Source organism: Bacillus sp. BB081 (genome assembly GCF_008368895.1).
GTDB lineage: Bacteria > Bacillota > Bacilli > Bacillales > Bacillaceae_G > Bacillus_A > Bacillus_A wiedmannii.
In genome coordinates this window covers 173,014-230,684 of the sequence record NZ_QOZX01000016.1, presented here as the reverse complement: position 1 = coordinate 230,684, position 57,671 = coordinate 173,014, and the positions used below count along the sequence as shown (strand labels likewise).

The window sequence follows — 57,671 nt, the reverse complement described above, 5'->3', positions numbered from 1 at the left end:
AAGCCCATATACGTTTCACTAGAAGCTTGAATGCTAGCTGCTGGTAAGCAAACTTCTGTACCTCCACCAAGCGTCATACCGTATGGTGCTGCTACAACTGGCTTAGAAGAGTATTTAATTTTCGTCATTGCATCTTGGAAGTTCTTCACAACCAACTCAATTTCAAAGTAGTTGTCATCTTGCGCTTCCATTAAGATCATTGCTAGGTTCGCACCAACGCAGAAGTTCTTCGATTGGTTACCGATAACAAGACCTTTATAATTCTTTTCTACTTCATCAACAGCGTAGTTAATCATTTGCGTAATATCCATACCGATTGCATTGCTCTTCGAATGGAATTCTAAGCAAAGGATACCATCGCCTAAATCGATTAAGCTCGCTCCGCCATTTTTCTTTAATACGCCATTTTTCGCTTTTAATTGCTTAAGAGAAATTGCCTTTTTATTACGTTCGATTAGCTTATATTCGCCATTATCGTAATAGTAGCTATCTCCGTTATCATGTTTGTAGAAAGTAGTGAAACCTTTCTCTAACATTTCTTTCACCCAAGTCGGAATAACTGCACCGTTTTCTTCCATCTTTTGAACGGACTTTTCAACGCCAATTGCATCCCAAACTTCAAACGGTCCTTGCTCCCAGCCGAAGCCCCACTTCATCGCTTGGTCAATTGCAACGATATCGTCAGCAATTTCTTTATGAAGTTTTGCAGAGTATAAAAGAGTCGGTGTAATGATGTTCCATAACAACTCTCCTGCGCGGTCTTTCGCGTATACAAGCGCTTTCAATTTATTCGATAAACCTTTTTCTTGTTTACTTAGCTCGATAGATGCAGCTTTTAATTTTTTGCGAGCTTCGTATTCCATCGTTTCAGGATTTAGTTCTAAAATTTCTTTTCCTTGTTTTAAGAAGAAGCCTTGACCTGTTTTGCTTCCAAGCCATTTTTTATCAAGCATGTCATGCATGAAAGCTGGTACTTTAAATACATCACGCTCTTCTTCTTGTACGTTTTCATATACGTTATTTGCAACGTGTACGAATGTATCTAAACCGACAACATCTAATGTACGGAACGTTGCACTCTTCGGACGACCAATAAGTGGGCCTGTTACAGAATCAACTTCCCCAATGCTATAGCCGCGTTTTATCATCTCTTGAAGAGTTACTAATAAACCATACGTACCGATGCGGTTTCCAATAAAGTTTGGTGTGTCTTTTGCGATAACAACGCCTTTTCCAAGAACATCTTCGCCAAATAGTTTCATGAAGCTTAATACTTGTGGATCTGTTTCTTTCGTCGGTATTACCTCTAGAAGTTTTAAATATCGTGGTGGGTTAAAAAAGTGTGTGCCTAAGAAGTGCTTCTGGAAGTCGTCTGAACGACCTTCTGCCATTTTTTCTACTGAAATGCCTGACGTATTCGAGCTTACAATAGAACCCGGTTTACGAACAGCATCTACTTTTTCAAATAGTTTCTTTTTAATATCTAAGTTTTCAACTACTACTTCAATAATCCAATCTACATCAGCTAGACGCTCAAGATCATCTTCTAAGTTACCTGCTTCAATCAGTGCTAGATTTCCTTTCACTGTCAGAGGAGCTGGTTTTTGCTTTAATAGTTTTTGCACAGCCGTATTACTAAAACGATTTCTCACACTTTTATGTTCTAATGTAAGTCCCTTCGCTTCCTCTTCTTTTGTTAGCGCAGGTGGTACAATATCAAGCAATAATGTCGGAATACCAATATTAGCTAAGTGTGCCGCAATCCCTGAACCCATTACGCCTGAACCTAGAACAGCAGCCTTTTTAATTTGGAACATCCATTTCTCCCCCTATTCTTGAATGAATGCTCATTCAATTTTTCGACATAAGTCGCAATCAATGAGTGAGCCTCTACTAATAAATATATGATACAGTTTGAATTTTCGCAATATATTTATTGATAAAATTTTCTGAAATAAATATATTTCTTTCATTTGGCTATGCTATACATGTGTATTTTCTTCATTAAAATGCACTTTTCCTTTTTATAATCTGACGAAACTGGAGGAATATATATGGCAAAACTTAAGAAGAACCCTTCAAAGGCTGGAATTAGCGCAGCAAGCGTAACTGGAAATGCAGGTCCTCATAATCACGGTGTGGAAAAGGGCCGTCAAGGTAATAACCAACAATATAAGAAGCATAATATGGGCGAAAAATAACGGTATATTTTTGGGCAGAAAACGTGGCATAATGGGTAATGGCTGCTTTTTCTGCCCAATTTATTTGTACATATGGAAAACAAAAGAGGGAACGATGATGAAACGAACAATAGTTATGATTGTAATGATTGCTACACTATTTACAGGGATGATTTTCTTCTCTTATGCACAAAGGCAACAAGCTGTAAGAGCGGATCAACCTAACATTACTGGGCAATATGGCATTACAATCGATGCAGACACAGGTGAAATTTTGTATGGGAAACGGGAAGACGAACGCTCTTATCCGGCTAGTATAGGGAAAATGATGACTACCTTACTCTTACTAGAGAATGTAAAAGAAAATGAAGAAATTACAGTTACAGAGAACGCAATTAAAACAGAAAGTCAAAGTAAGAAAATTAAACTTCGTGCCGGGGAAAAGTTAAAGCGGGATGAGGCATTAAAGCTTATGCTTATCATTAGTGCAGACCCAATAGCTGAATCCATCGCAGAACATATCGCAGGATCAAAAAATGAATTTGTAAAAATGATGAATGCAAGAGCGAAGGAACTTGGTACAAAGCATGCGACTTTCAAAAACGCAAGTGGTGCTGATGCACTTGGAAATAAAGTATCGCCATATGACATTGCTATGATTACGAAAGAAGCATTAAAGTACCCAGTTGTTTTAGAATATATGAATTCAACACGTACAACTCTACATACTTCAGAACGATCTCCAAACATCGCAAACTATGGACGAGAAGAACTATATGACGATCCATATGCAATTGGAAGTAAAAGCGGTCTATCAGCACTCGGAAAATATACGGTCGTAACAGTAGATGAAAAAGACGGTAAACGCGTCATTAATGTTGTATTATCTTCTACTCGCACGCAGCTATATCCTGATACGAAGAAAATGGCACATTACGCATTTCAACAATTAAAATAACCAAGGAGTATTTTCTCCTTGGTTATTTTTTAACCATACCTTTTAACACGAACGCAACGTTTGCTGGACGTTCTGCTAGACGACGCATGAAGTAGCCATACCAGTCGTTTCCATAAGGTACATAAACACGCATTTTGTAACCTTCTTTTACTAGCTCAAGTTGACGCTCATTACGAATACCATATAACATCTGGAATTCAAATTGGTCTCTTGGGATGTTGTGTTCTTCGGCAAGTTTTTTCGTATATTCAATAATCGCTTCGTCATGTGAAGCAATTGCAGTATAATTTCCATTTAATAAGTGCATTTTAATAATTTTTTTATAGTTATCATCTACATCTTTCTTATCCGGGAACGCTACCTCTTCAGGCTCTTTATAAGCTCCTTTTACAAGACGTAAATTAGGACTATAAGCATTTAATTCTTCCATATCTTTTTCTGTACGATATAAGTAAGCTTGAATAACTGTACCAATATTATCGTATTCAGATTTTAATTGTTTAAAGATCTCAATTGTTTTCCCGCAGCGCGAATAGTCTTCCATATCAATTGTAATAAACACACCATTTTCTTTTCCAGCTTCTAAAATACGGCGCATATTGTTCATTACGATTTCATCAGAGATGTCTAATCCCATAGAAGTCATCTTTAAAGAAAGCTGCGAATTAAGACCTTCTCTTCCAATTGCACGAATCGCTTCAATCGATTCGCTGGCCATTTCATTTGCTTCCGCTTCATTATCAACGAATTCCCCTAAATAATCGATTGTTACACAAAGACCTTGCTTGTTCAATTGTTTAATAGCTGCTGTCGCTAATTCAATCGTCTCCCCTGCGACAAAGCGACCTGCACCAAAGCGTAAACCGTACTTTTTAGCCAGTTTTGTTAGCGCTTTATTTTTAGATAAGAAAAGAAACGAATTTCGCATTAATTGTTCCATGTAATTCACCCCTATGACTTAATTTATCTGTTTTTTACCCCTCTTCGAAATTATATCACTGTTTAAAATTATTGGATACAAATAATTATTTAGATAATTTATAAAATACTATAAAAACATTTAAAACCCTATATTCTCGCTTATAAATATGCCTGAAATATTTTTCGACATTTAGAAAAATGGAGTTTACTAGGCACAAAATAGGCATGTCGAAAATATTCGACATGCCTATAAAACCCTTTATATTCCATGTAAATTATATAAGGATATTAATAAAGAAAACTTGAGGTAACATTCACCTCAAGTTTTCTCACTGCTCATTTCTCTTCTCTTCATTCATTTTTTTAATATCCGTAATTAGCTTCACCATCTCTTCTTTCGCATCTGGATATGTCTCATTCCAATGCTTCACTAAAGCTGGCATCGTCTTCGCAATATAAGAATAAAGTGCCCACTTCTGCACCTGTTCTTTTCTCTCTTCATTGCTCTCTCCCAGTAATAGTTCCGTGTATTTCTCTAACAACCCGTCAAATTGTTCATTAAATTTTTCACTCATCTTATTTACCTCCTATATGAAAAAAGCAGCGAAAATCGCTGCTTTTCCTTATAATTTTGATCGAACAGAGTTTAATTTTTTCTCCATTGTGCTTACTTTATCACGACGATCATCGATACGAATTGTTGTTGCAACGCGCTGTGCACCTTTCGTATATGGAACTTCATGCATTTGTTGAATTACTTCTAGAATGACAGGAAGATCTCCTTCAATTACTGTATTCATTGGTGTTAATTGATACTTCACACGATCTGCATTTTTCTCTAGCACCTTTTGTACTTCTGCTACATATTCACTAACACTTGGATTACCCGTTCCTACTGGAATAATCGATACGTCAACAATTGCCATAGTAGTCTTCCTCCTATAATTGCTTCTTATATATCCATTGTCTATTTTACCGAAATACTCATCATTTTACTAATTTGTTATTCCTCTATTTTAAACTGCTCAACCAATCTTTCTAAGTCTCTCATATGCTCCGTCAAACTTTCCATCGTATGAGCTACCTTTTCTAGATGACTCACTTGAGATTCAGTTGCAGCATTTACTTCTTCCGAAACAGCTGCGCTTTCTTGACTTGTACTAGCAATTGTATGCATTACCGTTGTAATTTCTCCTTGCTCGTAACCGATGTTATGTACCTCTTCTACAATTTGTTCGACTGAAGTACTAATTGTATTTACAACTGACATAATTGTGCGGAATTCCGTTTCTGCCTCTGTCGTAACTTTATTTTGTATATCTGCAATATCTTTTAATTTACTTACAACCTCTACAACTCGTTTTACCTCTACTTGTACATCGCCGATCATCGTTGCAATTTCTCCTGTCGCCTCTTTCGATTGTTCCGCTAACTTTCGAACTTCTTCGGCAACAACAGCAAAGCCTTTACCTTGTTCCCCTGCACGCGCCGCCTCAATCGAAGCATTTAAAGCAAGTAAATTCGTTTGATCCGAAATACCTTTTATAAGCTCTACTACATTTTGAATCGATCCAACTCTTTGCTCTAACTTACCAGATGCTTCTTCTGTGTGAACAACAATCGAAGATGATTGGCCCCTTGTACGAACTAAATTACGCATCGTATTTAAGCCTTGCTTAGATGCCTCTTCAGCTTTGCCAGCCACGTCTTTTATGTCACCGACTGAATTATTCATTTGTTCCACTGACTGCGCCATATTCTCGAGCTGCTCTGAAACTTCATCTACACTATTAGCAAGCGTAGAAGCTCCTCCGCTCACATCATCCATTGCACCTGACACTTCTCTACTAGCGGCTACAGTTTCATTCGTTAAATAATGCAGATTATTTGTTGATTGTTGCACTGTTGATACACTATTTTTAATTTTACTTACCATTTCATTCATTTGCTCAACCATATGATTAAAATGGTTCGTCAGTTCTCCAACTTCATCCTTACTTGTCACTTTCATTTGCAACGTTAAATCACCTTCTGCTACTTTTTGAACGTGATTCGTTAATAGTTGAAGTGGTCTTGCTAATCTTCTTGAGAACAAGTATGAAGCCACGATTCCAACTAATAAGCTAATACATGCCATTATAAGGATTGTATTTCTCATACTATTTAATAGCCCATCAATCGTTTCTTTCGGATAAAAAATTCCTATTTTCCATTTCATCAAATCAAATGACTGACTATAAACAACTACATCTTCACCTTTTAATGTAGTGACAGCATATTTTGTTACCTCTTTATTTAAACTCTTCACAAGTGGCTCTTTCGAAACATCTTTCCCTATTTTCTCTGGGTAAACAAGAGCCATATTTTTATCATTTATAATAAACATTTCTCCGCCATTATTATATTGAATATTATGAAGTAACTTCTGAATTGTTCCAAGTGATACATCCATCGCAACAACACCTAATACAGATCCATCTTGAGCTGTAATTGCTTTAGAAACTCCCACGCTTAACTTACCTGTTGCAATTTCATACATAGGTTGTCCCCAGTGAACCTTTTTCACATCAGCTTCTGAGTCTTTATACCATGATCTTGTCGTTGGATCATATCCTTCTGGCACTTGTCCACCTTCAGCAAGATTGGCACTTAATGTTTTTTTATCTTTCGTACCAATATATAAGTCTAAAATACCAGGATGATTCTTTTTATACTCCGAAAACTCTTTCGTCAAAAATGCTTCCTCTTCTGGAGTAACCCCGTCTTGAAGCATATTACGAATCATCTCACTGTTCGCATAATACCCCATGTCTTCATCCGTTCTTTGAACAAATGTCGTAAGTTGCTCTGTCACAAGATCCATCGTATTTTGAGAATACTGGTCTAAGGAGCGCACTTCCTTCTCTTTCTGTAATTCATACATAGCTGTACCCAATATTACGAACATCATAGAAATCAGTACCGAAAATACTACCGCAATTTTTAAACGTAAACTTCTTAACATCTTCCCCCAAGCATCCCTTCTCGTTGTATTGTAATCGCATTAATCATTATATTAAGTATAATGGATAAAATTAAAAAATTGAAACTAATTCTCACCTCAATCTGAGTAGAAAACCTACTACCACTTGTGCAAAAACAAATAGTTCATTATCCTTAAAATATAATCTCATTCGTTCGGAGGGAACTATGTTACAAAAATTCGGTTTCTCACAATATGAAAGCCAAGCTTACGAAGTTGTCGTATCAAGCAATGAACCATTAGATGCTACAACAATTGTGAAGCATTCTGGTGTTCCAAAAGCAAAAATATATGAAGTGCTAGCACGCCTGATTGATAAAGGAATGGTAATGGATTCTGTTTCAGAAAAGAAAAAATTGTATACAGCATTACCACTCAAGCTCGCAATCGAAAAATTAACGACAGAATTTCAATCAAACATTAAAGAATTAGAAACGAATATATCAAAAAAATCATTTACAGATGACCGTGTGTGGAGCTTAAAAATGCAATCTTCTATTCGAGTTCAAAGTAAAGAACTCATCGAAAGTGCAAAAGAATCAATTCGCATTTCAGCTTGGAATGATACTCTTTTAGAATATCTTCCGTTATTAGAAGAAAAGGCAAAACAAGGGGTCAAAACCGAGTCCCTTATCGTTGGAAACGTAGAAACAAACTTAGAAAACATGCATTTTCTAATCCCAGCTGAAGAGCCTAATGCGCTAGAGCGCTACTTACTACTCATCGTTGACGACCGTGAAATTTTATTTGCTGGTGTAGAGCAAGAGTCATGGCAAGCAATGAAAACAATGTCACAACCTTTCGTAAAGTTCTTTACAGAATTTTTCTATCATGACGTTGCACTTGCGAAGATTACCCAGAAACACCATGATCTCTTTATGGAAGATGAGGAAATTAAGAGTTTGTTGATGAAGTTGAGATACTAAAAAACGCCTCTATTACAAGGCGTTTTTTTCTACATTTCTTTTCTATTTTTCATCCTTAACACATAAGCACCCGCAATAATAAAACCAATTCCTAAAACGAATAAAGCGGTAAATTCATTGCCGACGCCGCCAGTAGCTGGTAAACGCACTTCATTATGAGTATTAGGTTGTTGCATCGGCTTCACATCAGCGGAAGGTTTCACTTCTTCATTCGGTGTTGGCTTATTTGGCTTAGAAGGAAGTGATGCCTTTTCTTCTTTCTTATTTTTCACAATATGTTTAATAATTTGTCCATCCTCTTTTATTTCAAATGCGAATGTCTCTTCATTTATTACATATCCATTTGGTGCTATTGTTTCTTTATACGTGTACTTTCCGTATGGTAGTTTAAATTTCGCTACACCTTTTTCATCCGTTTTCCCTTTTACTACTTCTTTTCCTTGTTCGTTGTAGATTGTAAATTCTGCATTTGGCAGTTTCGTATTCCCATTCGCTATATCTACTTTCGTTATTTCTAATTCACCTTCTACTTTTTTATCTTGAACGATATGTTTAATAATTTTGCCATCCTCTTTTATTTCAAATGCAAACGTCTCTTCATTTATTACATATCCATTCGGCGCTATTGTTTCTTTATACGTGTACTTTCCGTACGGTAGTTTGAATTTCGCTATACCTTGCTCATTTGTTTTCCCTTTTACTACTTCTTTCCCTTGTTCGTTGTAGATTGTAAACTCTGCATTTGGTAACTTCGTATTCCCATCTGCTACATCTACTTTCGTTATTTCTAACTCACCTTCTACTTTCTTATCTTGAACGATATGTTTAATAATTTCGCCATCCTCTTTTATTTCAAATGAGAACGTCTCTTCATTTATTACATATCCATTCGGTGCTATTGTTTCTTTATACGTGTACTTTCCGTACGGTAGTTTGAATTTCGCTATACCTTGCTCATTTGTTTTCCCTTTTACTACTTCTTTCCCTTGTTCGTTGTAGATTGTAAACTCTGCATTTGGTAATTTTGTATTCCCATCCGCTATATTTACTTTCGTTATTTCTAGTTCACCTTTTATATTTTCATTTTTCAACTCTAATACAGCAGTTTCACCAGTTTTCACTTCAATTTTTTTAATACTTCCGTCTAACACATATCCAGCTGGCGCTTGAATTTCTTTGACGCTATATATACCGATTGGAAGATTCCCTAGCTCCGCAATCCCCTTATCATTAGTCGTGACATTTTGTTTAAAGTTTTCATTAGAAACTTCAAACACCGCCCCTTTTAATAATTCCTTTTTTTCTCCTAATTTCATAATCTTTAAAGAGCCTACTGATTCCCAATTTACAACTAAATCTGTACTGATTTTCTCACTATTTCTTTGTAACAATACCGTTGTATTTTGAACTTTTTCCGAGCCTTTAAAAGCTATTGCTTGTAAATTTGTTAAATTAGACTTTACTTTCATTTTAAAATTACCACTACTCGTATTTTTCGGGATTAAAATTTTAAATTTTTCGTTAATTGATAATATACTTTTCTCTTCTCCATTTTCATTTACAATTCGAAGCCCTTTAGGAGCACCTTCAGGAAGTATTGTATAAGAGCCAGAAACCGCATTTGTTTGCACTGCATAAAACCCTGTTTCTAAATAATCATCTTTTTGTGTAGCAGTTTGTGGATCTACAGGATTAACTTTAAAGAATACATCTTGTGATCCAGTTTCTTTTTTTGAAGCCTCTACTAAACGCTTCATAAGATTATGTACTCGTTCATTTTTCGCAACTAAATCTTCTTCCGTTAATTCATTTGCTGCAATCCATACCGCTAATTGTGTAGCATAATGCGCTTCTTCCGTTGTCGCTACACCTAATTCAGATGGGCTTTTTTGAGGATATCCGTTCAATAAAACACGGTATACAGAATCAGATGTTTTCCCCATCTCAGGCAAATCATCCCCATTGGGTGAACGTAAATCAGGCGTTAAACAATACGCAATACTACCCGAAGCCGTTTTAATTATTTCGGTCTTTATTTCACGCTGTTTCGAATTACTATAGCTCCAATCCATCTTATATGTTTCTCTGTTCATTACTTCTGCCTTTACTTGTGGCATTGCAATTCCTAATAAAATAATAAGAGCACTTAAAAAACTAAACCATTTTCCTACCATCTTTCGTTTCATTCCCTCCACCACCATATGTAAATTTCTGTATGAAGCAATCTTACTGTTTCATTGTACTTATAGTAAAAAAAAGAGAATAGGTGGTTTTTTTGTAGTATCTTGTCGAATTGTTGAGAAAGTTCCAAAGTAATAAGCAACTTTAAAATTATTTGCTCTCATGCTGCTATTGACAAATGAATATTACATATTTAAAATTTCCAAAAAATAAAAAAGCACTTTATAAGTGCCTTCATAACTTACGAGAAACAAATTTTAAACGAATATATATTACTTATCTTTTTCTTTTATCTCCATTAACAACTTAATTATTTTCTCATTTTGCTCCACTTGTTTCTCTGAATTTTGATAGATGAAACGAATCCATCTTAATACAAAAACAACTACAACTATCGGTAATAGTGCAAGTATCATACCGAATATAGAGAAATTGAACATCATTTTCCCATCACCTCGCTACATACAACTTTCTCCACATATCCACTAAAACCTGCAAAATTTTACAATTTTTAAAAAAGAACCTATCAAACGATAGATTCTTCTTTCACGAACTGAGTAGAACGTCCTCTCGTAATAGAGAAAATCGCACAAAGCAGAGCTAATATAATAAAGCCGCCACCTACCCAAGCATTATATATAACAGATGATTTTTCAATAACAACTCCGCCTACTGTTGAACCAAGCGCAATTCCTAAGTGAAGCGCAGAGTTATTTAAACTTTGCTGAATACCAGCCGATTCTGGCGCAATTTCAATTAAATAATTTTGTTGTGCTGGTGAAATAGCCCAGCTCAGCATACTCCAAAGTCCCATCATAATAATAAAGAGCGGGAATGAGAATGTCATCATTGGCAATATGAAGATCGCACACGCAAATACAATAATAATTGAAATAATACTTTTCTTCGATCCCCATTTATCAGCAAGCAAGCCCCCAAGGCCGCCTCCAAGTACTGCTGCAATTCCGAAAATGAAGTAAAATACACTAATCCAATCCGCTTCAACATGCATCACATCTTTTAAAAATGGTGTTAAATATGCATATAGTGTTAAATGACCCGTTAAAAATAAAAATGATGTTAACTGTGCACTTACGATTTTCTTATCTTTTAACGTAGCAATTTGTTCTCTTATCGATAGTACTGATGTCGGTGGTACTTTCGTTAAGAATAATGAAATACAAGCGATTGCTATAACTGTTAATACCGAAATTAATACAAATGGTGCACGCCATCCATATGCATTTCCAAGTACAAGTCCAAGTGGTACTCCAAGTACGAGCGATCCACTAATCCCCATGAAAATGATTCCAATTGCACGCGCACGAAAATGCGGTTCTACAACACTAGAAGCAAGTGTTACTGACAGTGCAATAATAAGCGAACCACTCGCTGCACAAACAACCCTTGAGAACATTAACATCCCGTAATTCACACTAAATGCTGAAATAATATTTCCGATTAAGAAAATTGATAATGCCCCAATGTATAATCTTTTTCTTTCAAATTTTCCAGTTACCGCTAATAAAACCGGACCTGATAAAGCAAATACTACTGAAAATATTGTTATAAGCTGACCAGCTGCACTAATAGATACTCCTAAATCATTGGCAACTAGATCGAGCGTTCCTCCTATAATTAGCTCAACCGTTCCGACTACGAAAGCCGCGATAGCTAAAATATACACACGAAAATTCAAGTCTTTCCCCACGCTTTCTTTTTTTGGTTACTACGACTATAGTAACCAAAAAAGAAATTGAACACAAGTACAATTTTTTTACAATAAAGTGAAACTTTAATCAGTGGGGGTTTTCTTCATCCCCCACTGATTATTAGTTGAACCAATCGGACTTTTATGGGCAGTTGATCCCCCACCTAAATTCTTTGCTTTCGCTGCATTTTGAGGTGGGGGTCTTACTGCCCATTAAAGCGGGATAAAAAAACAGGCGTATCATACGCCTGCCTTCTAATTATTAAACACTAGTTTTGTTCTTCTTATTTAAATACCAATACACCGGCAGTCCAGTAAATACAATTCCAATTGATAAGAAACAACTTACCGGATCATTAATAATCGCACTTCCAAGTACAAACAATGATCCTAAAATCGCGATGATTGGTACGATTGGGAATAACGGTACACTGTATGCACGCTCTTTATTCTTGTTACGTTTTCTTAAAATGAAGACACCAATAAACGTCATTACATAGAAAATATAAATAATGAATACGGAAATCTCAGATAGCTTATTCGGATCACTAATAATCATTAAAATAATTCCTAAAATGATTTCAACAGTAATCGCATTTGCTGGTGTTTTAAATCTTGGACTTTCCTTTGCGATAAACTTGGAAAACGGAAGGTGTCCACGCTCTGCCATCGACATCGGAATACGTGGGAACGTTAAAATCTTTCCATTTAAACAACCGAAAATAGAAACGATAATACCGATACTAATGATTTTCCCGCCATATTCTCCAAGTAGCATGCCCGCAGCTGTCGCTGTTGCATTCTCTCCAAGGTCTACAATTTTCGCTGCTGGTAACACATTTAATAATGCCAAGTTAATTAGTACGTAAGCAGCCGTTACAATTAAAATCCCAACTGTCATCGCTTTCGGTAATAACTTTGTTGGATTCTTCATTTCTCCGCCAATTGAAGCAAGTAGAATCCAGCCGTCATAAGCAAATAACGTTGCTAAAATTGCCATACCGATACTTTGATTTTCTGATATCGGCACTACTACATTAAAGATATCGCTATTTCCTTTCCAAAAACCTAACACAACAATTAATACGATCGGAATCATCTTCCCAATTGTCGTAACCGTTTGGACGATACCTCCATATTTTGTTCCCATACTATTTACAACACCAAGGAACACAACTGTTCCAATAGCAATTGGTAAATTCCATACTTTATCTAAATAGAAAAAATTAATCATTAAAGAGCTAAAGTACAATCCTAATGTTCCAATAATAGCTGGTCCATAAACAATTGTTTGCATCCAGCCTGATAAATATCCCCAAAAACTTCCGTAAATCTCCTCTAAATACGTATACAACCCACCATTTTTCGGGATTTGCGCTCCAATTTCAGCTACTGTTAAACCACTTGCTAACGTCAACAGACCACCAATTACCCAAGCAAGAATAGCCATATTAGAACTCCCCGAGTAATCTAATACGCTCCCTGGCTTCATAAACACACCAGATCCAATAATCGTTCCTACTACGATAGAAAGTGCTACTGTTAAACCAATTTTGTTTTTCTCATCATGATGCATGCTGCGTATCCTCCTTCCAATTCTAGTGTGATGCAAAAATGAAATAAAAAAACACTCCTCCCTAAAAAAGGGACGAGTGTTGTATTCGTGGTTCCACCCTTGTTTCAATTCGTAAAGTAACATACTTCACCAATTTCTCAAGTCTAAATAACGGTTTTTGCCGGCAAGCAATTACTAGGTATCCGTTCACTGCTGCAGTTCAGAGGTGGTAATCCAGTTTTCCGTATTAGGAAGCTCACAGCCAAAGGCTTCCCTCTCTGAGAATCGTAAAAAATTGATCATGTCCTCATCATCACTTCTTGATGTCGAATTTTGTAGTTATTGTTCATTATATTGAATTGTTAGAAAAAATCAATATATTTTTTTATATAACATACGAAATGTTTCTCTTCTTATATTATAACAGAAGTTACGATACTTCTCGAATTCCCTAAAAATGGTATAGTCTATATAGGAGGTGCACGAATAATGATTGCTATTTTTTGTATTATCGCTACGTTTCTTTCTGTTCTATTCGCTATCATGTACAGGCACAAGTATCCTGGTTATAGCATTTTAGCGGTAGCTATTATACCAGCTACTTCCTTCTACGTATTAGGTAAATACCAATATACAGAAGTGTTTATCGGTTTTGCAATCTTCTACTGCCTCTTTGGATACATACTAACAATGAAAAAAATTTTATTGAATCATTAAAAGGGACCGATTTCTGCTAACAGAAATCGGTCCTTACACGTACCTTTCGGTTGCCCACACGAAAGATACGACTTCACTCAATTATTTCTCATCTTTATTCATAAAAAACTTATGATGCGGAAGATCCACATTCAACGCCTCTAATTGTTTCTTTTCATTCTCTAAAATCGCTTTTGCTTTTTCTTTCGTTGTCTCATCTAATCCCGCAAAGATGTCTTCATGCTTCTCTTTCTCTGGAAGTTTCACACCTAGCTTTGTTAATTCTTCTTTTGCTTGCTCATGAGTTAATTTCCCGGATTTTTCTTGTTCAAAAATAGACTTTGCTTTTGCTTTTGTTGCTTCATCTAAGTCAGCAAGCATGTCTTTACGCTTACCTTTCTCTGGGAATTTCACACCTAGCTTTGTTAATTCTTCTTTTGCTTGTTCACGTGTTAGTTTGCCGGATTTCTCTTGTTCTAAGATTGATTTCGCTTTTTCTTTTGTTGCTTCGTCTAAGTTAGCAAACATATCTCCATGTTTACCCTTTTCCGGGAACTTCACGCCTAGTTTCGTTAATTCTTCTTGCGCTTGTTCACGTGTTAATTTACCGGATTTCTCTTGTTCTAAGATTGATTTCGCTTTTTCTTTTGTTGCTTCGTCTAAGTTAGCGAACATATCTCCATGCTTACCCTTTTCCGGGAACTTCACGCCTAGTTTCGTTAATTCTTCTTGCGCTTGTTCACGTGTTAATTTACCGGATTTCTCTTGTTCTAAGATTGATTTCGCTTTTTCTTTTGTTGCTTCGTCTAAGTTAGCGAACATATCTTTACGTTTTTCTTTCTCTGGAAGCTTTACACCTAGCTCCCCCAACTGTTTCTTTGTATCGTCCATAATCGTTTTTACTTTTTGTTTTGTAGCTTCATCTAAATCTTTCTTCGCCGTTTTTGTAGACTGCTCAGCTGCTTGAATATTCGTTGCCGCGAATGCCGGAATACCGACTCCTCCAATGATTCCGAATGATAAAGCACCTGCAATCGCTAAATACCCAACTGTTTTCTTCTTCATAGGAAATTTCCTCCTTCATATTTCTAAAGCATGTACACTTTCGTATACAATTCCTATAGTAATGTTGGTTTCTTAACATTTCCTTAACGACTTAACAAAAAACGCCGCTCATCCCGAGCGGCGTTTTTCTAAGCTTTTTGTAATTGTAATTCTTCACGTTCCATTATTCTTCTTAATACAATTGTTTGTGTCATTGTAAATAAATTACCCGTTATCCAGTACAACACAAGTCCTGATGGCGCCGCAAATCCCATAAATAGAATCATTGCTGGCATCATAATTTGCTGCACTTTCAGCATCTGTACTTGTTCTCCAGGTGTAATATTAGATTGGAAAACTTTCATCTGAATAAATGTCGTTAACGCTGCGATAATCGGTAATATATGATAAGGATCTGCATGTCCTAAGTTCACCCATAAAAATGACGATGTGCGAATCTCTTCTGTTCGGCTAATCGCATAATACAAAGCAGAGAAAATCGGCATTTGTATTAATAGTGGCCAGCAACCAGCTAGTGGATTCCAACCGCCTGATTTCATTAGTTCCGACATTTCCTTTTGATACTGCTTTTGTTTTTCAAGATCTTTACCCACATCACCGTATTTTTGTTTCAGCTTCTGCAGTTCAGGTTGCATTTTCTTCATTTTCGCTTGACTACGATATTGTGAAACAGCTAATGGAATCATTGCTGAACGAATAACGAGCGTCATAATAATGATAGCAATCCCAAAGCTAGCTCCTGGTATGTGATGAGCAACAAATTGAATCATAAACGAGATTGGATATACGAAATAATGATCCCAAATTCCCGTACTATGTGCATCAATTGGGGCTGCATTACTGCAACCAGATAAAACAAAAACAAGTAATAATGATAAACTAACGAGCACAGCTCGGTATGATTTTAACATGTTCATTCCTCCAATGTTTCGTAATTATTTAGCGAAACATTGGTGTATACGGACCGACCTCGTCATTCTCTTCACTGGATTCTTGTCTGCGCACAGAACGAATCATTCCATATTTATAAAAAATAGAGAAAAGCGTTACATTACCAGTACCCTCTTCACACGTATTAACTAGTTTAAAGGCTCTTTGTCTACCACTTGATGCTTGCTGACGCACAAAGCGAGAAACATTAGCAAGGAAGAAAACTTCTAATAAACAAAGCGCTGTCGTTACAAACGATATATATAGAATTGCATCCTGCAATAAAAATTCCATCGCTTCACATCCTTAATAAGGTCATTTTAGCACATTCAACAAACATTCTCTATTTCCTTTTATCGTCAAAAAAGTATTTTGCATATTTTCTCAAGAAAACTATGTTAGAAAACCAATGTATTCGCTTTCTTTAGTATATTCACACGTATCCTTGTATAGGATTAATTTGTTAGAAATTTATAAAATTTTCGCATTATAATAAAACTATTGCCAGTTTTTGAAAAAACCTTTATTCTCTTCTTGTAATCAAAAATGAATATGGAGATGAAACATACTATGGGTCAACTAGGAGACGCCGATTACGTTCCCGACACCGCCTTTTTATCCTTCCCAGCAGCTAAAACATTCCACTTAGAATTTATCATACAGTTGGTTGTTATTTTCGTAGCCTCTATTTTGTATGCAATTTCTATGAATATGTTCTTTATCCCGCATAACATGATTAGCGGTGGATTCGCTGGTGTAGGGATGATTATCGGTTATTTAATGCACTACAATATCGGTGCACTTATCTTTTTACTAAACATTCCTCTTCTTATTTTAAGTCACTTTTACTTAGGCAAGAAGACAACCTTTTTAACAGCGTACTTTGTAGCTGTATCATCGTTAGCGATGAACATTATCCCTGTACATCAAGTTTCAGACGATATTTTACTGTCTTCTGTATTCGGTGGTGTAATCTGCGGAGCAGCTTCCGGAATCATATTCCGATTTGCTTCTTCAACAGGTGGCTTTGATGTTGTTGGATTGATTGTAGCGAAACATCGAGATATTTCAATTGGAGCAATCATCTTTGGATTCAACTTAATCTTACTTGTTGCAGCAGGATTTATTTTCGGATGGGATATTACGCTTTATACGTTAATTAGCCGGTTTGTAGTCAGCAAAGTTATCGATGCTGTGCATACGAAACATATTAAATTAACGATAATGACAGTTACAGAAAAAGGCGAGGAAATAAAAAGCGCACTATTGCATCACGGCATACGCGGGGTGACAATGGTAGATGCTGTCGGCGGCTATACAAACCATAAGAAAAAAATGATTTACACTGTCGTGACTCGCTATGAGTTAGGCGAAATGAAACGTATTATCCGTCAAGTGGATAACAAAGCATTCATGAACATTACTGAAACAGTTGAAATTGTCGGCCGTTTCAAACGCATATAAAAAAGGTTAATACATTAAAGGGCATAACATATTAGTCATATATAATATGTTATGCCCTTTGTTATTTAACTAACGCACCCTTTAGCATAATAAAATCACGAAGTTTATTACTACAAATCGGAGGATAGCATTCCATATACGATACTATCTGTCCATTCATTTTTATTCCAAAAATCTTGTATGAAATGGGCTTCCTTTCTCATGCCTATTCGTTCACACAATTTTTTTGAAGCTGTATTACGTGCATCAAGATTAGCTTGTATACGATGTACATTAAATTCATTAAATAATTTAAATACCAAACTATTTACTGCTTCTGTTGCCAAACCTCTCCCAGCTACTTCATTTGAAAAACTATAACCAATCTCAACAGTGTCTTTCATATTTGTGTACCATACGGATAAATCACCAATTACTTTAGTCTTGTATATAACTGCCAAACTTAATATTGATTCTTTAGTAAGTACATTATTTGCTAGCTTCTTATTAAATTTTTTCTGCATATCTTCATGAGTCCACTTATTATGTAATAGGAACTTACATGTATCATCATTATTATAAATAGCAAATACATCCTGTAAATCCGTACTCTTAAAAGGTCTAATTATTAATCTTTCTGTTGTGATCTCCAAGTTAGCTCTCCTCCCTTACATTCATGCTACAAAACATTTTTTATAGTATTTAAGCCTCCTTCTTAGATCTCACCTTGGTTACATATTTCATCATAATAAATTAAAATCCTTCTTCCACTAAACTGCATTGTTAGTGGTATTTCCTTGCGCTTTTTATTTTTTACACTTATTACAAAATCAGATAATTCTATTATTGTGACCCTAAATGTGTTATAATGAAAACAGACTCACAAAAAAAGAGTATATAGACTTGGAAGTTTCTCTAATTTTACAAACAAAAAGAAACGAGCAGTCGGGTATATTTCAGACACCATACACGTAACGGTTTAAACAACCGATCACTCTTCAATGATCTTTTTATAAAAAGATACGTACAACTAAAACTCACTTCAATATACTATACCTACCTTTTTGACTTCCAAATCATCTTATTACATAAGGAGATGAACATATGAATCAATATATAAGATACACAATAGCTGTCCTGTTTGCTATTATCGGCGGAACGATCTGCTTCTGGACAAACACTCAGCTTGGAGAGAATATCATTTTTAATGGAATCGAAACCCTTGTAAGCGCTTCAATTTTAGGTGGATACATTTACTTCCTCTTCAATCCAGAAGAAAATGCGCAAAAAACAATGTTATTAACAATGATTGGAATCGTTGGCGGATGCATTTCCTACTCAATGACTAACTATACATTACCACTTCAATTAAGCTCAGCTTTCTTCCACGGTCTATGGACTTGGTTCATTGCATTCTGCCTAGCAGACGTATTCAACCTTTTACAAGACAATGAAGAAGAAAACGGTCGCCAAATTGAAAGTAACTCGTAAGCTGGAAGGATTCTTCCAGCTTTTTTTATGTTGTTTTGTATACACCGTTACTACAATAAAAAGAAGCTACCCTCACGGCAACTTCTTTCCTACATTCCCCCGCTCGGAATCCGAAACGAAACATGCGCCCCACCTCGCACCTCGCTATTTTCTACCTGTATTTTACCGCCGTGCTTCTCAACAATTGTCTTAGCAATATATAAACCGAGTCCAAAATGCTCCTTGCTTCCTGAGCGTGACTGATCTCCTTGATAAAAACGTTGTAATACTTTTTTCAAATCTCCTTCTTGGAAACCAGGCCCTGAATCATATACATGAAACTCTATTGTGTCATGCCAAGTACACACTTTAACGAGCACCTTCCCTGACACCGTGGTAAACCGAACTGCATTCATTACGATATTATCCATTACTTGACTGATCCGCTCTTGGTCAAATACTAAGCTTTGTACATCCTCATTGTTTTCAAAGATAACATCCCACTCAATTTCTTTTTTCCTAGCTATACATTCATATTCTTCTAGTTTTTTTAGAAAGAATGGATTTATATGCACTCTATTTAAACGTAATTGAAATGCGAAGCTTTCTAACTCATTTACTGTTTGGAACTCCTCAAGAAGTTTTGTCATTCTGTTTGTGTTTCGTTCAATCGTTTGTAAATAACGATGTAACAAATCTTCATTTTTCCATAAGCCACTTTGCAGACCTTCTGCATGACCTTGCACAATCGTTAGCGGTGTTTTCAAATCATGGGAAATAGCTCTAATGTATTCTCTTCTTTCTTCTTCTAACTCCCATTGTCGTGACAAACTAATAGCTAATGCTCCGCGCATATTTTCAAACGAACTGACTAATTCACCAATCTCATTTTGCGCGTTGTATTCTAAATGAAAATTTAAATCCTGCTCTTGAATTCTTTTTGAAGCCTCTGATAATTCAGCGAGTGGTTTCTTTATTCTTTTTCCCATTCGGTGTGAAACGATGTAGGATAAAATTGTAATGTATATAAAGGGTGAAGCTAAAAATAAGATTACAAAAAAGGAATCAACTGCCGAAGCGGTTGATATTATCAAATGATAATTAAACCCTATCGCTCCTTGTAAATCTCCATTCTTATCCACTAAAGGCAGATATGTCGTAACTTCAGTATCATCATCTTCCTCATGAATATTTGTATTAATAACACTCAAAATTGGTCTCTCATTTGTTATTACTTTCTTTTTATATGTACCATAAGAAATATCTCCTTGCCTATTAACAATTTGATATTGAATGCCCTCACTAGGGACAACTTTCTCTAATTCATATCGCTCTTTCTCGTCTAACAATAGCGCGCCTTTATCTTTTACGTATTCTTTTATCATAGGAATTTTCTGCTCATAATAATTTGCAGGAAATACTTTTCCACTCTTCGTTAGCCAATACCAACCACTAGCCGCCGTTAAAACCGTCAGTATTAAACTACCAATTAAAACTATTAAGAAGCCAATTACTAGCTGTTGTTTAATCCGTAACCTTTGCATCAATTTTGTACACTCCACTTATATCCAATTCCCCACACCGTTTGAATATATGTATATTCTCTATCATATACACTAAGCTTTGTTCTAATTTTCTTTATATGCTCAACTACAGTAGAGACATCACTTTCACTATCATATCCCCAAATTTTTTCAAACAGCTGCTCTTTCGTCAAAACTTGGCCAGTATGAAGTGCTAACATTTTCACGACTTCATACTCCTTTTTTGTAAAGTGAATTTTTTCTTTACCTAATAGTATTTCATAACTCTGCAAATCTATTACTAAATCGCCATAACGTAGAAAATTCTTTTGCCCCATCATTTGTAATTCTGTCGTACGACGCAAATTAGCAATAATTCTCGCTTTCAACTCTTTTAAACTAAACGGCTTACTAATATAATCGTCTCCACCAATCAATAAACCTTCTATACGAGACCGTTCACTACCATCGGCACTTAAAAATAAGATGGGGCATGCATAAGACTCTCTCATCTTCTCGCACACTTTAAATCCATTCATATCTGGCAACATAACATCTAAAATAATAAGGTCCACGCTACTATCTAATTGTTTCAAAGCCTCTTCACCATTTAATGCACTTCTTACTTCATACCCCTCCATGACAAGACTATCTTCAATAAATGTAAGAATATCCGGTTCATCGTCTACAACTAATATTTTGTCCGCCACGGTAAGTCCCTCCTAATTAAATACATCTTTTTTACACCAACTAAACATAGCCGCTATTGCACATCCTCCTAAAATTGTACCATTTATTAGGTAAAATGTTACTTTCCCTTCACTTAATATTCTTAGAATTGATTCGCTTCCAATTACAAAATAACTTACTTCTTCATTCACATATAAACTTGCTACTAGCAAACCGACTATCACAAAATATGTAATAATAGAATTTTGAAACCAAAGGCTTACAAAGCTACTCAACATAATTAAAGCACTTGCGATAAACCATAATATTAAATAATATTTTACAGTATATAAAATAGAGGCACCCGTCCCATAAATGACTTGTTTATCCAAAAAGAATGTCTCCTCTGCGTGCCTAATAAAAAATGTTCCGTATATATTACTCTCTATAAATGCTATTAATAAAAATAAACTTACGATACTCATTTGAGTAGCCCATTTTGCTAATAATAATTCCCCTCTACTTACCGGGCGGATCATGACAAGACGATATGCGCCAGATGAAATTTCGCTATTAAAACTATCAATAAATAAGATTGGAAAAATTAATAAGAATAGCGTAAAATACCATTCTCTTGTAACTGCAACAGGAAAGTTCAAATTACTTAAGATTGCTTCCGTCCCTTTTGTATCGTAAATAGCAACTCCAAAAGTATGAACCCATACACTGTGCAAAATAAGTAACAGTCCAAAAATAACAATTAATACTTTCGTCTTCTTTCTATCAAAAATCCGTTCAAATTCGCTTATAAGTATCTGTCTCATTCTTCACACCTCACACAAAATTATCTTTTTTTCCTATCCAATAAACTGTTACAACATTACAAACAGCAATGTATACAAGTAAAATTACAGATCCAAAAAGAATCAGCCGTGAACTACCAGATAAAGCTATAGCAATTCCCTCATGTTGCAATTTAATTAAAGACGAATAATTAATATAAAGAAAAGCCGATGATTTCCCTATCACTAACGCCATCGCTGGATATCCAAAAGAAAATATAATAAATCCCATACCAAGAAGTGTTGCACTTGTTATCGATTTACTTATAACCGAAAGCATAATTAATATGCTAGCCATCGCTATTAAAGTAAGATAAGCAATTCCATAATAAGAAATACAGTATAAGAAAACGCCAAGTGCATTCGTTTTTTCCGTATGATAAAACAAAAGAATATTGGGTTCATGCTCAAAGAAAATATAGCCAATACAATAACTACAAATAAAATAGGCACCTATAAATAGCAAACTTACTGCTAATATCGTAATTATTTTCGCAATAAGAATTTCCGAATACATGTATGACCTTTGGATTACCATCCGAATTTGACCACTGTGATACTCTTGAGCAAACACAAGGACAATCAAAACGAGTAAAATAAGATTACATATACTCATAAGCATTTCTGATAAGGCAAGTACTGGGAATGAATTCGCATATGTATAATCAACTGCTATCCTTTCTACTTCTTGATTATGTTTCAAATAGTACTTCGCAGCCCCAATTAACATCACTGGTATCATCAAAAAACAAAGCCACGTTACTTTCTTAGCCCAAATCCGCTCCCATTCCGAGCGTACTAACATCATCATGAGCTCATCATCTCCACGAAAATATCTTCTAATTCTTTATTTCTTCCTTGTAACTCTTCCGTCGTTCCCCGCCATATTAGTGATCCTTCGCGAATCATGACCCATGAATCACACATAAGCTCCAATTCACGAATTAAATGACTAGAAATGAAGAAAGTAATTCCCTCTTCACGCTGTAAGTCGAGTACAATTTTACGAAGTTGCTTAATTCCAACTGGATCTAATCCATTAGACGGTTCATCCAAAATGATAAAATCTGGATCCCCAAGAAGCGCCTGCGCAATCCCTAAACGCTGCTTCATCCCTAACGAATACGTACCAACTTTATCGTCAGCACGATTTTCTAAACCGACGACTTCTAATACTTGCTGCACCTTTTTTTCAAGAACTTCTCCACCAGTACGTAGCGTAATCCTACCTAAATTCCGTAAATTTTTTCGCCCTGACATATAAGGGAAGAAAATTGGTGCTTCTACAATTGCACCTACATGCTGAAGAGCTTCTTTCCGATTTTTTTGTACGCTACTGCCATTAATTAAGATTTCACCTTCATTTGGTCGAATTAACCCCATGATCGTTCGAATAAGAGTCGTCTTCCCTGAACCATTTGGCCCAACAAAACCACAAATTTCATTTTTATAAACAGAAAAAGACATGTGGCTTAACAACGTTCTTCCCTTCACCCTTTTCGTCACATCTCTCACTTCTAAAACCGCTTTTTTCATCCTTACCGCCTCCTTACCACTAGAATAGAAGGTAAAAATAAACAATTTATAAACAAATAAAAAGAAGTTACCTTCACGGCAACTTCTTTTCCACATACCCCATCCGGTACTTACCGGAATATATCAACGATTTTTCAAATATATCGATCGTTTCTCCACTTATATCAACGATTTTTTCATTATATCGACGATTCGACACAACATATCGATTTACCGATATCCTTCGACACTCAAAGCGTACAACATACCCTATCCCCCAAGCAATTTACTGCCGAACTCTACGATTAAAAAGATAACTAATAGGATCGCGAGTATCTTTAATGCTACATATGCTACTTTAAAAACAGCATAAATGAGCAAGACTATTAAAATAATCGTTAAAATTTCCATCTAGAATTCCTCCAAGCTTTGCTCTGCTTATCTTATTTTACTCGCCCCAGACTTTTTATGGAACGGCATAAGACGACATAGAAAAAAGAGGATACCTCACCCATCGTAAGATACCCTCTCTTTCAGCTGCTCAAACCATTCTCTCTCTAATTGTAAATATCCTATTTCACTATTCTCAGCGCTCTTCAATTCTTTATCCGCTTTCCTCATATAAACGTTGGAAGCTTCTATATCGCCCTCTAAATATTTAATAATTCCTTGTGTACGGTAATATCCGTTTAGATCAATCTTAGTAATGGCTTTTGCATGTTCCTTCGCTTCATGCAGAGAAAGGCTATCCATCTGATAAAGAGCTTTATATAAAAGATACCAACTGTGAAAACTGCTGACGAAATATTTATTTTCTTTCGTTACAGGTAGTTGAACAATTGTTTCTATATATGGTATTGCCCTTTCCATTCCTTCTTGATCGGCTCTGGCATAAAAAACGAGCATAAGTCCGCTCATTATATCTCTTATACTTTTATCTTCTTTTAATTTTTCCTCACTAAGTTCTATTAATCTCTTATCCCAATCTTTCGGCCTTTTATAACTAAATAACTCACTTGATACTTGAATATTATATAAATGCTGCTTCGCCTTTTCATCATCTTTAATTAAAATAAGAAATTGCATACCATCACTCAAAAACGTTCCTTTTATCGGTACGATTGTAGCTGCAAAAATCACAAAGTGTAAAACAGAAAAATATAAAAGATATTGATAATAACTCACCATGTATATGTAACCAAAAGTAATACCAAATAATAAACTTATCATTGGTCCACCTAAAGTCATCCATGCCCATTTTTTTGAAAGGTTCGGTGTCTCTATAGTAGGTGGCACTAGCATTACAACGCCTCCAAAGTACATCCACAATTTATTTTCTCGAATGCGTACTTTCCCCTTCTCTTTTTGAAAGGTAATCGGCCCTACTGTCATAAATTTAAAATTCAAACCACCTATTAAACCAAGTACTGCATGTCCTAGCTCATGAATAGCTAGCACCAATAAAAAAATTCCAAATAATATCCATATTTCCAACATTACTTCTAATTTCTCAGTTCGAATTACTACGTATAAAATGGACAGAACTAACGCCGCTGTCATAGAACCAGCTGGTCTTCTTAAAATATCCACCTTTTTCTCCCCTTAATAAATCATTTTTCTATGCATTTCATACATAAATTTCCCGAGATGCAATATCCAAATAAATGAGATTAAGCCAATTAATACAAAATCGATATCACTAGCCGCTGTATATATAACGGCAGCCCACCATACATATGCCAATACTGTATTCGTAAATTCATATGCTTTATATCCAGCCTCATGCACAATGTGCTTTAATCCTTCATCTGCGTTTTTCGTCCACATTTTCATAGATTCCATATATGTTACACCTTGTTCAGGATATAGCTTGTTATAACGATTTTTTATTATGAGCCCGATAACCACTACAATAGTCAAACAGACAATAGATGCTACTAAATTCCACACTGCAAATGAAACATTTGTATCCTGCAACAGTGCACGTCTACATGTAATAACTGCATATACAAACCATGCCTGCGTAACTATATCACCTACACGTAAATATATACTTATAATGCCTAATTTTCTGCCTTGTACGCTCTCTTCTTCATCGCGTGCCTCCGCTAACATACGTGTATTCTTCCAAGTGTAGTACATCATTAAGATTCCAAAAATAGTACATACACCTATAAATGTATTAGATGATAATTTTCTCGGTTCATCTGAGAGTAAATTTAAAGCTATATAAGATGTTAAAAAGCCACCCATCATACTTAATGCTATTTTCCCCGCAAAATCAAATTGTTTTTTTCGTTTACTCTTCTTCATCCTCTTCCCCCTCCACTAACGTAAATATTTCCTCCACCGGTACGTTGAAAATGTGTGCGATTTTTAGCGACAATACAATAGATGGTGCATAATCCCCGCGCTCAATTAAACTAATCGTTTGCCGTGATGATCCTATCGCTTTCCCTAAATCCCCTTGTGATAAACGATGCTTTGCTCGCAATTCCCTCACTCGATTTTGAAGCTTCATGTCTTCCCTCTTTTTCATTTATTTAATTAAAATTGTAAATAATATCCTTATCCTTGTCAATTATAATTGTCATTTTGACGTTAATAATTGACAATATAATCTATATAATTTTAAACAGATGAACTAACAAAATCTCATTAAAATAGATTGGAACATAAAATAAAAAGGCAGTGCGTTTGCACTGCCTTCCTAAATTCTGACATAGAATGGATTCCATATTAACTTGCGTTTTGTAACAATACTCGTTTTAACTGTTTGCGGAAACGAACACTTAACGTAATTGCTACGATAACGATAACTCCAACAATGATTTTACCGATATGATCTTCTAGCACTCCAAAGATGTCATGTAAGTTTCCACCTAACCAATAACCACCGATTAAGAAGAATGATACCCAAAATAGAGCACCTGAGTAAATTGTAATTGCAAAACGACGGAATGGTAAGTTAATAATTCCTGCAAAATATCCTGTAAAATGACGTACACCAGGAATAAAGAAGCCGATAAAAATAAGGAAGTATCCATACTTATCAAACCACATTCTTGTTAAGTCGATTTTTCTTTGTGTTAAAAATACGTATTTCCCATACTTTTGAATAAAGGGCATACCTAATTTATTTCCTAAAAAGTATTGCATTGTCATTCCTACACTTGTCCCAATAAAGGATAGGATAATTAAAATTGGTAAACTTAAATCGCCCTTTTGTGCTAAAAACCCCGCATACGCTAACGTTGGCTCTCCCGGAAACGGAAGTGCAATATATTCTAACAGCAAACCAACAAGTACAACATAGTACCCGTACTGCTGAAATAATTCATGAACCCATTCCATGTCATCTCTCCTTTCAATCACGTACAACTTCTTACTATTATTGTATAAAAAAATTGTCGAAATAACTATCACAATAGCTTACATTTTTATTACATTTTTGTAAGGCTCACTAAAGTTTTCTGTTCATTATTTGCTGCTATCCATTTTCGCTTTTCGATGTGCTAACAATTATATACCGTACGGAATAGAGCTATTAATATGCATTTTTTATCCAGTTTTTAACACTTAAAAGTCACCTTATTTTGTTCTCAATAAAAAACCACCACAAACTCATACTAACTTCATATTAGCTTCATATACGTATTGTAAGATTATATCGGAATTTGTTGAAAAATTTAACTAATATATGACTAAGCATTAAATTGAATAAATATAAGTAGTTTTTCGAAATTGAAAAAAGGGTGAATAAGAAATGGAAGCTTATAAAATGCATGATTTTATTAATACAAATGTTGAATCTCATCAAAATGAAACCGTTTTTAATTTACACATATGTGAAACAAGTGAATTTGACGTAAGTTTAACAAAATCTACAACACTGTCTTTTATCGTTTCAAAAAAGAACATTAAGATTGTTACGAAAAAATGGATTAATTCAAATCAAGAAAGCATGATTGGTAAAAGTTACATCATTCCAACGAAAGCTTTCCACTACTTCTTACCAATTATTTCTGAAACTGAAGATGAGCTAAATATTCAAGTTCAAAGTTTTGGACTACATGGTGAACTTTTACTAAATGAAAGATTACTTATTGATAAAAACAACAAACAAAATCCAAAGATTACTACCTTCTTTGAAACATTAGATGAAAATGTAAATAAAGTATTACGAGGATTGCAAATTCATTGTATGTAAGACTATTACAATAGCAAAAAGGAGAATATAATGAAAAAACTATTATTAAGCGCACTATTATCATTAGGATTTTTAACTATTCCATTCACAAATGCTGAGGCAGCTACAACAAACGATCAGCTTATCGTGAATACGCAGTTAAATAAAATGGATTATTATCAAAACGGACAATTTATAAAGAGTTTTACTGTCGCTACTGGAAAAGCAGCCACACCTACGCCTAAAGGTACTTTTCAAATCGTTAATAAAATTAAAAACCGTCCTTACTATACAGGAAAAATTAAAGGCGGCGATCCACGTAATCCACTTGGTGACCGTTGGCTCGGACTAAACATGGCAGGAACTTACGGAACAACTTATGCGATTCATGGTACTAACAATAATCAAGCAATCGGCAAATGGACAACACTTGGTTGTATTCGTATGTATAACAATGATATACACTGGTTATTTGAGCGTATTCAGCAGCAAGCTACCGTCACTGTAAAATAACCTAAAAACAAGATTTATGTGTAGCCAAGAATTTTATATCTTGGCTTATTTTATTTATTCATTTACAGTAGCAAAACAACTGTATTTACATATATAATAAGAATAGGTTTCGTTAAACAACATCAAAACATTGATAAACATGGATATTAAAATTATACAGTTATAATATTTTATAAATTTTACAATACATACTATAATAGAACTAATGTAATTCTGAAATATTCAGTTTCTCTAAACCATTCCCCTTGCTACTTTCATGATGACTTTATAGCGGGGGCTTATTATATGTATAAACAATTTGAGTTATCCAAAAAATGATGAATTCGAATATTGCAGTAAAAAGCGTTATTTAGGAGGTGTTACTATGACGCATATACTGGTGATTGAAGACAACCCAGATATACAAGAACTGATTCGTGAATTTCTAATGGCACAAAACTTTACTGTTGATGTCGTTGGCGCTGGAACAGAAGGTATTCTTCTTTTCCAAAAAAATTCATACGATCTTGTCCTCCTTGATGTGATGTTACCAGATATAGATGGCTATAGTATTTGTAAAATTATGCGAGGACAATCTGATGTACCGATCATTATGTTAACAGGCTTACATAATGAAGAAAGTGAAATTAAAGGATTTGAGTTAGGTATTGATGACTATATTACGAAACCGTTCCATTACACCGTATTTATTAAACGTGTAGAGGCTGTATTAAGAAGGGCAGCAACAAAGGAAGCAGAAGCTGCAACTATACTACAATTCCATGAATTGATGTTAAATTCTACAGCCTATGCCGCTTATGTTCATGGTAATCAAATTGAATTGACAACAAAAGAATTTGAAATTTTATATACTTTACTGCAAAATCGGGGAAAAGTATTATCAAGAAGTGATTTGCTGAATAAGGTATGGGGCTATGAACATTATGGTGATGTAAGAGTTATAGATACACATATTAAGAACTTAAGAAAAAAATTAGGAATTCCTTATATTAAAACGGTGAAAGGCATTGGCTACAAAATCGAATCGTAGTACAGACAACATCACCAAAAATATTTTCATCAAAACCTTATTATTTTGTATTCTTTTATCACTTTGTCTTTATCAAATTATTTATTTTCTAGCTTCAAACTACGATAAAGAACGTTTTGCAAAAGAAAATGGAGCGCTGTCTACAGAACAAGCGGATTCAGACAAACAAAACGACCAAAGTAAAACGAATCAAAGTAAGGCTGTTTCAGAGAGTACGATTTCCAATTTCCAGTCTTCTATTATAGATTATAAAGCACTCTCTACAGCCATAAATCACCTTTTGCAGCCTAGCCAAACTGTAAAAGCAAAAGAACATACCCAAAATATTGCGGGGAAAAACAGCACTTCTGCTCCACTTACAGAAACGGAAAAGCAAGTCGCTACTAATGATGCCTTACATAAACAAAATGCAGCAAGTAAAACAAATGATGCACAAGATAATCCAAAATTAGCAGATGTACTGCAGCAGTTAGCTCCACATATTGGCGCGACAATGCTTGCATTATCTTTACTCGGATCTTTAATTTATACAAAACTAATTGCCAAACCTTTTCAATTTATGAGCGATGCTTTAAAAGATATTATGAATCTTGATTTCTCAGATAAAAAGCTACTTAACAAAAATACAGACCAAACTGATTTTAATTTACAAGTAGCTGCTTCACAGGTCCCAAATATCGTGAAGAATTTACATGCAAGCAATCAAGATTTAAGAAACGAGCTCAAGAGAGAACAACAATTAGAACAATCTCGTAAAGAATTTATGTCTATGGTATCCCATGAATTAAAAACACCAATCGCAGCCGTTATGGGACAACTAGATGGCATGATTCACGGAATTGGAGCTTATAAAGATAGAGATAAATATTTAAAACGTTCCTATGAAATGATGCAAGATATTAACATATTAACGGAAAAAATGTCGGAATTATCCAAAATACAAAACCCTCAATTTAAACCTAATTTAAAAGTTATCTCATTAACTAATATTATTGAGGATGTTATGAAAAAAGTAGATTATTTCGTATCTGTAAAGCAGTTAAATGTTCAATCTAACATTAAACAAGATGTACAAGTTTTAGCTGATCCCAAATTTATTGAAACTGCTATTTTTAACATTATTTCAAATGCAATTCATTACACAATTGACCATCAGCATGTATATATAAAGCTTTACGAAAAGCCAAACGGTTATGCATTAGAAGTATTAAATACAGGTTCACAAATTGATGAGGATAAACTCGCCCATTTATTTGAGCCGTTCTATCGCGCAAATCCTGACAAACATGGCTTAGTACAAGGTAGTGGTCTTGGGTTATACATTGTAAAACAAATACTAGATAAGCATCAGTTTCCTTATGGGATACAAAACACACCTCAAGGTGTAAAATGTTCTATTGTATTCCCAAAAGCAATGTAAAAACCTACTACAATTTCATACCCCAAATTCATACTTCGTATGAGTGGCGGAATTTTGTAGAGTATCTTACTCTGTTTCGTTCGCCCGTTATCCTTATTTGGATAGCGGGCGTTTTTTATTATTTAAAAGGAGGATTTTCATGGAGAAATTTAAGTATTCATTACTCGTTTTATTCGGAGCTTGTAGCTACGGCGTACTCTCCACTATTTTCAAAATCGGATTTATTGATGGATTTTCAGCACATCAACTATTAGGAGGACAATATGTCTTCGGATGGATTGGGCTTCTTCTGCTCGTTCTTTTCGTTTCACGTCATAAAGTAACAAAAAAGCAATTCTTTTCCTTACTAACAGTTGGCACAACAATGAGTATGACTGGTATCTTCTACGCTATTTCTGTAGAAGAACTACCAGCATCTATCGCTGTTGTCCTACTCTTCCAGTTCACATGGATTGGTGTCGTTATAGAAGCAATCGCTAATCGAACATTACCAAGCCGTGAGAAAGTTATATCTATCATTATTTTAATTACTGGAACATTGTTTGCAGGCGGTGTCTTTGAAGGTCTCGGACAAAACTTTTCCACGAAAGGTATTATCTTTGGTCTATTAGCCGCTGTCTCTTTTTCATTCTATGTTTTTGCAAGTGGGCGTGTTGCTACAGAAGTTCCGCCTTATACGAAAAGCTTTCTTATGACAACAAGCGCTACTCTTATCGTATGCCTATTCTTCCCGCCAACCTTTTTAACGGATGGTGCCCTGCAAGCCGGTCTTTGGAAATACGCTTTCTTCCTCGGATTGTTCGGCGTTGTCGTACCTGTCATTTGTTTTTCAATTGGTGTACCGAAAGTAGGAACAGGACTTAGTACAATACTAGGAGCAGCTGAATTACCAACGGCCATTATCGCTTCTATTACACTTGTACATGAAGTCGTAACCTTCATGCAGTGGATTGGGATACTCTTTATACTACTTGGAATTTTTACTCCTCAGCTGCTTACGGCTAGGAAAACAAAGAAACATAGTAGCTTGCATAGTGCGTAACAAAAGACCTTTCATGTATTTGAAAGGTCTTTTTCTCTATCTCACTTTACCGCTCCATATAGCTTTTCTATTTCATGCTCAATTTGTTTTACATCGATTCGTTCAAATAGTGGCTGCACACTATCAATTCTATTCGGCAACTTGTTTTGAGGCTCCCAATTTCGGTTCACAATCGATAATGTGTTTCTAACTCTTTCACTTGAAAATGGTAAAAACGGTTCAAGGAGATTTGCAAAATTAGCGATAAGATACACACAGTTATAAATCGTTTCTTCACATGAAACTGAATCATCTTCTCGTTGTTTCCATGGCTGCCTCTCATCAAAGTATTTATTTGCAAAACGTACTGCATCAAATATTGTTTCTAACGCCACTTTAAATTTAGTTTGCTCAATTGATTCTCCTACATTTATATATAATCCTTCTATCTTCTCTTTCAGCTCTTCATTAATAATTCCATTCGGTACAATACCATCATAATACTTTTCAATAAACTTTAATGTCCGGTTCACAAAGTTTCCGTATGCACCTAACAATTCACTATTATGACTGTAAATGAATTCACGCCATGAAAAATCAGTATCACGATTTTCTGGTGCATTGACCGTTAAAAAGTAACGAATAGAATCTGGATTGTAGCGTTCTAATATGTCAGGCACCCATACTGCCCAGTTTTTACTTGTAGATAACTTTCTTTTTTCAACTGTTAAATATTCATTTGAAACGATATGACGAGGAATTGCGCCTTCTCCTATTCCAAGTAATACCGCTGGCCAAATGATGGAATGAAACGGAATATTATCCTTTCCGTGCACATAATATGTTTTCGCTTCTCTATCCCAAAACTCTTGATCATCTTTCCCTGTTTCTTCAGCCCAATATTTACTTGCTGAATAATATCCTGTCACGGCTTCAATCCATACGTAAACTTTCTTATCTTCATACCCTTCTACTGGTATCGGTACCCCGATTGGTAAATCACGTGATACGGCCCTATCTTGTAATCCTTCCTTTACATACCTTTCTGTTAGCTGAATCGCATTGTCACGCCATGTTCCTTCTTGTTTTGCGATTTCTACTGCTTCTTTAATTTGCTCCTGAAATGTATGCAATGCGAAATAGAAATGCTCTGTTTCCTGTATCGATGGCTTACTACCGCATAACTTACATTTCTTTTCTAACAAATCGAGCGGATCTAAAATAGCTGAACACGCATCGCATTGATCTCCTCTTGCTGCTTCATGGCAATGTGGGCAAATGCCTTCTACATAACGATCAGGTAAAAACTGCGTACACGTTTCACAATACGCTTGTTCCACTGTTTTTTTGTAAATATAGCCTTCTTCTAATAAACGTAAAAAGACATTTTGAACAGTTTCATGATGGTGCTCACTATCTGTACGTGTATAGCAATCATACGTAAAACCAAGTTTATGAAAACATCGCTGGAATTCTTCATGATACTTATCAGCAATTTCCTTCGCCGTCACCCCTTCTTGTTTTGCCCTAATTGCAATAGGTGTTCCATTACAATCACTTCCCGAAACATACAACACATTCTCACCTTTTGCCCGGTAATAACGTGCTAAAATATCTCCAGGTAACAAACTCGCAATATGTCCAAGATGTAACGAACCATTTGCATATGGCCAAGCGCCTCCAATAAAAATACTCATCTTACATTCCTCCTTTTAAATATAAAAAAGCCCCGCCCTTATCTTAAAAAAGATAAGGGCGGGGCTGTATAAACAGTCGCGGTACCACCTTATTTCGCCAATTACTCACATAATTAGCCTTAACAAGTACGGAGCTATATGCTCTTATACTGTGGTTTTGATAACGAGTACCAACTCTCGTCGCCGCCTACTATTATCATTTGATAAGTTCAGGACGAAGCTCAAAGGCCATTGTTCAAATGAATATTCTTGCTTCTTCTCAGCTACCGAAGCTCTCTGGAAAGAATGTGTTCATCCTACTTTTCCTTTTCAATGCTTTTACGTATAACAAGTATTTTACGACTTAATCACAGAAAAATCAAACTTTTATCCAGAAAGAAAAGGAAATCCCATCCCCTTGCCGAATAACTATACGTTCACAAAAGGAGTGATACGATTGAATCAAAAACAACTAAGTACACGTAATGAAAAAAGCTGGAATGCAGCTGCTTATGAAGCTTGGACGAATCGCCACGGGGCACCAGCCGATTATGCGAAAAAAATCATGGAAGACCCTATGCGCGAGGTAGATCACTATTTACCTTACATACAATCTCCGAAAGGAAAACGTATTATTAATTTACTCGGATCAAAAGGAAATAAAGCTGTCTCTCTCGCTCTTCTAGGAGCTGACGTAACAGTTGTTGATATTTCAGCAAGTAATGCAAAATATGCAAATGAACTTGCAGACGCAGCTGGTGTCTCTATCCAGTATGTCGTTTCTGATGTATTACATGTACAGCTCTCACAATCATTTGATATCGTATTGCTGGAACTTGGTGTACTCCATTATTTTTTAGATTTAAAACCACTCTTTCAAAAAATTGCTACTTTACTTAAGCGAGATGGAACGCTTATCCTTCGTGACTATCATCCTGTTTACACGAAATTATTAGGAGTAGACCACCCATCATTTCAGGCCAATGGAAATTATTTCGATGAAGAATTGATTGAAGATGATGTCGCTTATAGCATTCTTCTTACAGAAGCGCAGAAAGAATCCTTACCTAAAACAACCATCCGTCGCTGGACGCTAGGAGAAATTATTACAACACTTGCGGAAGAACATTTTAAAATTGAAAAACTAGTTGAAGAACACGGGTCTCATCAAAGGTGGGTCTTCCCTTCTACTGCACCGGAAGAAATTGAAAATCGTGTGCCTGGTTTATATACATTAATTGCGACAGCATGCAAAAAAGGATCCCTTCACGGATAGGATCCTTTTTGCATGCTCACGCATATAAGTTGAGGTTGGAGATTACCATAATTCTGTAGAATAGGACACAAGATATTTCAACATTTCGTCTCTGACTTACGTCGTCAAAAAGGGGTATGACCAACATAACGAAGAGTAATGTTACGGTTGATATTGATAATCGTTATCAACTAATTAGAAGTATACATGATGTTATTTCAAATTACAATAGCATTTCTCATTTTTATTTATGAACTTTTTGATATACAAATGTATACATTTTAAGAACATTTACTCATATTAATCTGCCACCTTCCATTATCTGCTATAATTTTCATTGAACAGATTAATAACTTCATAATGATGTTTTATTAATGTCGTTCTTAAATATTTATAAATCATAATAAATAGTTTTTAAAGGTAGGGGTAACGATGAAATATGTTAGTATTCGCAAAAAACTACTGTTCACACTCTTAAGCATTTCTTCTTTATTTAGTATTGCTCTTATTGTTATTCTTTCATTCGCTATGAACCAAGCAAGCGAAATTGAAACGTTAAAAAATGATGTATCTAAACGAGCAACAATTTTAAAAGAACGTGGTGATTGGTTCCAAGCACAAGTTGCCGGTTTACAAGAATATTTACTGTCACATGATCAAAAAGGATTGGATAAATTCAACCGAGAAGGAAAAAAACTTGCTGATACTAGAGAGAAAGTAACAAGTGATAAAAAACTCCCAGAAGGAATGAAAGAAGCGATTTTAATGGGAGCAAAATGGCGAAGCGTCATAGATAATGAAGTCCTCCCTCTCGCTCGCGAAGGAAAATGGGACGAAGCATCCAAAATCGCTTTAGCTCAAACCGATTATGTAAACGAGCTTTTAAGTCGTTTTACTAAATATGCAAATGAAGAAAATGATAAACGTGACGCATTAATTGCTGACGTAGAGTCTTCTTCATCTCTTATTCAATATATTATTTTCTTCTCACTCATTACATGTACGTTAACATCTATTTTATTAGCATGGTGGTTCTCTGGTAAACTCGTTAAACCGATACGACAAATTGATGAGAAATTAAAAGAATTAGCTTCTCAAGACGGCGATTTAACTGCTAGATTACACGTAACGAGTAAAGATGAAATTGGTGATATCGCCAATTCCTTTAATCAAATGCTCGCTAACTTACAACGTATCATAAAACAAGTGCAACAAACATCAACAAGTGTCAAAGAAGCGTCTGAAAATGTATTTATCGAAACAACTACGTCTATGGAAAATACAGCAAAAACCGAAGAAACGATGAATGCTCTTGAGCATAATATTCGTTCACAAGTTTCCAGTATCGAAGAAAGTTCAACTGCAATGGATGATATGACAACGAGTGTTCAGCGTATTGCTGAATCTGCCTCTTCTGTTACTAGCCTAGCTGTTACAACTGCTGAAAAAGCAGATAGTGGGAATAAAGTCATTGAGAAATCTATTACACAAATGCATACCATTAACGAAGCTGTTAACGCTACATCACAAGTAGTAGAACGACTCATTACACATACGAATCATATTGATACTGCACTTCAATCCATTTCTAATATCGCGGAACAAACGAATTTACTCGCTTTAAATGCTTCAATTGAAGCAGCTCGTGCTGGTGAACATGGAAAAGGATTCGCCGTTGTTGCCGATGAAGTACGAAAACTTGCTGAACAATCTCAGCTAGCAGCAACTGACATTAACCATTTACTTCATCAAATTCAAGCTGACACAAAAATAGCAAATGAAATGATGACGCAAGGTCAGTCAGAGGCTTCAGAAGGAATTACAGTCATTCGTACCGCTGGATCTTCATTCTCGGAAATTGTTAACCACATTAACAAAGTCTCTACACAAATGCAAGAAATGTCTGCAACTGCTGAAGAAATGGCCGCAAGTTCTGAAGAAATGAACGCTTCACTTAATAACATCGCTTCTATTTCAAATGAAGTTGCCGCCGAAACGTCACAAACAGCAACTTCGGCTGGTGACCAAGTAAACAAAATGAGTGTCGTTGCTAAAAAAGCTTCTGAAATGAAAACGACCGTACAAGAACTTGAAGTTCTCGTTTCCCATTTCAAAACAAACGTTTAAAGCGAAATTTTCATTTATACTTCTATGATATCCAAATTATTAAAAAGAGAGATTTACAGTCTCTCTTTTTTCACCTTAAAATATCTCTTTCTATCTCTCATTCCGTCTGCTATAATTCCTAAAGGAAAGAAGAAAGCTTTGTTCCAGATGGAGTAAAGCTTTCTTTCAATTTTTTAAATTTATTAATTCTAATACTAAGATTTCACAAAGGAGGCTTTTTATCATATGAATTTTATTAGCATTCGAAAAAAACTTATGTTCATGATGGGAACGATTTGCGCTTTATTTGGAATCGCCTTAGCTTTTATTTTATTTTTTGCTATTGACCAATCTCATAAAGCTGAAGCTTTACAAAAAGAAATTTCTCCCCTTGCAACAGAATTGAAAGAACGTGGAGACGCTTATCAAGTACAACTTTCTGCTTTAAGAGGTTATTTATTACAACATGATCAAGTCGAATTAGACAAGTTTAATGAGATGAGTAAACGTCTGGAGGATTCAAAAGATAAACTTCTTTCTAATCCAAATATTTCTCAATCCGTGAAAGATACAATGGAATCAGGATCGACTTGGAGAAAATTTATTGAAGAAAGAGTTTTCACTCTTGCAAAAGAACAAAAGTGGGAAGAGGCTCTACAAGTAGCTTATGCAGAAAATGGTGCCGTTTATAAAGTAATTGGTGACTTCACAAATTATAGTAATGAACAAGCCAAGTTACGTGACGAATCTATCAAAAAAATTGATCAATCTTCACTACAAATTGAATATGTTATCTTCTTATCACTTGTTATTTGTATTACCGTAGCTATCATTCTTGCATGGTGGTTCTCTGGTAAACTTGTAAAACCAATTCAACAAATTGATAATAAGCTAAAAGAATTATCATCTCAAGAAGGTGACTTAACAGCTCGCCTACAAGTAAATAGCAATGATGAAATTGGTACAATCGCAACATCCTTTAATAAAATGTTAGAAAACCTACAACATATCATCAATCGTGTGCAAAAAACATCTGTGGAAGTACAAAACGCTTCTGAAAATATGCTAGAAAAGACGAATATATCACGCGAGGCAACAATAAGAGTTCAAAGCTCGATGTCTAGCTTAAATGCAAATATTCAATCGCAAGCCTCTAGTATGGAAGAAAGCTCAACTGCAATGGACGATATGACAGTAAGCGTTCAGCGTATTGCTGAATCTGCTTCATCTGTAACTGAACTTGCTGTAACTACATCTGAACAGGCTAACGATGGAAGTTTAGTTATTCAAAAATCTGTTTCACAAATGACAACGATACACGACGCGGTAAATGCTACGTCAGAAGTGGTCGAACGTCTAATCACTCACACGAAATATATTGATACAGCTGTTCAATCTATTTCTAATATCGCAGAACAAACAAACTTACTTGCTTTAAATGCATCTATCGAAGCAGCTCGTGCTGGCGAACAAGGAAAAGGTTTCGCTGTCGTAGCTGACGAAGTTCGAAAACTTGCGGAACAATCTAAAACAGCGGCAACAGATATTAACCAATTACTACATCAAATTCAACAAGACACTGAAACTGCAAGTTCTATGATGTCACAAGGTCGTTCGGAAGCATTTGAAGGTATTCATGTCATTCGTGAAGCTGGCAACTCTTTCACAACGATTGTGGAACAAGTAAATAAAGTATCTACTCAAATGCAAGACATCTCAGCAACCGCTGAGGAAATGGCTGCAAGCGCTGAAGAAATGAACGCTTCACTGAATAACATCGCTTCTATTTCGACTGAAGTATCTAGTGAAACAGCGGCAACCGCACAATCTGCTGAGCAAAAGGTCATTACTATGAATGAGATGACTGTAACTGCTAGACAAATGAAACAAACAGTTCAAGAATTAGATCAACTCGTATCTCATTTCAAAACTGAATAGCTTTCAAAAAATATTCCTCTTTTAAGAGGAATATTTTTTTGAGCTCATTCCCTGCATATTATATATATATCCGTTATAATGAGAATCGATATCATTAATATGTAGGGGGTGCTACACATGTCACAACAAGCATTTGAAGAAAAGTTATATGCAAACTTAGAAGCTGTTATTGATCCTGAACTAGGTGTTGATATTGTTAATCTTGGATTAGTTTATGACGTTACAGCAGATGAAAATAATAATGCTGTCATTACGATGACGATGACTTCTATCGGTTGTCCAATGGCTGGGCAAATTGTATCAGACGTAAAAAAAGTATTATCAACGAACGTACCTGAAGTCAATGAAATAGAAGTAAATGTCGTTTGGAATCCGCCCTGGTCTAAAGAACGCATGTCACGTATGGCGAAAATCGCATTAGGTATTCGCGACTAAATAAAGAAAGACCTGACATCCTAGTCAGGTCTTTTTCTCTAATTATTTTACGCCTACTGCATCATAAGCTTTCGTTACAGCTTGTACAGCTTTAGAGTTTTTACCATATAAATCTTCAGCTGACTGAAGAGCAGCTTGACGCATCATCTTAAAGTCAGAGTTTGCAGTTAAATATTTCGTAAGAGCACGGTAATAAATTTTTTCTGTCGCTTCACGGCCTACTCCAGTTACTTTCACACCGTAATGCTCTCCGCCATCAGATACTAAATAGGCAGCTTTATTGTTAATACTACTGTTAATATGAACGCCGCCATTATCAGCTGTTCCAGTGTAGCGTTTATTGTAATGATCTGGGTAACCTTCACCTGGTTTTAATGGATTTGGAATAGATGCTGGATCTTTCAGAGAGCGAAGTGCATCACCAGGTTTTCCAGGTGTATAAATGTCAGCACCTAAATCCCAGCTCTTCTTCTCAACCATAACACCCATAATATCAGATAACGATTCATTTAACGCACCTGACTCATTTTTATAAACAAGGTTTGCTGTATGTTCAGTTACAGCATGCGTTAATTCGTGACCGATAACATCTAGTCCAGCAGATAATGGAATGAATGTTTTTCCATCACCATCACCATACATCATTTGTACACCGTTCCAAGCAGCGTTATTCCAAGCTGTACCTACGTGAACAGTTGAAATAAGCTTCGCGCCTTTATCATCGAAAGAGTTACGATTAAATGTCTTTTTGTAGTAATCATATACTTTTCCTGCATTTACATGCGCATCAACTGCAGCTTTATCTTCGAAGAATTTAGATTTACTTTCAACTTCTTCTCCTGTATATCCAAGCCATTGTGAGAATAAATTAAACCAGTTCTCGTCCATATTTTCTGCATCAAATGTATGAATACCTTGTCCTCGTTTACCATCAAACAAGTTGAATTGTCCTGTTTTCGTATCTTGAGCAATTTCAAATGATTGTCTAGCACCTAATACTCCGTAACCAAATCCAGTAATGTTATCTACAGCATTATATTTCTCAATAACATTTCCATTTGTTGCATCAACAAAATAATGCCAATATCCTGGAGCTGGCTTTGAAATCGATGCTTTCACTAAATATGCAAGATAGAAATCCCCATCTTTTTCATACACAAATAAATCTTTTTTCACACCGTCATAACTCTTTACTTTACCAACTTCTTTTTCAATATCTGCCTTTGCAATCGTTTCTGCTTGTTCCGCACTAATGCTTGCAGCTGCAGGAATATTTTTATCCTCTAAGTTCGGAATAACTTGTCCAAAGAATGCTTTTACATTATTTTCTTTATCTAGTGTAACAGTTTGATCTGAACCATACACAGGAATGTTATTATGTTTCTCAACTAACTTCACGTGTGTTGTGCCAGATTCAGCATCTTTTTCTTCCCCAACGACATTGAAATGTTTATCAATATTTCCTGCTAATTTAAACATATCTTTCTTACTCTCTAAATACTGAAAGACTGTCTCTTTTTTATCTAGTCCTTCCGGTGCTTTCCATTCTTCACCTATGTATGCAGGCGTTTTAAATTCTTGATGATATTGAATTTTTTGTTCTTCCGCTTTCGTTGTCGTTGCTCCAAATGTTCCAAATCCCCCGGCGATAACAGTTAAGGCTAATGCTGATGAAATGACTTGCTTTTTCACTATAACATTCCCCATTCCCTAAAGATTTTTGACACTTTTATACAATTCTTATTTTCCGGGCTAATACCTTTATCTAAATATTGAGAAAGTTTTTTCTGACAATTCCACTCAAAAAAAGAGGACATCCCTTCGATGTCCTCTTTTCCATAAACGTTCGATTATTTTTTCAATTCAATTGCTAAATAATGTGATTGCTCTTTCGCTTCAATATGAATATCCTCTTCTATCGCTTCTGCTGCATCACGCATAACAAGGCTTTCACCATTTATTACACTACTTCCTTCAATTTGAACAAGATACAATTGACGGCCTTCTCGCACAGGAAAATGAATTTCTTTTCCGGCATCTAACGATAAAGAATATAAATTTGCATCTTGGTGAATACGAATTGGTGCCTCTCCTTCTACTGGAGATACCATATGGAACCATTCATTCTCACGCTTACTCCAATCAAATGTAAACTCACCATAGTTTGGTTTATGATCCGCACGATCTGGTAAAATCCAAATTTGTAATAAACGTAGTGTTTCATTTCCTAAATTATGCTCGCTATGAAATACACCTGTGCCAGCACTCATATATTGAACATGTCCTCGCTCAATTGTTCCGCGGTTCCCCATGCTATCCTCATGTGTTAAAGCACCATCTACAACGTACGAAATGATTTCCATATCGCGGTGCGGATGCATATCAAAACCAGTTTGTGCCGCTACTAGGTCATCATTAATTACACGCAATGCTCCAAAGTTCATGTTATTCGGGTTATAGTAGTTCGCAAAGGAAAAATGAAAATGTGTATTTAACCAACCATGATTTGCTCTTCCCATATTTTTATGATCAACTTTTCTAAACATATCCTTCACCTCATATTATCTCGAATTCAAGATTTATTTTAAAAATTTTTCTCACTGTAGTTTTTTTAGTAATTTTAATAATTGATGTCGTTCTTCTACATTTAAATTTTGAAACTGCTCCGCTTGGAAAGTTTCTTGAGGCGGGACGATTTCTTCATATAAAGCTTTTCCCTTTTCTGTTAACGAAATATATTTTGTAGTACCTTCTTGTTCACGATGAATCCACTCCAGCTGCTCCATTTTATTTAATAGCTGCGTGATATTTCCCTTCGTAACAAATAGTTTATTTCCGAGCTCTTGCTGCGTTAGACGATTATATCCTCCAACTTGAGCTAGCACATCAAACTGAGCGGCAGATACATTCCATTCTTTCAAATGCTGATTCGTCTCACGAATACTTTTATTATAAAAACGTGATAAACGAAACCACAATAGTAACCCGAGTCTATCTTCTGTTTTCATTCTATCACCTCGCTCGTTTCACACCATTAGTTTAGAACTAAACTTTATAAAAGTCAATCACTTACTTTTAGTAATCAGCAAAGAAAGCACAGTGCCATTTCTCCACTATGCTTTACATTAACTTTCTATTTTTATATTCATCTAACTTCCTCTCCGCGAACTTTCTCGCATCTTTCTCAATCCATCTATCTTCGTACAATTCACTTCCAACATACAATACTTCCCTCTTATGCTGCATCGCATGGCGAAATTCATGCAATAGTGTTTTGAGCACCTGCTCATACTCTTCCCACATACAAACAAAAATTAATTGTTTTTCTTTATGATAAAAACCACCTACTGGGAATAAGAATTCCTCTTCTTCTTCTCCTAATGATAGAAGCACATGATTCGCATCACACGTATCGCAAAAAATAACTGGTGTTTTACATACTTCAATCAGTGAAAACAAATCATCTCTAAGCCTTTTGACATCCCAAGGAAGCTCCGAATCCAACACATACCAATTCTCCACCTGTTGATATACATTTTGAAACTGGAGTTCCATTTTTCTATAATCCCCTTTCCAAACTCCCTTTTCCTATATGTATGCCACAATATGGTAAATATTAAACGTATTCTTTCATCCTTGAAAAAATGCCAATAAAAAAGGAATCTATACCGACATAGATTCCTTTTCCGTAATCACTTTTTTTTCATCATTTTTTTTAATACAAAGTAACCAATTGCACAAACAATAGCAGCAAGTGCAAAGTATTTCACATATGGCCCAGCGACTTTATTAATACTTTCCCACTCTGTTCCTAATTTAAAACCTAAATATACAAATACAATCGACCACGGAATAACAGCTAATGTAGTTAGCGTAATAAACTTAGCATGTGACATTTTTGCAATCCCTGCTGGTATCGAAATAGCATGACGCACAACAGGAATAAAACGCGCTGTAAAAATAACACCAGTTCCGTAACGATTAAACCACGCTTCAGCATAATCAATATGTTTCTTTTGAATTAAAATATATTTTCCATATCGCTCAAGGACGGGTCTTCCTCCGTATCGACCGATCCAATAAATGAATAATTGTGCGATTACACCACCAATTGTACCGAACGCGACAGCGCCCCAAAACGTAATGCTTCCTGTTGATACTAAATAACCTGCATAAGATAATACGATTTCACTTGGGATAACCTCTAGCATTAATCCAAGCATAATTCCCCAATAACCAAGTCCTTCTAGAAAAACTAAAACGGAATGAATCAACTCTCCTAACATCATGTACCTCTCTTTACTGTTTTCATTGCAAAAAATAAAAGTACAAGCAGTAAATATCTTGTACTTTTATTTTTTTAAAATTAGCTAGTCTTCGTATCCCACTTAAAGATTTTATTTAAAAATTTATATACATTCTTTGACTCTTTCGTCAGAAGTGGACCTAAGATGGATAGTATAAGCACGTATAGTGCCGAGAATGGTTTCAAGACTGACATTAAACCACCGGCGATGCCGATATTGGCCATAATGATGGAGAATTCTCCTCTTGAAACAATTGTTAATCCAATATTTGTTGATGCTTTATGAGATAATCCAGCTTGTCGCCCTGCAATCATTCCTGCAACAAAGTTTCCGATGATTGTAAGAAGGACAGCACCTAACGTTAACCATATCGCTCCGCCTAATGAAAACGGATCAATGCTTAATCCGAAACTGAAGAAGAAAATAGCTCCGAAAAAGTCTCTAAATGGAACAACAAGATGTTCAATTCTGTCACTATGCTCTGTCTCAGAGAAAACTAATCCTAAAAGAAGTGCTCCAATTGCTTCGGCAACGTGAATTGTTTCCGAGAAACCTGCAATAAAGAATAACGAAGCAAATACTACAATAATGAAAATTTCATCTGAACTAATATTGAGCAATTTATTTAATAACGGCGTCGCCTTTCTAGCTACAATAAAGAAGAGAAGCATGTATCCTAAAGCAATTCCAATTGAAGTAAGAGCACCTAAGAATGAAGCATGATCCCCAAGAACTAAGCCTGAAACGACTGATAAATATACAGCAAGGAATATATCTTCAAACATAATAATTCCTAAAATTAATTCGGTTTCATTATTACCAGTTCTTCTTAAATCCACTAACACTTTAGCAACGATAGCACTAGAAGAAATCGTAATAATACCCGCAATAATTAAGATTTCTAGTAAAGGGAATCCCATTATAAATCCGTATAATAATCCAAGTGAAAAGTTAATTAAAATATAGATTGTTCCGCCAATCGCAATAGAACGTCCAGATTTAATTAGTTTTTTCATCGAGAACTCTAGTCCTAGGTAGAACAGAAGGAACAGAACACCAATCCGTCCAAGGAAGGATATTACACTTGCACTTTCAATAAATTTGAGATCGATAACACCTATTGTCGGTGCGTGCGGACCTACTAACATCCCGAGAACAATTAGAAAAGGAATTACTGAGAATTTAAACTTTCCAGCAATTACCGCCGCAATTGCCACTAAAACTAAAGCTGTACCAACTTCAAAAATTAACGTATCCATCTAGTCAGTCCCCCTATTCGAAAGTAACTCATTAATAATTTTTTTAATTTCTTCTCTCTCACCTGAAACTACAAGCATATCGCCTTCTTCAATGACCGTTTCTGGTCCTGGATTGAATAGCTTTTTCATATTCTTTTTCATAACTGCAATAATCGTTACGCTATATGTTTTTCTTATTTCAAGGTCGCCAATTGTTTTTCCGATTGCCGGAGCTGCATTCTCCACTTTAAACCACTCAATTGCTAAACCTTCAAAGACCATCTCAACATTTTCTAATGCTCTAGGTTTGTATACCATTCCACCTAATATTGCTGCAATTTGTCTCGCCTCTGAGTCACGTAATGAAATACTTGAGATGCTTTCTTCATGATCTGAATCAAAATGATACATTTCTCTACGCCCATCATCATGAATGACAATCACCATCTTTTCGTTACCTTTCGTAACGATTTGAAACTTATAACCAATACCCGGAAGTTCACTTTCTCTAATATTCATATTTAGCTCCTCCATAACTTCTTTATTTTAATTTTCTGTTTTTCCGTCTTTTGTTCATCCAATCAATTTTAGAAATTCTAACCATTCAGGATACCTATGACTTGGAAATCTTTTATTGTAATAATAAGTGGCTCCTAAAAAAATACTTAAAGATGTAATGATAAAAAATATATTACTTCTCATTTTCAAACTCTTAAGGCTTACATTCAATAAAGATTCTTCTTTCAAATTATCCCCTCTTTCTCGTTTTAAATTTAGTTTTTTAAAATGTAAATAATTCTAAAAATATTACTATGTAACATAATCATAACACGAAATACGTTTAAGTAACATAATTTTTTAGAAAAATTGATTCTCGTATATTTTTTGCATATAATTTTCTTATTACGGAAAAAAGGAAGTGTATTATATGGTTGATATCTTTAGCAGATTCCTTGAGGTAACGAATAATATTTTATGGTCATATATTCTTATTGCAATGCTAATCGGCTTCGGTCTTTATTTCTCTTTCAAATTAAAATTCGTCCAAATTACTCATTTCGGTGAGATGGTCAGTTTAATTAGTAAAGGATTTAATCGAAAAGAAAAAAAGAAAGATAGCATCTCTCCATTCCAAGCATTTTGCTTAAGTGCAGCGGCACGTATCGGTATTGGAAACTTAGCTGGTGTAGCATTAGCCATTTCAATGGGTGGACCTGGCGCAATATTTTGGATGTGGTTTATCGCAATTATCGGAGCAGCTACTAGTTTCGTAGAATGTACGCTCGCGCAAATTTATAAAGTAAAAGATGGAAGCAGGTTCCGTGGTGGACCAGCATATTACATGGAAAAAGGATTAAACAAACGCTGGATGGGTGTTTGGTTTTCACTTCTTATTACAGTTGCGTACGGATTAATTTTCAATTCTGTACAAGCAAATACAGTAACAATAGCGTTTGAAAATGCTTTTGGACTAGAGCGAACGATCGTAGGAGCTCTATTAGCTTTATTAGTTGCAGTTATTATTTTTGGTGGTATCAAGAGCATTTCACGTATTACAGAAATGATTGTTCCTCCAATGGCGATCATTTATATTGCCGTGGCTATTTTTGTCGTAATTAACAACTTCAATATGTTACCAAGCATTTTTATGGAAATATTTAATGGCGCATTCGGTTTAGACCAAGCTATCGCTGGTGGTATTGGAGCAGCAATCAAGTTCGGAATTCAGCGTGGTCTATTCGCGACAGAAGCAGGTATGGGTAGTTCTCCTAACGCAGCAGCAACATCTGATGTATCTCATCCTGTAAAACAAGGACTTGTTCAAGCATTAGGTGTTTTCGTGGACACATTCTTAGTATGTACATCAACAGCATTTATCGTATTATGTTCTGGACTTTACAAAGGGTCGAATTTAGAAGGTATTGAATTAACACAACAAGCATTAAGTTCACAAATTGGACCGTGGGCAAGCACTTTCTTAGCGATTATTATTTTCCTATTCGCTTTCAGTTCTTTACTAGGAAACTACTATTATGGCGAAACAAACATCGCATTCATTAAAGAAAGCAAAACATGGTTACTCATTTATCGTATTGCAGTTGTCGGAATGGTGTTCTTCGGATCTATCGCTGCCCTTCAAACGGTTTGGAGTTTAGCTGATTTCTTTATGGGACTAATGGTATTCACAAACTTAATTGCCATCTCATTCCTTAGCAAGTTTGCATACGCAGCTTTAGTAGACTATATAAAGCAAAAGAAACAAGGAAAAGATCCTGTCTTCGTTGCAAGTTCTATCCCTGGCTTACAGAATACAGAGTGCTGGGATGGACAGGATGTAGAAGAAAAGCAAAAGGCTGTGTAACAGCAAAAAGCGGAAGCGGCTCGTTCAGAACAAGAGCTATATATCAAACAAAATCCCTATTACTTCACCGTAATAGGGATTTTTATTTATAACAATTCATAATTTGTTCAAATTAATTCCAGCAAAAGGGTTGATTTATACGAATTACTAGATTATAATAATTATAAATTAGTAATTGATATAACATAACAACTCAAAAGGAGATTGATCATAATGAACAAACAAGTAATCGAAGTATTAAACAAACAAGTAGCAGACTGGAGCATTTTATTCACAAAACTACACAACTTCCATTGGTACGTAAAAGGCCCTCAATTCTTCACATTACACGAGAAATTCGAAGAACTTTACACAGAATCAGCTACTCACATCGACGAAATTGCAGAACGTATTTTAGCAATTGGCGGCCAACCAGTAGCAACAATGAAAGAATACTTAGAACTATCTTCTATTCAAGAAGCAGCATACGGCGAAACTGCAGAAGGAATGGTTGAAGCAATCATGAAAGACTACGAAATGATGCTAGTCGAACTGAAAAAAGGCATGGAAATCGCTCAAAACTCTGATGACGAAATGACATCTGACCTACTACTAGGCATCTACACAGAACTAGAAAAACACGCTTGGATGCTACGCGCATTCTTGAATCAATAATAGATTTTAAAGCGGAAGCGGCTTGCTCAGAATCGCAGGACATTGGAGCTCTCGACCTTGAAGCGCTTTTTGCTTCGAGCGAGAGAGCGAAATGACCGGAGATTCTAGCCGCTGGAGCTGGATAATACTTAAAGCGGAAGCGGCTCGTTCAGAACAGGAGGGTGTTGGAACTCCTGATTACGAGGCGCTTTTTGCCTCGAATGAAGGAGTGAAACAACCGACTGTTCTAGCCGCTGGAGCTGGATATCATTTAAAGCGGAGGTGACTCGCTCAGAACAAGAGGGCATTGGAGCTCCTGACGAAGAGGCGCTTTTTGCCTCACAGGAAGGGGCGAAATGACCGACTGTTCTAGTCACCGGAGCTGGATATCATTTAAAGCGGAGGTGACTCGTTCAGAGTCGCTTTTTTCTATGAAGTGGTCGCATTCAATGGTACACGAAATTATATCAACGATTTTTCAAATATATCGACGATAACCCACAATATATCAACGATTTTTTCATTATATCGACGATTCGACATAGGATATCGACTTACCGACAAAACACGACAATATTAGCACCCCTCTCTTCTACTTTTATCAATATATTACAATCCCTTTTATGTTAAAATATAGGTAACACCCTTTAGTAAAATAGATCCAAAAAAGCTTTTCCATATTCATCATTTACTACTTAAATGGCGGGAGTGGTTCAGTTGAAAGACTACTTAATTAGAGCATTTTTTGCGTTAATAACAGTTGGGATTCTCTTACTTATAGCTAATATTTTCAATATACGTGTCGAGGTTAAAGACTATGCTTTCCTCGTTGTTGTAGCAATTGGTGGCGGCTGGGGTGGCTGGTACCTGTATAAAAAACAAAGTAATCAAAGTGATAAAGGCATTCCAAAGTAATACGGAATGCCTTCTTTTATTGCCGTCTATAATAAATAATAAAATTCAAACCGCTAATACAGCCGATAGCAATAAACATGCTAAAACTCTGTGCATCCCCAGCTAGATTATACTCATCAACGATAAACCCAGACATAAACAACGTTATCGCGGCAACACCGATACACAATATCGAAATAAACCAAAGCGAAAATCCATTAATTAGCTCTTTCTTCTGTGTTGAAACAATTAGCATAACAAGAATAGATGCTGTTAATATACTTTTAAAAACAGGACGTAAATACACAAACTCCTCCATCTATTTCTCCTTTTCCAAAAACATTATATCTCAACATTAACATATTTAACCAAATTAAAAACACATGCCTTTTCAAAGTAAAATGACATGTGTTTCCAAAAATATCTATAAAATTGTATTATGATAGCTGCTTCCACTTCATTCCTAAAACAGGACGCTCGTAATTTTGGATTGCATGAATTAGTTTATCTGCCGTCTCAGCTGAAACGATCAATTCTTTATTTGATGGATTCATAAACCCTTCTTCTGCTGCACGTTCAACCATTTGCAAAATTGGTCCATAAAAGCCTTTTATGTTCAATAAACCAACTGGCTTATTATGTATACCAATTTGTGACCAACATACTACTTCAAATAGCTCTTCAAACGTTCCGTATCCGCCTGGTAATGCAATAAAAGCATCCCCAAGCTCTGCCATTTTCGCTTTGCGCTCGTGCATCGTTTCTACTTCAATTAATTCTGTTAATCCTGTATGGACAATTTCTCCTCGGAATAGACCGCGCGGCATAACACCTGTTACGCGCCCGCCTAAACGAAGAACTTCGTTTGCTACTTCTCCCATTAATCCAACGCAAGAACCACCGTATACAAGCTCATAATCGTTCTCAACAAACATTTTTCCTAACGCTATTGCCTGCTCTTTAAATTCAGGTCTCTCCCCTAAGTTGGAACCTGCAAACACACAAATCTTTCTCATCCCTACACCCCGAAACTATATATTGTTATGATACAATGAATATTGTACAACATATTGAAGGGATGAGGAAGAAATGGATATCATCGCATTTCAAAGATGGGTGGAGGAATTTTACGAAAAACGAAGCTGGTCACAGTATAATTCCTTTATTCGCTTAAATTTCTTAACAGAGGAAGTTGGAGAAGTTTCACGCGTTGTTCGCGCAATCGAAATTGGCCGTGATCGTCCTGACGAAAAAGTGAAAACAGAAGAAGAACTAAGACAAGAGTTAAAAGAAGAACTTGGTGATGTACTATCTAATCTTATTATTCTTTCACAAAAATATGATTTAGATTTACAAGACATTATGGAAGCACACGTCACAAAGCTTTCGAAAAGGTTCGAAGTATCCAAATGAGAATATTATCAATTATGGTATAATATTCTTGTCACAATACTAAGGGGGATTTTATGTTATCTAAAAAATTGCACGACGCATTAAACGATCAAATGAACTTTGAATTTTACTCTGCCCATGCTTATATGGCGATGGCTGCTTACTGTACGGCGGAGAGCTATGATGGATTCGCTAATTTTTTCCTTGTACAAGCTGAAGAAGAACGTTTCCACGCAATGAAGCTTTACAACTACATTAATGACCGCGGTGAGCGCGCTATTATTACTGGATTTGATAATCCAAATAACAAATACGAATCTGTACTGAACGCTTTTGAAGTGGCACTTGAACACGAGCGTGAAGTAACGAAGCGTATTTACAACTTATCTGATATCGCTTGGGATGAGCGTGAGCATGCAACAATTACATTCTTAAAATGGTTCGTCGATGAGCAAGTAGAAGAAGAATCTTCATTCGATAGCATCATCCAAAAATTAAAACGTATTACAAGCGATTCAAACGCACTATTTATGCTAGATGCTGAATTAGAGAAACGTACATTTACGCCTCCAGCTGAGTAGTGTTTCAATCACCTTAATGAATGTATTAAGGTGATTTTTTTATTTTCTCTCTAGCTTAAAATCACCTTAAATTTCCTCATATTTGACATAGCGCCCACTATAAAATGGTATTATTTTCAATATAAAATAATATACGAGGAGAGAAAAAATGAATCAACGTGTAGAAGTTGTTGACGCCATGCGTGGCTTCGCTTTATTTGGTATTTTACTTGTTAATATAACATTAATTCAATTCGGGTTCTTCGCTAATGAAAAACCATCCTATATATTTGGCGGACTCGATAAAGGTGCTAATTGGTTTATTCAATTTTTCGGCACACAAAATTTCATTTCTTTATTCTCTTTTTTATTTGGTCTTAGCATTATTTTGTTACAAAAAAGCATTGTCGCAAAAGGAAAAAAGTTTTCCCCTACATATTTACGTCGTATTCTTATTCTTTTACTACTAGGTTTTATTCACGGCGTGCTCATTTGGTCCGGGGATATTTTATTCTCATATGGCCTCATCGGGATTTTCTTACTGATGTTTATAAACAGAAAGCCAAAAACATTATTAATTTGGGCAACTATTCTACTCGCACTCCTTACACTTATGACTTATTCAACTGACCCAAATACAAATGTTACTGATTTTGCTCCTTATATTGAAAAAGAACATAAAGTTCATGAGACTGGAAGCTATATGGATCATGTCAACTTTAGGTTAACTGAAAATCCTTTCGAATATATAGGCATTGACGGTTTCTTCGGATTAACCTTTATAACACTTTTTACACTCATTTTCCTATCTCCACTTTTCTTAATCGGTATGTACGTAGGAAAAAAAGGGTGGTTATTTGAGATTGATAAACATATCTCTGTTGTCAAAAGGATCTGTCTTCTTACTGGTATTTTCTCTTTTACAATCAAAATTTCAGCTATGTTCGTCAAACATCCTATTGTACTTATGTTACAAGACGGCCTTACACCAGTAACCATGACCTTCTTTTACGGAAGCACAATTATTTTATTATTCCATTACAAAAAAGCAACCCGTCTACTAACATACATGGCCAATATGGGAAAAATGTCGGTTAGTAATTACTTAGCCCAGTCCATTATCACAACAACAATTTTTTACGCATACGGCTTTGGCTTATTCGGTAAAATAGGATATTTCTTCGGTATTCTTTTAACGATTGGAATCTATACAATTCAATTATTTGTTAGCACATATTGGCTGCGAAAATATCGAATAGGTCCTGTTGAGTATATATGGAGGCTTGGAACTTATTTGGAGAAACCACAATTTAAAAGAGACTTAGATAGAGCAAGTTAAATAAAAAAGCAATGAGCCTACGCTCATTGCTTTTCTTAATTTATTAAAGCATAACCCCAACGATAATCGCTGATAATATACTTACTAACGTTGCACCGTATACAAGTTTTAATCCGAATGAAGATACAACGTTTGCTTGTTTGCCATCGATACTCTTCGTTGCACCTGCGATAATTCCGATTGATGAGAAATTTGCAAATGATACAAGGAAGATAGATAAAATACCTACTGTACGAGCTGATAAATCACCAGCTACTTTTCCAAGGTCAAGCATTGCAACAAATTCGTTCGTTACTAATTTCGTTGCCATAATTTGTCCTGCTGTTAGCATCTCTGATGTTGGAATACCCATTACGAATGCTAATGGTGAGAAAACGTATCCTAAAATGCTTTGGAATGTGATTCCGAAAATTGAATCGAACACACCGTTAATTGCTGTAATTAATGCTACGAAACCGATTAACATCGCCGCTACTGTTACAGCGATAGAGAAACCAAGCATAATATATTCGCCTAACATTTCAAAGAATGTTTGTTTTTTATCTTCTTGTAATTCTAAAATGTCGTCTTCTTCTTTTACGTCATATGGATTAATAATATGAACGATAATGAATCCACTAAATAAGTTTAATACAAGTGCTGTTACTACATATTTTGGATCAATCATTTTCATGTAAGAACCGACGATTGACATCGATACTGTTGACATGGAAGATGCACAAAGTGTGTATAAACGATTTTTCGGTAATTTGCTTAGTTGATCTTTCACTGTAATGAATACTTCACCTTGACCAACAATTGCAGCTGCTACTGCATTATATGATTCTAGTTTTCCTAAGCCGTTAATTTTACTTAATAGGAAACCGACTGCACGAATGATAATCGGTAATACTTTAATGTGTTGTAAGATCCCGATTAGTACTGCTAAGAAAATAATTGGTAATAATACTGTTAAGAAGAATGGTGCTTGTCCATCATTTGCTAAACCACCAAATACGAAATTAACCCCTGCTTCCGCAAATTTTAAAATAGCACCAAACCCATCTGCAATCCCTTTTACTAATACAAATCCGACCTTTGTATTTAGTAAGAAATACGCAAGTACCAATTGAATGACAAGCATAAGTGCAATTGGTTTATATTTAATTTTCTTACGATCTGAACTGATAAGGAACCCTAGTACAAATACTACAAGTAAACCGACTAGAAACATTACGATCTTCATATGTGAATCCTCCACTTCTCCCACGAGTTATCGGTCGTATAACGTATAACGAATGACGTCCGACCATTGATGTTAAAAAAATTTAAAACCCCTAAATATTATTCAACTGTTTTCTAAAATCAGTAAGCGTTTACATAAATTGCAATTTATAAAAGGTAGCTTCTTCTCTCCTACCATACTTGAAAGTCTGAAATTGATACCACCTACAAATCAAATTGTAAGCGTTATCTAATCGAAATGCAATATAAATTTTAAAAGATTTTTATATGTTAATATATTCCTAACTAATTGGTTTTTTCATGCAAATTTACCATAAAAAATAGCCCTAGCTATAAGCTAGGGCCATCTTTGTTTATAACATAACACCAACGATAATTGCTGATAGAATACTTACTAATGTCGCACCATACACAAGGCGTAGACCGAATGATGATACAACATTTGATTGGTTTTCATCGATACCTTTCGTTGCACCTGCGATAATTCCGATTGATGAGAAGTTCGCAAATGATACAAGGAATACAGAAAGAATACCAACTGTACGAGCTGATAAATCACCAGCTACTTTTCCAAGATCCAGCATCGCAACAAATTCGTTTGATACTAATTTTGTTGCCATAATTTGTCCCGCTGTTACCATCTCTGCTTGCGGGATACCCATTACAAATGCTAATGGTGAGAAAATGTATCCTAAAATAGCTTGGAATGTAATACCGAACATTGAATCAAACAAGCTATTAATTGCTGTAATTAATGCTACGAAACCAAGTAACATTGCCGCTACTGTGATTGCAATCGTGAAACCAAGCATAATATATTCACTTAGCATTTCAAAGAATGACTGTTTTTTCTTATTTTCTAATTTCAGTGTATCTTCTTCTTCTGTAATATCGTACGGGTTAATAATATGAATAATAATGAAACCACTAAATAAATTTAATACAAGTGCTGTTACTACATATTTCGGTTCGATCATTTTCATATAAGAACCTACGATTGACATTGATACTGTCGACATGGAAGATGCACATAATGTATATAAACGATGTTTTGGGATTTTACTTAATTGATCTTTTACGGTAATAAATACTTCCGCTTGCCCAACAATGGCAGCTGCTACTGCGTTATATGATTCTAGTTTTCCTAGACCATTTACTTTACTTAGCGCAGTACCAATAGCACGAATAAATATCGGTAAAATTTTAAAGTGTTGCAGAATTCCGATTAAAACGGCAAAGAATACGATTGGTAATAACGCTGTTAAGAAGAATGAAACCTCTCCTTTATTAACAAGACCGCCAAATACGAAAACGATTCCAGCTTCCGCATATCCAAGAAGCGCGCCAAATCCATCTGAAATTCCTTTTACTAAAATATAACCAACTTGCGTATTTAATAAGAAATAACTTAACGCTAGCTGAATAACAAGCATAATTGCGATTGGTTTATACTTAATCTTCTTTCGATCGGCACTTATAAGAAAACCGAGTACGAATACAACGAGCAATCCTACAAGAAACATAACAAACTTCATTAATAAAATCCTCCATTTAACTCTTCATTAACGTTGAACGTCTGACCACTTGAAATAAGAAATAATCCGAACTTTCCATTTCTCCTCTAAAACCTTCAATCGGATAGGAAAGATCATAAAACCTCTTGTTTCAAAGGCATTTTCCATTCTAACATAAATCACAACTCATATCCGCACTTTTCTTAAAAAAATTACATTTTATTATAAAACGTTCATGAATGTTCGTCTTTTACATTATATAGCGAAACTTTAATCAGTATCATCCCCACTGATTATTAGCCCGTATCAATCGAGAGTTTTACTGTTCACAAATAGTAGGATAAAACAAAAAAATGAGCATCAAGTTTCACTTGATGCTCACCTCATTATACTGCTTTTTCTTTCTCCGCTACTTGCTCATCCCAGCACTCTGTATTTTTCAGGCCTGGAATAGAATTTGCGTAGAAGACTGGATCTTTTCCTTGTTTCTTTTGCTTTACGTAATCTGATAATGCCGCGAAAGCGTACTTAGAAAGGAATACGATCGCAACTAAGTTAATAATAGCCATAATACCCATGAATAAATCTGCTAAATCCCAAACGATTTGAATTGTTGCTACAGATCCTAACATAACCATACCAAGTACAGCAATTCGATAAGCATTTAGTAAAACTTTACTTCCATTTAAAAACTCAATATTCGTTTCACCATAGTAGTAGTTACCTACTAATGAACTAAATGCAAACAAGAAGATTGCAACTGCTACAAATATAGACGCCCACGGTCCGATATGTTGGCTTAATGCTTGCTGCGTTAATTGAATACCATTTAAATCAGCTGCATTATGCACATCTGATAAAAGAATGATAAATGCTGTACAACTACAAATTAATAATGTATCTGTAAATACCCCTAAAGTTTGAATGAAACCTTGTTTAACTGGGTGCGTTACGTTTGCAGTCGCAGCTGCGTTCGGCGCACTACCCATACCTGCTTCATTTGAGAATAATCCGCGTTTTACCCCTAGTAAAATCGCAGCTCCTAATCCCCCGCCCACTACTTCTTTAATTCCGAAAGCATGTAAGAAAATTTCTTTAAATACATACGGAATTGCCGTAATGTTTGTTACAACAACGAATAATGCTACTGCTACATAAATAATCGCCATTACTGGAACGATCATTTCAACCGCACGTGCAATACGTTTTACTCCGCCAAAGATAATGATTGCAAGTAAACCAGCCATAAACAGACCTACAAACTTACCATCTGTGTTAAATGCTCCATCAAAAGCCGCCGCTACTGTGTTTGACTGCACGGCGTTGAAAATTAATCCGAAACTAACTGTTATTAGAACAGAGAAGACAACTCCTAGCCAGCGTTTCTTTAAACCCTTTTCCATATAATACGCTGGACCACCACGGAACGCATTCCCATCTTTTACTTTATATATTTGCGCTAATGTGCTCTCTACAAATGCAGAAGCACCCCCAATTACCGCGATTAACCACATCCAAAATACTGCTCCTGGTCCACCTGCTGAGATTGCGATAGCTACACCAGCTAAGTTACCAGTACCTACACGAGAGGCTGTACTCATACAAAAAGCTTGGAACGATGATACACCGCTCTTCTCTTTTTGAGCCTTCCTCGTTTTCGAACTTGCCCCATCCCCAAGCAAACGAATCATTTCACCGAAGTAACGAACTTGGACAAATTTCACACGAAATGAAAAGTAAAGTCCTAACCCAATTAACATCGCAATAATGATATATGACCAAAGGACATTATTTACATCCCCAATTACCTTAGCTAAAAAATCCATAATTGCATTGCCCCCTCTTCCTAACAATAAGAAAATTATATTCTAAAAACTTTTAGTAATCAAGAACTTTATGTTAGGTTTTGTAACATGAGTACGTTAAACTTCTTAACATATGTGTTTTTCACGTGAAAATATAACCAGTACGTGCATTTATCCAATACTCAATCACTCATCCCATTCGACCAGTCATACTTTTAAGACAGTGCGTTCTCTACAAATAACGAGAATAATGAACAAACAAAATTATATTAATAATTCCCTCTCACCCTTTTTATCATTTACTACAACAAAAAAGACGAGCATCGAATTTATCTCGACGCTCGCCTTTTCATTACACTGCTTTTTCTTTATCCGTTACCGCTGACTTATCCCAACACTCTGTGTTCGTTAAGCCAGGAATAGAATCTGCGCTAAATACCGGATCTTTCCCTTGTTTCTTTTGCCTTACATAATCCGCCAACGCAGCATACGCAAATCGGCCAAGAAGTGTAATCGCAATTAAGTTTGTGATTACCATTAGACCCATAAATAAGTCTGCCATATTCCATACAACTTGAAGCGTCGCAACAGAACCGAATAATACCATTCCCACTACCGCAATACGGTAAATCGTTAACCAAGTTTTACTTTGTTTAATGAACTCAATATTCGTCTCACCATAATAGTAGTTTCCTAGTAAGGAACTGAAAGCAAATAGGAAAATGATGATTGCCAAGAAGCTACTTGCCCACGAACCGATTTGTGAGCTTAACGCAACTTGCGTTAATTCAATACCTTCTAAATTTGTTGCCTTATACGCACCAGAACATAGTACGATAAACGCTGTTGATGTACATACTAAGAATGTATCCACTAATACTCCAATTGTTTGAATAAATCCTTGTTTAGCTGGATGTGTTACATCCGCTGTTGCAGCCGCGTTTGGCGCACTACCCATACCTGCTTCATTCGCAAATAATCCGCGCTGAATACCAAACTTCATTGCAGCACCAATACCGCCACCTACAGCTGAATCTAAACCGAATGCACCTTTAAAGATTTCTGTAAACATGTCCGGTATTAAATAATAATTTTTAATAACAACAAAAATAGCTACTGCAATATAAATAATTGCCATCGGCGGAACAATCATTTCTGACATACGCGCAATACTTTTTACACCGCCAAAAATAATAACCCCAACCAATACCGC

At 35.6% G+C, this 57,671-nt stretch carries 59 protein-coding genes and 2 other annotated features (2 of these 61 only partly in view); of the genes, 22 read left to right on the top strand and 37 right to left on the bottom strand.

What is annotated here, in order from left to right:
• Positions 1–1,817, bottom strand: partial view of a 3-hydroxyacyl-CoA dehydrogenase/enoyl-CoA hydratase family protein gene (locus DN394_RS09095; RefSeq protein WP_098705160.1) — the 5' portion only. It extends 565 nt beyond the left edge of the window; the window shows 1,817 of its 2,382 coding nt (coding positions 1–1,817); its start codon is at positions 1,815–1,817; its stop codon lies off the left edge, out of view.
• 237 nt (positions 1,818–2,054) lie between these two features.
• On the opposite strand from DN394_RS09095, the gene DN394_RS09090 reads away from it, so the two are divergent.
• Together DN394_RS09090 and DN394_RS09085 are read left to right on the top strand one after the other, a co-directional pair.
• Positions 2,055–2,201, top strand: a complete 147-nt coding sequence (locus tag DN394_RS09090; RefSeq protein WP_001096344.1) for a YuzL family protein — start codon at positions 2,055–2,057, stop codon at positions 2,199–2,201.
• Positions 2,202–2,298: 97 nt separating this feature from the next.
• Entirely contained in the window at positions 2,299–3,138 is an 840-nt protein-coding gene (locus DN394_RS09085) for a D-alanyl-D-alanine carboxypeptidase family protein (protein ID WP_000831460.1), read from the top strand.
• A 22-nt stretch (positions 3,139–3,160) separates the two neighbouring features.
• On the opposite strand, the gene DN394_RS09080 is transcribed toward DN394_RS09085, so the two are convergent.
• From DN394_RS09080 to DN394_RS29965, 4 genes are all read right to left on the bottom strand, one after another.
• On the bottom strand, positions 3,161–4,078 hold the full coding sequence (locus tag DN394_RS09080; RefSeq protein WP_097917411.1) for a proline dehydrogenase family protein: 918 nt from the start codon (positions 4,076–4,078) through the stop codon (positions 3,161–3,163).
• 310 nt (positions 4,079–4,388) lie between these two features.
• Complete coding sequence (locus tag DN394_RS09075; protein ID WP_063222157.1) at positions 4,389–4,634, bottom strand: YusU family protein; 246 nt, start codon at positions 4,632–4,634, stop codon at positions 4,389–4,391.
• A gap of 48 nt (positions 4,635–4,682) precedes the next feature.
• Positions 4,683–4,985, bottom strand: a complete 303-nt coding sequence (locus DN394_RS09070; RefSeq protein WP_001018862.1) for an MTH1187 family thiamine-binding protein — start codon at positions 4,983–4,985, stop codon at positions 4,683–4,685.
• A 77-nt stretch (positions 4,986–5,062) separates the two neighbouring features.
• Complete coding sequence (locus tag DN394_RS29965) at positions 5,063–7,063, bottom strand: methyl-accepting chemotaxis protein (protein ID WP_098705159.1); 2,001 nt, start codon at positions 7,061–7,063, stop codon at positions 5,063–5,065.
• 185 nt (positions 7,064–7,248) lie between these two features.
• On the opposite strand from DN394_RS29965, the gene DN394_RS09060 reads away from it, so the two are divergent.
• Positions 7,249–8,007, top strand: coding sequence for a TrmB family transcriptional regulator (locus tag DN394_RS09060; RefSeq protein WP_046960010.1), 759 nt, complete (start codon positions 7,249–7,251; stop codon positions 8,005–8,007).
• A 29-nt stretch (positions 8,008–8,036) separates the two neighbouring features.
• Here DN394_RS09060 and DN394_RS09055 read toward each other — a convergent pair whose 3' ends face one another.
• From DN394_RS09055 to DN394_RS09045, 4 genes are all read right to left on the bottom strand, one after another.
• Entirely contained in the window at positions 8,037–10,193 is a 2,157-nt protein-coding gene (locus tag DN394_RS09055; protein ID WP_098953703.1) for a SpaA isopeptide-forming pilin-related protein, read from the bottom strand.
• Positions 10,194–10,460: 267 nt separating this feature from the next.
• Positions 10,461–10,631, bottom strand: a complete 171-nt coding sequence (locus tag DN394_RS28920; protein WP_046960012.1) for a hypothetical protein — start codon at positions 10,629–10,631, stop codon at positions 10,461–10,463.
• A gap of 83 nt (positions 10,632–10,714) precedes the next feature.
• Entirely contained in the window at positions 10,715–11,899 is a 1,185-nt protein-coding gene (locus DN394_RS09050) for an MFS transporter (protein WP_098909258.1), read from the bottom strand.
• A gap of 262 nt (positions 11,900–12,161) precedes the next feature.
• Complete coding sequence (locus DN394_RS09045; RefSeq protein ID WP_000546329.1) at positions 12,162–13,475, bottom strand: APC family permease; 1,314 nt, start codon at positions 13,473–13,475, stop codon at positions 12,162–12,164.
• Positions 13,476–13,540: 65 nt separating this feature from the next.
• Positions 13,541–13,777 (bottom strand) — a binding site (T-box leader).
• Between the two features lie 166 nt (positions 13,778–13,943).
• Here DN394_RS09045 and DN394_RS09040 point away from each other — a divergent pair.
• Entirely contained in the window at positions 13,944–14,171 is a 228-nt protein-coding gene (locus DN394_RS09040) for a hypothetical protein (protein WP_046960015.1), read from the top strand.
• Positions 14,172–14,252: 81 nt separating this feature from the next.
• On the opposite strand, the gene DN394_RS09035 is transcribed toward DN394_RS09040, so the two are convergent.
• The 3 genes from DN394_RS09035 to DN394_RS09025 all read right to left on the bottom strand — a co-directional run bounded on the left by DN394_RS09035 (position 14,253) and on the right by DN394_RS09025 (position 16,439).
• Entirely contained in the window at positions 14,253–15,215 is a 963-nt protein-coding gene (locus DN394_RS09035; RefSeq protein WP_097915708.1) for a hypothetical protein, read from the bottom strand.
• A gap of 128 nt (positions 15,216–15,343) precedes the next feature.
• Positions 15,344–16,126: a membrane protein insertase YidC gene (yidC, locus tag DN394_RS09030; RefSeq protein ID WP_000920534.1), complete on the bottom strand. Its 783-nt coding sequence runs from the start codon at positions 16,124–16,126 to the stop codon at positions 15,344–15,346.
• 28 nt (positions 16,127–16,154) lie between these two features.
• Complete coding sequence (locus DN394_RS09025) at positions 16,155–16,439, bottom strand: hypothetical protein (protein WP_000394932.1); 285 nt, start codon at positions 16,437–16,439, stop codon at positions 16,155–16,157.
• A 276-nt stretch (positions 16,440–16,715) separates the two neighbouring features.
• On the opposite strand from DN394_RS09025, the gene DN394_RS09020 reads away from it, so the two are divergent.
• Positions 16,716–17,609, top strand: a complete 894-nt coding sequence (locus tag DN394_RS09020; protein ID WP_000530035.1) for a YitT family protein — start codon at positions 16,716–16,718, stop codon at positions 17,607–17,609.
• Positions 17,610–17,719: 110 nt separating this feature from the next.
• Here the strand turns inward: DN394_RS09020 and DN394_RS09015 are convergent, their stop codons facing one another.
• Complete coding sequence (locus DN394_RS09015; RefSeq protein ID WP_046960019.1) at positions 17,720–18,241, bottom strand: GNAT family N-acetyltransferase; 522 nt, start codon at positions 18,239–18,241, stop codon at positions 17,720–17,722.
• Between the two features lie 451 nt (positions 18,242–18,692).
• Here DN394_RS09015 and DN394_RS09010 point away from each other — a divergent pair, with 451 nt between their 5' ends.
• Positions 18,693–19,079, top strand: a complete 387-nt coding sequence (locus DN394_RS09010; RefSeq protein WP_001077775.1) for a DUF3938 domain-containing protein — start codon at positions 18,693–18,695, stop codon at positions 19,077–19,079.
• 89 nt (positions 19,080–19,168) lie between these two features.
• Here the strand turns inward: DN394_RS09010 and DN394_RS09000 are convergent, their stop codons facing one another.
• From DN394_RS09000 to DN394_RS08950, 10 genes are all read right to left on the bottom strand, one after another.
• A complete protein-coding gene (locus DN394_RS09000; RefSeq protein ID WP_098091892.1) occupies positions 19,169–20,602 on the bottom strand; it encodes a sensor histidine kinase in 1,434 nt (477 codons plus the stop codon).
• Positions 20,602–21,291 (bottom strand): response regulator transcription factor, encoded by a 690-nt coding sequence (locus DN394_RS08995; protein WP_098091893.1) that lies wholly within the window; start codon positions 21,289–21,291, stop codon positions 20,602–20,604. The genes DN394_RS09000 and DN394_RS08995 overlap by 1 nt, the downstream gene beginning before the upstream one ends.
• A gap of 12 nt (positions 21,292–21,303) precedes the next feature.
• On the bottom strand, positions 21,304–22,074 hold the full coding sequence (locus DN394_RS08990; RefSeq protein ID WP_097994795.1) for an ABC transporter permease: 771 nt from the start codon (positions 22,072–22,074) through the stop codon (positions 21,304–21,306).
• 10 nt (positions 22,075–22,084) lie between these two features.
• Positions 22,085–22,903, bottom strand: coding sequence for an ABC transporter permease subunit (locus DN394_RS08985; RefSeq protein ID WP_046955642.1), 819 nt, complete (start codon positions 22,901–22,903; stop codon positions 22,085–22,087).
• Positions 22,900–23,628 carry an ABC transporter ATP-binding protein gene (locus DN394_RS08980; RefSeq protein ID WP_046960022.1) on the bottom strand — a complete coding sequence of 243 codons (729 nt, stop codon included), beginning with the start codon at positions 23,626–23,628 and terminating at the stop codon, positions 22,900–22,902. The genes DN394_RS08985 and DN394_RS08980 overlap by 4 nt, the downstream gene beginning before the upstream one ends.
• A 249-nt stretch (positions 23,629–23,877) precedes the next feature.
• The gene (locus DN394_RS08970) at positions 23,878–24,018 is read right to left on the bottom strand and encodes a DUF3985 family protein (protein WP_000404783.1); all 141 of its coding nucleotides are present in this window, start codon (positions 24,016–24,018) and stop codon (positions 23,878–23,880) included.
• A gap of 96 nt (positions 24,019–24,114) precedes the next feature.
• Positions 24,115–25,167: a M50 family metallopeptidase gene (locus DN394_RS08965; RefSeq protein WP_141498567.1), complete on the bottom strand. Its 1,053-nt coding sequence runs from the start codon at positions 25,165–25,167 to the stop codon at positions 24,115–24,117.
• Between the two features lie 42 nt (positions 25,168–25,209).
• Positions 25,210–25,920, bottom strand: a complete 711-nt coding sequence (locus DN394_RS08960) for a DUF3169 family protein (protein ID WP_097915714.1) — start codon at positions 25,918–25,920, stop codon at positions 25,210–25,212.
• Complete coding sequence (locus DN394_RS08955) at positions 25,907–26,128, bottom strand: helix-turn-helix transcriptional regulator (RefSeq protein WP_098091895.1); 222 nt, start codon at positions 26,126–26,128, stop codon at positions 25,907–25,909. Before DN394_RS08955 ends, DN394_RS08960 begins: the two co-directional genes overlap by 14 nt.
• A gap of 218 nt (positions 26,129–26,346) precedes the next feature.
• Complete coding sequence (locus tag DN394_RS08950) at positions 26,347–26,961, bottom strand: DedA family protein (RefSeq protein WP_097915701.1); 615 nt, start codon at positions 26,959–26,961, stop codon at positions 26,347–26,349.
• A 412-nt stretch (positions 26,962–27,373) separates the two neighbouring features.
• On the opposite strand from DN394_RS08950, the gene DN394_RS08945 reads away from it, so the two are divergent.
• From DN394_RS08945 to DN394_RS08925, 5 genes are all read left to right on the top strand, one after another.
• Positions 27,374–27,817 carry a DUF3978 family protein gene (locus DN394_RS08945; RefSeq protein ID WP_000388758.1) on the top strand — a complete coding sequence of 148 codons (444 nt, stop codon included), beginning with the start codon at positions 27,374–27,376 and terminating at the stop codon, positions 27,815–27,817.
• Positions 27,818–27,847: 30 nt separating this feature from the next.
• Positions 27,848–28,309, top strand: coding sequence for a L,D-transpeptidase (locus DN394_RS08940; RefSeq protein WP_000735054.1), 462 nt, complete (start codon positions 27,848–27,850; stop codon positions 28,307–28,309).
• A 364-nt stretch (positions 28,310–28,673) separates the two neighbouring features.
• Positions 28,674–29,339 carry a response regulator transcription factor gene (locus DN394_RS08935; RefSeq protein ID WP_000148835.1) on the top strand — a complete coding sequence of 222 codons (666 nt, stop codon included), beginning with the start codon at positions 28,674–28,676 and terminating at the stop codon, positions 29,337–29,339.
• Positions 29,317–30,759 (top strand): sensor histidine kinase, encoded by a 1,443-nt coding sequence (locus DN394_RS08930; RefSeq protein ID WP_098091896.1) that lies wholly within the window; start codon positions 29,317–29,319, stop codon positions 30,757–30,759. The genes DN394_RS08935 and DN394_RS08930 overlap by 23 nt, the downstream gene beginning before the upstream one ends.
• A gap of 139 nt (positions 30,760–30,898) precedes the next feature.
• Positions 30,899–31,801, top strand: a complete 903-nt coding sequence (locus DN394_RS08925; protein ID WP_098091897.1) for an EamA family transporter — start codon at positions 30,899–30,901, stop codon at positions 31,799–31,801.
• Positions 31,802–31,842: 41 nt separating this feature from the next.
• Here the strand turns inward: DN394_RS08925 and metG are convergent, their stop codons facing one another.
• A complete protein-coding gene (metG, locus tag DN394_RS08920; protein ID WP_098091898.1) occupies positions 31,843–33,477 on the bottom strand; it encodes a methionine--tRNA ligase in 1,635 nt (544 codons plus the stop codon).
• Positions 33,478–33,528: 51 nt separating this feature from the next.
• Positions 33,529–33,799, bottom strand: a binding site (T-box leader).
• A 114-nt stretch (positions 33,800–33,913) separates the two neighbouring features.
• Between metG and DN394_RS08915 the strand changes: the two genes are divergently transcribed.
• The 4 genes from DN394_RS08915 (at position 33,914) to DN394_RS08900 (ending at position 39,190) form a co-directional block, all read left to right on the top strand.
• On the top strand, positions 33,914–34,732 hold the full coding sequence (locus tag DN394_RS08915; protein ID WP_098091899.1) for a class I SAM-dependent methyltransferase: 819 nt from the start codon (positions 33,914–33,916) through the stop codon (positions 34,730–34,732).
• A 411-nt stretch (positions 34,733–35,143) separates the two neighbouring features.
• Positions 35,144–36,838, top strand: a complete 1,695-nt coding sequence (locus DN394_RS08910; RefSeq protein ID WP_149293744.1) for a methyl-accepting chemotaxis protein — start codon at positions 35,144–35,146, stop codon at positions 36,836–36,838.
• Between the two features lie 225 nt (positions 36,839–37,063).
• On the top strand, positions 37,064–38,755 hold the full coding sequence (locus DN394_RS08905; RefSeq protein ID WP_149293743.1) for a methyl-accepting chemotaxis protein: 1,692 nt from the start codon (positions 37,064–37,066) through the stop codon (positions 38,753–38,755).
• A gap of 117 nt (positions 38,756–38,872) precedes the next feature.
• Entirely contained in the window at positions 38,873–39,190 is a 318-nt protein-coding gene (locus DN394_RS08900; protein WP_000082523.1) for a metal-sulfur cluster assembly factor, read from the top strand.
• A 42-nt stretch (positions 39,191–39,232) separates the two neighbouring features.
• Here the strand turns inward: DN394_RS08900 and nprB are convergent, their stop codons facing one another.
• The 7 genes from nprB to DN394_RS08865 form a co-directional block, all read right to left on the bottom strand.
• Complete coding sequence (gene nprB / locus DN394_RS08895; RefSeq protein WP_098091901.1) at positions 39,233–40,882, bottom strand: neutral protease NprB; 1,650 nt, start codon at positions 40,880–40,882, stop codon at positions 39,233–39,235.
• A gap of 158 nt (positions 40,883–41,040) precedes the next feature.
• Positions 41,041–41,736: a pirin family protein gene (locus tag DN394_RS08890; RefSeq protein ID WP_046960031.1), complete on the bottom strand. Its 696-nt coding sequence runs from the start codon at positions 41,734–41,736 to the stop codon at positions 41,041–41,043.
• 51 nt (positions 41,737–41,787) lie between these two features.
• A complete protein-coding gene (locus DN394_RS08885; protein ID WP_098091902.1) occupies positions 41,788–42,198 on the bottom strand; it encodes a MarR family winged helix-turn-helix transcriptional regulator in 411 nt (136 codons plus the stop codon).
• 112 nt (positions 42,199–42,310) lie between these two features.
• On the bottom strand, positions 42,311–42,745 hold the full coding sequence (locus DN394_RS08880; RefSeq protein ID WP_046960033.1) for a DUF3920 family protein: 435 nt from the start codon (positions 42,743–42,745) through the stop codon (positions 42,311–42,313).
• 137 nt (positions 42,746–42,882) lie between these two features.
• The gene (gene uptA, locus DN394_RS08875) at positions 42,883–43,476 is read right to left on the bottom strand and encodes an undecaprenyl phosphate transporter UptA (RefSeq protein ID WP_000900204.1); all 594 of its coding nucleotides are present in this window, start codon (positions 43,474–43,476) and stop codon (positions 42,883–42,885) included.
• 80 nt (positions 43,477–43,556) lie between these two features.
• Complete coding sequence (locus DN394_RS08870) at positions 43,557–44,756, bottom strand: cation:proton antiporter (protein WP_000380224.1); 1,200 nt, start codon at positions 44,754–44,756, stop codon at positions 43,557–43,559.
• Positions 44,757–45,254: a cation:proton antiporter regulatory subunit gene (locus DN394_RS08865; protein ID WP_001026069.1), complete on the bottom strand. Its 498-nt coding sequence runs from the start codon at positions 45,252–45,254 to the stop codon at positions 44,757–44,759. It abuts the gene before it with no gap.
• Positions 45,255–45,663: 409 nt separating this feature from the next.
• On the opposite strand from DN394_RS08865, the gene DN394_RS08860 reads away from it, so the two are divergent.
• From DN394_RS08860 to DN394_RS08850, 4 genes are all read left to right on the top strand, one after another.
• Entirely contained in the window at positions 45,664–47,097 is a 1,434-nt protein-coding gene (locus DN394_RS08860; protein ID WP_098091903.1) for an alanine/glycine:cation symporter family protein, read from the top strand.
• A gap of 213 nt (positions 47,098–47,310) precedes the next feature.
• Positions 47,311–47,751 carry a Dps family protein gene (locus DN394_RS08855; RefSeq protein ID WP_046955628.1) on the top strand — a complete coding sequence of 147 codons (441 nt, stop codon included), beginning with the start codon at positions 47,311–47,313 and terminating at the stop codon, positions 47,749–47,751.
• A 91-nt stretch (positions 47,752–47,842) separates the two neighbouring features.
• The gene (locus tag DN394_RS28915) at positions 47,843–48,016 is read left to right on the top strand and encodes a hypothetical protein (RefSeq protein ID WP_170955600.1); all 174 of its coding nucleotides are present in this window, start codon (positions 47,843–47,845) and stop codon (positions 48,014–48,016) included.
• A gap of 431 nt (positions 48,017–48,447) precedes the next feature.
• Positions 48,448–48,645, top strand: coding sequence for a hypothetical protein (locus tag DN394_RS08850; RefSeq protein WP_000656314.1), 198 nt, complete (start codon positions 48,448–48,450; stop codon positions 48,643–48,645).
• Positions 48,646–48,661: 16 nt separating this feature from the next.
• Here DN394_RS08850 and DN394_RS08845 read toward each other — a convergent pair whose 3' ends face one another.
• Entirely contained in the window at positions 48,662–48,943 is a 282-nt protein-coding gene (locus tag DN394_RS08845) for a hypothetical protein (RefSeq protein WP_098705156.1), read from the bottom strand.
• A gap of 118 nt (positions 48,944–49,061) precedes the next feature.
• On the bottom strand, positions 49,062–49,640 hold the full coding sequence (locus DN394_RS08840) for an LOG family protein (protein WP_098705155.1): 579 nt from the start codon (positions 49,638–49,640) through the stop codon (positions 49,062–49,064).
• 73 nt (positions 49,641–49,713) lie between these two features.
• Between DN394_RS08840 and DN394_RS08835 the strand changes: the two genes are divergently transcribed.
• The 3 genes from DN394_RS08835 (at position 49,714) to DN394_RS08825 (ending at position 51,915) form a co-directional block, all read left to right on the top strand.
• On the top strand, positions 49,714–50,037 hold the full coding sequence (locus DN394_RS08835) for a MazG nucleotide pyrophosphohydrolase domain-containing protein (RefSeq protein WP_098705154.1): 324 nt from the start codon (positions 49,714–49,716) through the stop codon (positions 50,035–50,037).
• A gap of 53 nt (positions 50,038–50,090) precedes the next feature.
• Entirely contained in the window at positions 50,091–50,597 is a 507-nt protein-coding gene (locus DN394_RS08830) for a ferritin (RefSeq protein ID WP_046955624.1), read from the top strand.
• Positions 50,598–50,745: 148 nt separating this feature from the next.
• Positions 50,746–51,915, top strand: a complete 1,170-nt coding sequence (locus DN394_RS08825) for a DUF418 domain-containing protein (protein WP_098705153.1) — start codon at positions 50,746–50,748, stop codon at positions 51,913–51,915.
• A gap of 43 nt (positions 51,916–51,958) precedes the next feature.
• Here DN394_RS08825 and DN394_RS08820 read toward each other — a convergent pair whose 3' ends face one another.
• From DN394_RS08820 to DN394_RS08805, 4 genes are all read right to left on the bottom strand, one after another.
• Positions 51,959–53,140: a NupC/NupG family nucleoside CNT transporter gene (locus DN394_RS08820; RefSeq protein WP_046960038.1), complete on the bottom strand. Its 1,182-nt coding sequence runs from the start codon at positions 53,138–53,140 to the stop codon at positions 51,959–51,961.
• Positions 53,141–53,492: 352 nt separating this feature from the next.
• On the bottom strand, positions 53,493–54,674 hold the full coding sequence (locus DN394_RS08815) for a NupC/NupG family nucleoside CNT transporter (RefSeq protein WP_000673848.1): 1,182 nt from the start codon (positions 54,672–54,674) through the stop codon (positions 53,493–53,495).
• Positions 54,675–55,039: 365 nt separating this feature from the next.
• Positions 55,040–56,479, bottom strand: a complete 1,440-nt coding sequence (locus DN394_RS08810; RefSeq protein ID WP_098953696.1) for an alanine/glycine:cation symporter family protein — start codon at positions 56,477–56,479, stop codon at positions 55,040–55,042.
• A gap of 331 nt (positions 56,480–56,810) precedes the next feature.
• Positions 56,811–57,671, bottom strand: the 3' portion of a protein-coding gene (locus DN394_RS08805; RefSeq protein WP_064057605.1) for an alanine/glycine:cation symporter family protein. It continues 570 nt past the right edge of the window; only the last 861 of its 1,431 coding nucleotides appear in the window; the start codon falls outside the window, past its right edge; its stop codon occupies positions 56,811–56,813.

What these genes read in the sequence shown, in the direction of transcription:
- DN394_RS08825 (WP_098705153.1), top strand. Translation starts at nt 50,746, where the DNA reads ATGAATCAACGTGTAGAAGTTGTTGACGCCATGCGTGGCTTCGCTTTA.
- DN394_RS08910 (WP_149293744.1), top strand. Translation starts at nt 35,144, where the DNA reads ATGAAATATGTTAGTATTCGCAAAAAACTACTGTTCACACTCTTAAGC.
- DN394_RS08885 (WP_098091902.1), bottom strand. Translation starts at nt 42,198, where the DNA reads ATGAAAACAGAAGATAGACTCGGGTTACTATTGTGGTTTCGTTTATCA.
- DN394_RS09060 (WP_046960010.1), top strand. Translation starts at nt 7,249, where the DNA reads ATGTTACAAAAATTCGGTTTCTCACAATATGAAAGCCAAGCTTACGAA.
- DN394_RS08945 (WP_000388758.1), top strand. Translation starts at nt 27,374, where the DNA reads ATGGAAGCTTATAAAATGCATGATTTTATTAATACAAATGTTGAATCT.
- DN394_RS08980 (WP_046960022.1), bottom strand. Translation starts at nt 23,628, where the DNA reads ATGAAAAAAGCGGTTTTAGAAGTGAGAGATGTGACGAAAAGGGTGAAG.
- DN394_RS09080 (WP_097917411.1), bottom strand. Translation starts at nt 4,078, where the DNA reads ATGGAACAATTAATGCGAAATTCGTTTCTTTTCTTATCTAAAAATAAA.
- DN394_RS09035 (WP_097915708.1), bottom strand. Translation starts at nt 15,215, where the DNA reads ATGAAGAAGAAAACAGTTGGGTATTTAGCGATTGCAGGTGCTTTATCA.
- DN394_RS09075 (WP_063222157.1), bottom strand. Translation starts at nt 4,634, where the DNA reads ATGAGTGAAAAATTTAATGAACAATTTGACGGGTTGTTAGAGAAATAC.
- DN394_RS08925 (WP_098091897.1), top strand. Translation starts at nt 30,899, where the DNA reads ATGGAGAAATTTAAGTATTCATTACTCGTTTTATTCGGAGCTTGTAGC.
- DN394_RS09090 (WP_001096344.1), top strand. Translation starts at nt 2,055, where the DNA reads ATGGCAAAACTTAAGAAGAACCCTTCAAAGGCTGGAATTAGCGCAGCA.
- DN394_RS08870 (WP_000380224.1), bottom strand. Translation starts at nt 44,756, where the DNA reads ATGGATACGTTAATTTTTGAAGTTGGTACAGCTTTAGTTTTAGTGGCA.
- DN394_RS08815 (WP_000673848.1), bottom strand. Translation starts at nt 54,674, where the DNA reads ATGAAGTTTGTTATGTTTCTTGTAGGATTGCTCGTTGTATTCGTACTC.
- DN394_RS08855 (WP_046955628.1), top strand. Translation starts at nt 47,311, where the DNA reads ATGAACAAACAAGTAATCGAAGTATTAAACAAACAAGTAGCAGACTGG.
- DN394_RS08820 (WP_046960038.1), bottom strand. Translation starts at nt 53,140, where the DNA reads ATGAAGATCGTAATGTTTCTAGTCGGTTTACTTGTAGTATTTGTACTA.
- DN394_RS08845 (WP_098705156.1), bottom strand. Translation starts at nt 48,943, where the DNA reads ATGGAGGAGTTTGTGTATTTACGTCCTGTTTTTAAAAGTATATTAACA.
- DN394_RS28915 (WP_170955600.1), top strand. Translation starts at nt 47,843, where the DNA reads ATGACCGGAGATTCTAGCCGCTGGAGCTGGATAATACTTAAAGCGGAA.
- DN394_RS08810 (WP_098953696.1), bottom strand. Translation starts at nt 56,479, where the DNA reads ATGGATTTTTTAGCTAAGGTAATTGGGGATGTAAATAATGTCCTTTGG.
- DN394_RS08865 (WP_001026069.1), bottom strand. Translation starts at nt 45,254, where the DNA reads ATGAATATTAGAGAAAGTGAACTTCCGGGTATTGGTTATAAGTTTCAA.
- DN394_RS08935 (WP_000148835.1), top strand. Translation starts at nt 28,674, where the DNA reads ATGACGCATATACTGGTGATTGAAGACAACCCAGATATACAAGAACTG.
- DN394_RS08830 (WP_046955624.1), top strand. Translation starts at nt 50,091, where the DNA reads ATGTTATCTAAAAAATTGCACGACGCATTAAACGATCAAATGAACTTT.
- DN394_RS08990 (WP_097994795.1), bottom strand. Translation starts at nt 22,074, where the DNA reads ATGAGACAGATACTTATAAGCGAATTTGAACGGATTTTTGATAGAAAG.
- DN394_RS09055 (WP_098953703.1), bottom strand. Translation starts at nt 10,193, where the DNA reads ATGAAACGAAAGATGGTAGGAAAATGGTTTAGTTTTTTAAGTGCTCTT.
- DN394_RS09045 (WP_000546329.1), bottom strand. Translation starts at nt 13,475, where the DNA reads ATGCATCATGATGAGAAAAACAAAATTGGTTTAACAGTAGCACTTTCT.
- DN394_RS08890 (WP_046960031.1), bottom strand. Translation starts at nt 41,736, where the DNA reads ATGTTTAGAAAAGTTGATCATAAAAATATGGGAAGAGCAAATCATGGT.
- DN394_RS09020 (WP_000530035.1), top strand. Translation starts at nt 16,716, where the DNA reads ATGGGTCAACTAGGAGACGCCGATTACGTTCCCGACACCGCCTTTTTA.
- DN394_RS08960 (WP_097915714.1), bottom strand. Translation starts at nt 25,920, where the DNA reads ATGAAGAAGAGTAAACGAAAAAAACAATTTGATTTTGCGGGGAAAATA.
- DN394_RS09040 (WP_046960015.1), top strand. Translation starts at nt 13,944, where the DNA reads ATGATTGCTATTTTTTGTATTATCGCTACGTTTCTTTCTGTTCTATTC.
- DN394_RS08970 (WP_000404783.1), bottom strand. Translation starts at nt 24,018, where the DNA reads ATGGAAATTTTAACGATTATTTTAATAGTCTTGCTCATTTATGCTGTT.
- DN394_RS08880 (WP_046960033.1), bottom strand. Translation starts at nt 42,745, where the DNA reads ATGGAACTCCAGTTTCAAAATGTATATCAACAGGTGGAGAATTGGTAT.
- DN394_RS08900 (WP_000082523.1), top strand. Translation starts at nt 38,873, where the DNA reads ATGTCACAACAAGCATTTGAAGAAAAGTTATATGCAAACTTAGAAGCT.
- DN394_RS08840 (WP_098705155.1), bottom strand. Translation starts at nt 49,640, where the DNA reads ATGAGAAAGATTTGTGTGTTTGCAGGTTCCAACTTAGGGGAGAGACCT.
- DN394_RS08905 (WP_149293743.1), top strand. Translation starts at nt 37,064, where the DNA reads ATGAATTTTATTAGCATTCGAAAAAAACTTATGTTCATGATGGGAACG.
- DN394_RS08955 (WP_098091895.1), bottom strand. Translation starts at nt 26,128, where the DNA reads ATGAAGCTTCAAAATCGAGTGAGGGAATTGCGAGCAAAGCATCGTTTA.
- DN394_RS09000 (WP_098091892.1), bottom strand. Translation starts at nt 20,602, where the DNA reads ATGCAAAGGTTACGGATTAAACAACAGCTAGTAATTGGCTTCTTAATA.
- DN394_RS29965 (WP_098705159.1), bottom strand. Translation starts at nt 7,063, where the DNA reads ATGTTAAGAAGTTTACGTTTAAAAATTGCGGTAGTATTTTCGGTACTG.
- DN394_RS09085 (WP_000831460.1), top strand. Translation starts at nt 2,299, where the DNA reads ATGAAACGAACAATAGTTATGATTGTAATGATTGCTACACTATTTACA.
- DN394_RS09070 (WP_001018862.1), bottom strand. Translation starts at nt 4,985, where the DNA reads ATGGCAATTGTTGACGTATCGATTATTCCAGTAGGAACGGGTAATCCA.
- DN394_RS09025 (WP_000394932.1), bottom strand. Translation starts at nt 16,439, where the DNA reads ATGGAATTTTTATTGCAGGATGCAATTCTATATATATCGTTTGTAACG.
- DN394_RS08965 (WP_141498567.1), bottom strand. Translation starts at nt 25,167, where the DNA reads ATGACAGCGGCGTTAGTTCTGTCCATTTTATACGTAGTAATTCGAACT.
- DN394_RS09010 (WP_001077775.1), top strand. Translation starts at nt 18,693, where the DNA reads ATGAATCAATATATAAGATACACAATAGCTGTCCTGTTTGCTATTATC.
- metG (WP_098091898.1), bottom strand. Translation starts at nt 33,477, where the DNA reads ATGAGTATTTTTATTGGAGGCGCTTGGCCATATGCAAATGGTTCGTTA.
- DN394_RS08835 (WP_098705154.1), top strand. Translation starts at nt 49,714, where the DNA reads ATGGATATCATCGCATTTCAAAGATGGGTGGAGGAATTTTACGAAAAA.
- DN394_RS08860 (WP_098091903.1), top strand. Translation starts at nt 45,664, where the DNA reads ATGGTTGATATCTTTAGCAGATTCCTTGAGGTAACGAATAATATTTTA.
- DN394_RS08940 (WP_000735054.1), top strand. Translation starts at nt 27,848, where the DNA reads ATGAAAAAACTATTATTAAGCGCACTATTATCATTAGGATTTTTAACT.
- uptA (WP_000900204.1), bottom strand. Translation starts at nt 43,476, where the DNA reads ATGTTAGGAGAGTTGATTCATTCCGTTTTAGTTTTTCTAGAAGGACTT.
- DN394_RS08950 (WP_097915701.1), bottom strand. Translation starts at nt 26,961, where the DNA reads ATGGAATGGGTTCATGAATTATTTCAGCAGTACGGGTACTATGTTGTA.
- DN394_RS08985 (WP_046955642.1), bottom strand. Translation starts at nt 22,903, where the DNA reads ATGATGATGTTAGTACGCTCGGAATGGGAGCGGATTTGGGCTAAGAAA.
- yidC (WP_000920534.1), bottom strand. Translation starts at nt 16,126, where the DNA reads ATGTTAAAATCATACCGAGCTGTGCTCGTTAGTTTATCATTATTACTT.
- DN394_RS28920 (WP_046960012.1), bottom strand. Translation starts at nt 10,631, where the DNA reads ATGATGTTCAATTTCTCTATATTCGGTATGATACTTGCACTATTACCG.